Raw genomic sequence first — 57671 nt, 5'->3', positions numbered from 1 at the left:
GGCTACCGATTTCTCTCAATTTCCCTGTGTAAAATCTTGCATCTTGCACAGAAGTATGGATGAAATTACTGGTATAAGAAATTTTATTATTACTGTTGAGTTTTAGAGTCGCATTAAATAATCCAGTAGTATTTGTGCTATAAGTATAGCGTTCCACCTTATCTAGTTCTTTTATGAAAGCACCTGTAGAATCAAAAAAGCCTTCTTTTCCTTGGCTATAGATATAGTCATTATCAAAACCGCCGTATGCAAAAACTGACAGTTTTTTTCCGTTTTTAAAAGTAAAACTTTTTCCAGCTTCTAAATTGAAGTTAGAATTAAAAGGATTTTTAGCATCTTTAAAATTCCAAGAAGTGGTAAAAGGATAAGTAACCTGCGGATCCACATTACTTTTAAAAGTAGAAACTTTATATCCAAAAAATCCAGGGCCTCCGTTTTGTAATTTAAAATCTTTTTTGTCAAATGTTTGTAAATTAATACCACTTCCCAAACCAATTTTAATGTAAGGTTTGCCAGAAAATTCTTTAGATACAATATTAATATTTGCCCCACCAAAATCACCTAAAAAAGTAGGAGAGTAAACTTTGTCTAAAGACAAATATTCTACCATAGAAGTTTTAAAAATCGCTAAATCGATATTTTTGTTTTCAGGATCGTCTGATGGAATTGGTAATCCATTCAAAGTTGTTTCATTATATCTATCGCCTAATCCACGTACAAAAATGGCACCCGTAGATTCTTGTTTTTGTGTGCCAGATGCCTTTGTTAATGCCGTAGAAACATCACTTACGCCTTGTTTTTGCAATTGATCTGAACCCACATTTTCGGTAATACCAATTGATTTTTTTTGAAGATTGATGAGATTATCTGCGTTGCTCTTTTTGGTAGAACCTTGCAGAATTACACCTTCTATTTTTTTTTCGCTTTTTACAGAATCAGATTTTGTCTTTTGTCCGAAAACTAAAACCGAACTGTAGAGAAATAATACTGAAATACCTATTTTTTGAAGCCTCATAATTTTCTTTAAATGTTGCTGCAAGGAAATTAGAAATTTCTGCCAAGTGTATTGAATCAGTTTTAAGGTTTTGTTACCAATATCTTAAGAAATTTAGTGCATATTAACAATTTGTAAATTTTTAACTATTCCTAAAATAGGAACGACTAATTTTTTATCTTTACAGTTAAACTTAAAAATGAAATCGCCCTTATTAAATTAAGTAGATAGAGATCAATGAAGATTGGCGATACCATTTCACCTTTAAAAACAATAAAAATCTGGAAATGAAATCGCCAGCAAACAATAAATACATAAAAACAAACTAAACTAGGCGATACCATTTCACCTTTAAAAACAATAAAAATCTGGAAATGAAATCGCCAGCAAACAATAAATACATAAAAACAAACTAAACTAGGCGATACCATTTCACCTTTAAAAACAATAAAAATCTGGAAATGAAAGGCAAAAAAATATTACTAATAGATGACGAACCAGATATTTTGGAGATTATTTCTTATAATCTTCAACAAGATGGTTACGACGTTTCCACCGCATTAAATGGAATAGAAGGCTTGCAAAAGGCGATAGAAATTATCCCAGATTTAATTTTACTGGATGTGATGATGCCTGAAAAAGACGGAATAGAAACTTGCCAAGAATTGCGCGCCATCAAAAAATTAGATAACACTTTAATCGTTTTTCTTTCTGCTAGAAGTGAAGAATATACGCAATTAGCAGGTTACCAAGCAGGTGCGAACGATTTTATCGTAAAATTAATCAAACCAAAAATCTTGCGTTCTAAAATAAATGCACTTCTAAAACTAACCAATCAAGAGTTTCAAAGCAATTCTGTTATCGAAATTAAAGATTTAATTATTGATAAAGATAATTTCCGTGTTTCTAAAAACGGGCAATTATTTTTGCTTCCCAAAAATGAGTTTGATCTTCTTTTTCTCTTGGCTTCAAATACCGAAAAAGTCTTTACGCGCGAAGAAATTTTAGATAAAGTTTGGGGAAGCGAAGTTGTGGTGGGCGAAAGAACAATTGATGTTCATATAAGGCGTTTGCGTGAAAAATTTGGCTTAAATTTTATTCAAACTTCCAAAGGTGTTGGTTATAAATTGATTGTTTAAATACTAAAATGCGCTTCCACAAACTTACCTTTTTCGCAAGTCTATTTCTTACTTTGGTCATGATTTTTACGGCATTGCTGTTTGATTATGTGCACACATCACAAGAAATTTTAAAACCCACATTTTTATATAAAATTATTGTTAGCATTTTTTTAATTTTTTTTATTAATTACATCGTTTTAAACTTGCTTTTTGCTACTTATGGTAAAAAACAAATCCAAAAAATGTCTAACTTTTTGCCAGACGATTTGCAAGCCCAAAACGAAACATTAAATTTCCAACAGTTAGGCGAAAGAATTATAGATTTAACGGAGAAAAATGCCACCGAAGTTAGCTTGCTAAAAGAAATGGAAATTTACCGCAAAGATTATGTGGGAAACGTTTCACATGAATTAAAAACGCCACTTTTTTCAATTCAGGCCTATATTGCAACTTTGGTGGATGGCGGCGTGGAAGATTTAAACATCCGAGATAAATACCTCGAGAGAATTGATAAATCTGTGGAAAGACTACTCTCTATCGTGAAAGATTTGGACATGATTAACCAATATGAAAGTGGGCAAATTTCTTTGAATATTTCCGAATTTGATATTAATTCGATTATAAGAGAAACTATTGATTTATTAGATTTTGAGGCACAAAAAAAACAATCTAAAGTTTCACTTCAAAATTCGCAAGCCATTATTTTAGTTAAAGCCGATAAGCAGAAAATTTCTCAGGTTTTAATAAATTTACTTTCGAACGCCATTCATTATTCCAATAGAGAAAAAGCCCAAATTACAATTAAGACAAATGTTTTAAAAAGGAAAGTTTTAGTTGAAGTTTCAGACAACGGAATGGGCATAAAACCCGAACTGTTGCCGCGCATTTTCGAAAGATTTTATCGTGTAGAAAGCAGTAGAAATCGGCAAAATGGTGGGTCTGGTCTTGGCCTGGCCATTGTAAAACACATTCTAGAAGCACATCAAGAAAAAATTCATGTTGAAAGCACTTATTTAGAAGGCACAACATTTAGTTTTTTGCTAGATTTGGTATAATAGTTCGCTGCAATTACAAAAATATTTTTTAGAAAAAAAACCATATTTTTTTTTAGTCATTTTTCAATTGTGTTATATTTGCAGTTCAAACCTATTAAAATTAAAAAAGGATTCAGATGGTTTATAAAATCAGAGTAATTTTAGATGCGAAAGACAGCATTTTCCGAGATATTTGTATTAAGGAAAAACAGACTTTGTGGAATCTTCATTTAGGCATCAAAAGTGCCTTCAGTTTACCGGGCGATGAATTGTCTTCATTCTACTTTTCAGATGATGATTGGAACGAGTTGCAAGCTATTCCTTTAGAAGATATGAGCGACGATGGCGATGGCGAAATAATGTCTGACATTTATCTAAAAGAAGGCTTTCCACAAGTGGGCGCAAAAATGCGATTTCAATATGGTTTTATGGATTTGTGGGAATTTTTCTGCGAATTATTAGAAATTATAGATGAAAAACCTTCCGTCAACTATCCAATCACACAATTTCGTTTTGGAAATGTACCGTTAAAAGCGCCAAGCAGAACCGGTGCATCCACGTCAAAAGTTTCAAAAATGACGGATGATATGAATTTTGAAGATTTAGATGTTGTAGATTTCAAAGAAGATACAGATGATTTTGATGATGACGATGATTTTGATGATGGCTACAACGATACTTTCGATGATGATATTTAAATTTTAAACCCGATATTCTCGGGTTTTTTTATGGAAAAATTTATTATCTTTCGCTTTCTTTTTAATTTTTAAAATTTCACCTACGATGAAAAAAATAATTTTATTGGCTGTTCTTGGCTTCGCAGTAATATCTTGTTCAAAAAAAAATAACCAAACCAAAATGGAATCACCAAAAGACTGGAAACACACCACCAACATTTACGAAGTTAATGTTAGACAATACACTAAAGAAGGCACCTTCAACGCTTTTGCAAAAGAATTACCACGACTGAAAAAAATGGGAGTCGGCACTTTGTGGTTTATGCCAATCACACCAATTGCGCAGAAAGAAAAGAAAGGAACTATGGGAAGTCAATACGCGGCTTCAGATTATACTTCTATCAATCCAGAATTTGGGACGATGGAAGATTTTAAAAATTTGGTGAATGAAGCGCACAAAATGGGCTTTCATGTAATCATCGATTGGGTTGCAAATCACACAGGATGGGATCATGTTTGGACGAAAACTCATCCAGAATATTATCTGCACGACGCCGATGGAAGTTTTCACCGCGCAAGTGGGATGGACGATATTATTGAACTCGATTACAGCAAACCAGAAATGCGCCAAGCAATGATTGACGCCATGAAATTTTGGGTAAAAAATACAGATATTGATGGTTTTCGTTGCGATTTGGCAAGTTGGGTAGAAGTTGATTTTTGGAAACAAGCACGACCAGAAGTAGAAAAAATAAAACCACTATTTTTCATCGGAGAATTTGATGAGTTGGATAATCCAGAATATGGAAAAGTCTTTGATGCCAGTTATTCTTGGACATGGATGCACAAAACGGAAGATTATTACAAGAAAAATCTACCGCTTCAAGATTTAAGAGATTTATTAGTAAAATATTCCGCACTTGGCGATAATTCCATGCGCGCTTTGTTCACCAGCAACCACGATGAAAACACTTGGAACGGCACAGAATATGAAAAATATGGCGTGATTGCAAAACCTTTGGCTGTCTTTTCAGCCACTTGGAATGGAATTCCCTTAACTTATTCTGGGCAAGAATTACCAAATATGAAACGTTTGGAATTTTTTGAAAAAGACCCAATCGAATGGAACGGAACTTACCAATTAGCCGATTTTTATAAAACTCTATTTAATTTAAAATCCACCAATTCTGCTTTGCGCGGCGGCGATCCAAACGTGAAAACCTATTTTGTAAAAACGTCTGCCGACGATAAAATTTTAGCCTACATCCGCAAAAATGGAAAAGATGAGGTTTTAGTTGTTTTAAATATGTCCAAAGAACCAGTAGATTTCACGCTTGATGATGCAGAAGTTTCTGGTAATTTTAAAGAATTATTCACCAAAGAAAATCGAGATTTTTCTACCAATAAATCTTTTAAAATGCCGGTTTCGGGTTATGCGGTTTATGTGAAAAATTAGATTTTTAAAATCAAATATTATCAATAGGAACGGGCTTTAGCCCGTTTTTAATTAAAAAGAATTTTAGAGGCTTTAGCCAAAATCTATTTTTATTTTAAATGAACAAACCCGAAATTTTAAAATTAATCCACGAAAAATTAGATTTAAAAATAAAAACTTTAGAAAATCTGATTTCCGAAACACGCGCTTCCAACAACGAAACCAAAAGTTCGATGGGCGATAAATATGAAACCACACGCGAAATGGTGCAACAGGAAATTAATAATCTTCAAGTTCAGTTAAATGAAAATATTAAAGCCAAAAATTCTTTAAAGTTAATTCCACTTTCTGCTAATAAATCAATTGGTTTTGGAACTTTGGTTGAAACTTCAAACGGTTTGTTTTATATTTCAGTTTCTTTAGGAACAATTGAAATTAATAAACAAAAAATATTTTTGATCTCACCAGAAAGTCCTTTAGCAAAAGCAATGAATGGAAAAATAGAATATGAATTTTTTTCTTTAAATAATATCAAGCAAAAAATTATAAAAATTTGGTAGTATTTTAACTGACCTAGGAAACGGAGCCGTAAAGAAAATTAAACTTTTAACCGTTAAAAAATTTTCAGTGTTTGAAGCGCGGCAAAAATCTTTATTTATTGCAAAAATTTGCTATCCGCGCAAGTTTGAAAATTTTAGGTTAAAAATTTAATTTTTAGGTGAGTTTCCAGTCTTGAATTTTTGGTTCTTTTGTTTCAAGACAAAAGAACATGTTAAAATAAATAAAGAAAATTTTCTTTATTTTTGTGAATATTACAAATTTTCAAATTAATTTTAATGCAAAACTACCTCGACCTTCTTAAACATATAAAAACCAATGGAACCGACAAAACCGACCGCACTGGAACGGGAACCAGAAGTATTTTCGGCTATCAATTGCGTTATGATTTATCTAAAGGATTTCCTTTGGTGACAACAAAAAAAGTCCATTTAAAATCAATAATTTATGAATTGCTTTGGTTTTTAAAAGGCGATACAAATATTAAATATTTAACGGATAACGGCGTTTCAATTTGGAATGAATGGGCAGATGAAAATGGAAATCTTGGTCCAGTTTATGGTGCACAATGGCGAAGTTGGGAAGGCGCGAATGGAAAAGTAATCGACCAAATTACAGATGTAATTGATCAAATTAAAAAAAATCCAGATTCCCGCAGATTAATTGTTTCAGCGTGGAATGTTGCAGAAATCTCAAATATGGCTTTGGCGCCGTGTCACGCGCTGTTTCAGTTTTATGTAGCCGACGGAAAATTATCTTTGCAACTCTATCAAAGAAGTGCGGATGTTTTTTTGGGCGTTCCTTTCAATATTGCGAGTTACGCTTTGCTTTTGATGATGGTGGCGCAAGTTTGCGATTTACAAGTGGGAGATTATGTGCACACTTTTGGTGATGTTCATATTTATAATAATCATTTTGAGCAGGTTGAAAGACAACTTTCACGCTCGCCAAAGGAATTGCCGACAATGAAACTAAATCCAGAAATTAAAGATATTTTCGATTTTAGTTTTGAAGATTTCACTTTAGAAAATTACAATCCAGAACCGGGAATTAAAGCACCGGTTGCGGTATAAAATTTTTTGCAAATTGAAAACAATCTACACTTATAATAAAAAACTAAAAGCAAAAGAAGTAATAAAAAATTATTGCAAACTATTGTTATTATTTATAGTTGTTTATGTTCTTTCCGAATCATTTCCAAAATTTAATTTATCATATTCAGTTTTAGTAGGTGTTTTAATTATAAATATTTATCGTGATCTAACATCAAATTTTATAACTAAAATTGAAATTTTAGAGACAGAAAAAATTCTAAAAATGGAAAACAAAACCTTATTTGGAATTATAAATATTGAAAAAGTGAACTTTGAAAATTTGTCAATAATTATCGATGAAGATTCTGGCTTTTGGAGACTGATTTTTGGTAAATTTAATATTTCAATTTTTAGTAAAAGACGTCTGCTTTTTTCTTTAAAATCTGGCAATTCAGATTTAACTGAAACTCAAATAAAAAAAATTCGCGATTTTGCAATTGAATTTAATGTTCTGCAAAAATATGAAAGCGATATTAAAATTAAATTTAGTTAAATATGAAAAAAATATTATTTATTCTCTTTGTTAAAGTTTTCCAAGCAAAGAGAGTAACTTTTACAAAGTTTTCAAATTAATTATTAACTTTACTAAAAATTCAGATATGGAACTCACTGTAAAACTTGAAGATAAAGCCGATATATCATTTCTAAAAAAAATGCTTTTGCAATTAAAAGGTGTAAAAAGCGTGGAAATTTCTGAAGACGAGACCTATTCTTGGGACGAAATTGAAAGTTCTGATGTTTTCAAGAAAGTTTTAGAACAAAGTCAAAAGGATTTTGAAGAAGGACGATTCGAAGAATATTCTGATGAATTGATGGATTCAATTTTCAATAAAAAATGAAAATTATTTTTACGGAAACGGCGTTGAATTCCTTGGAAGAAATTACAGATTTCGTTCGTAGAATATGGACAAATAAAGAACTAGCGATTTTAAGAAATGATATCAAAAAGTTTAACCAAACTTTAAATGATGGAATTGTTCAACACCAAAAATTAAAGGATTTCCCAAATTTACGTTTTACATTTATTGGAAAAAAGCAAGTAAAATTAATTTATGAAATTGTTGCTGAAGATGTTATTATTAAACTTTTCTGGCATTGCAAACAGGATCCCAAAAAATTAAGCGAACTTTTATATGAAAATTAGATAAAATTATTTTTACCTAATTTTTAACAATTTCCTCAAAATCTACACTAATAAGATACTTTAAAAAATCCTATAAATGAAAAAACTTACAATCGCAGTCTTTTTCTTCGCCGCTTTTTTTAGCGGAAATCTTGCCACTGCACAAACCGATACTTCCGGCGTTTCCCTTTACAGACAAACCCACACAAAGCATACTGAACTAAAACACACCAAATTAAAAGTCAGTTTTGATTATGCAAAACAGCAAATGGCAGGCGAAGAATGGTTAACTGCAAGTCCGTATTTTTACCCGACAGATTCTTTAGTTTTAGACGCAAAAGGAATGTTGATTCACGATGTTTCGCTTTCAGAAAACGGAAAAAATAAACCCTTAAAATATGATTATAGCAATGATATTTTAAAAATAAATTTAGACAAAACCTATAACCGAAACCAAGATTACACGGTTTACATCAAATATACAGCGCGCCCAAATGAAGTAAAACAAGCAGGAAGTGCTGCTATTACAGATGCAAAAGGTTTATATTTCATTAATCCAGACGGAAAAGATCCCGATAAACCAACAGAAATCTGGACGCAAGGTGAAACAGAATCTTCTTCTGCGTGGTTCCCTACAATTGATAAACCGAACCAAAAAACAACAGACGAAATTTACATGACGGTTCCGTCAAAATATGTAACGCTTTCAAACGGTGTTTTAAAAGATTCCAAAGACGAAGGCAATAATTTAAGAACTGATCACTGGGTGATGGACAAACGCCAATCTACTTACTTATTTTTTATGGGAGTTGGTCCTTTTGCTGTGGTAAAAGACAAATGGAAAGATGTTCCCGTAGATTATTATGTAGAAAAAGAATACGAACCTTACGCAAAAGGTATTTTTGGAAACACACCAGAAATGATAGATTTTTATTCAAAAATTTTAAACTATCCTTTCCCATGGCAAAAATATTCGCAAATGGTTGGTCGCGACTACGTTTCTGGCGCTATGGAAAATACAACCGCAACTTTGCACGGCGAAGGTGCTTATCAAAAAGCCGGCGATTTAATTGACGAAAATAAATGGGAAGATACCATCGCACACGAACTTTTTCACCAATGGTTTGGCGATTTGGTAACGGCCGAAAGTTGGAGTAACATTACCATGAATGAAAGTTTTGCCAATTATTCTGAATATTTGTGGGAAGAACACAAATACGGAAAAGATGCCGCAGATTATCATTTGATGAACGATATTGATGGTTATAAAAGAAATCCAAAAAACGCGACAAAAGATTTGGTTCGTTTTAAATATAATTCTCGCGAAGATGTTTTTGATGCCGTTTCTTACAACAAAGGTGGCGGAATTCTAAATATGTTGCGTCGTTATTTAGGTGATGATGCTTTTTTCGGTGGATTAAATGATTACCTTAAAACCAACGCTTACGGAAATGGAGAAGCGCAACAACTGCGATTGTCATTAGAAAAAGTGTCAGGAAGAGATCTAAACTGGTTTTTCAACCAATGGTATTACGGCGCTGGAAATCCAAAATTAACTTACACCACTTCTTACGAACCCGTGAAAAAAGAAGTAACGGTTTCAATTGCGCAAACGCAAAGCAATTTATTTCAATTTCCTTTAGATATTGATGTTTTTGTAAATGGTGTTGCAAAAAGAGAAACAGTTTGGGTAGATGCAAAAGCAAAAAATTCTTTCACTTTTTCTGCGGCAAAAAATCCAGATTTAATTAATCTAAATCCAGACGGTGTCATTATTTCCGAGATTACGGAAACCAAAACGCCAGAGCAATATTTAATGCAATATACAGGTTCTAAAGATTTTCTAGCCAGATATTTGGCCGTAGAAGATGCCGCGAAAAATGCCGATAAAAATCCTGCCGCGCTTAAAACTTTGGTTGCTGCTTTGAAAGATCCTTTCTTTAGAATAAAAATTCAGGCTTTGGATGCTTTAGATTTAACAAATGCCGACGAAGCAAAATTAGCATTAAGCGAAGTTGAAAAATTAGCCCAAAATGATTCTAAAACATTGGTGCAAGCGGCCGCAATTTCTGCTTTAGTGAAGACTAAAAATCCAAAATATTTACCTTGGTTTGAGAAAAATATGTCTGCCGTTTCAAATGCCGTAAAAGCCAGTTCACTCGCAGGAATTGCTAATTTAGATCCTTCAAAAGTCGTGGCGTTGGCTGATAAGTTAGATCTTTCTACCGCGTCAGATGATTTGATGATGACACTTTTGCCAACAATTGTCGACAATAAAATCACCGCTCAAATGCCTGCAATTGGCAATCTTGTCGCTTTTTATCCATTTTTAAAATTCCAAAAACCAGAATTGGGCGCAAAAGCCGAAGAAGGTTTCAACTGGATCATGACGTCTGATAACACCAAAGCAACGCACAATATTACCAAAATTTTGATGCAGGCGAAAGGTCAAGTTGAAGCCAATCCGCAAGCCAAAATGATGATTGTGAAAATGTTGCAAGACGGTTTGGCGAAAAAAACAGACGCACTAAAAGCCAATCCTACAAGCGAAAGTTTAAAAGCCCAAGTTGAAGATATTAGCAAAACAATCGAGGCTTATAAATAATTTTATTAGGAGCAAGACGGGTTTCGCTTTTTGCGAAGATTGTACCCGCTTTTCATTCCAATCTTTTTAAAAAAATGCACCTTTTCGGTGCATTTTTTTAAAAAGGATTTTCCCTTCAATCGGGGCTATTTTTCAATTGTATTTTTTCTTTTCAAGAGAAGAAAATTATGGTGTGTTATAAAAATATGGACTTGAGAATTTTTAAGAAAATTTGTGTAAATTTGAGATATGATATGGACTTTTCAAAAAAATTATCTCTAAAAATTGAAGGCAAGATACTTTTTATATTTTTTTATAAGTGGAATTTTACTTTACAGTTTATTAAATGTGTATGCGGGTTGGTACGGGTATAAGCCATGGAAATATAGAGTGGGAACAAGTCAAATTAAAGAATCAAAAGAGAGGGGTGTTTTTGTTCGAGAATTAAATTATAAGATAAAGGACTCACAAAATTTGAGTAATTTTAAATTTATTCCATATTTTGAAAAAGGTTTTAAATATGGATTTCATACAAGTGAAGAAACAAATTTATTGAAATTTAGCAAATATCCTTACAATTTAAGTTTTGACCGAAATAAAAATGATTCTATTTTTTTAGATATCCAAAATATGGAAAATGCTGATAGTGCTAATGCAGTTTGGACTTACTATCGAGAACCAAAATTAAAAGATACATTAACCGTAATTATTGACGGTGCCAAAAATAGAAAAGGCTTCGAAATTAAGGGAACAATTAAGATTTGGTGAAAAACTCTGCTAACGCTTATTTACAATTCTTTCAAAAAAAATAATCCGATAGCGCGGATTTGCAATCCGTGCTTTAATAATAATATAATTTTCAATTTTTAACGAACGGAAGAATATTTATTTCCACTTTTTTGTCATTCCGTAGGAATCTCAGCCGTTGTCTTAATCTATGCTTAGATTCTTTCAGAATGACAAAATGTACTTTTTTAGAATAAATCTAAATTCTAAACCTCAATCAAAACCTCAAAATTTCTTACCTTTATTCAAAAATTAGTAAACAGTGAAATCGCCATCAATAAATTTCATCAATAAACGAGAATTTTAAGCAGGCGATTGCATTTGACCATAAAAATAATAACAACTACAAATGAAAATTGGGATTGAAGCGGCAAGTTTTTATGTGCCGAAATTGTATTTAGAAATCAGAGAATTAGCAGAAAAAAGAGGAATTGAACCCGCGAAATTAGAGAAAGGTTTAGGTTTGCATAAAATGGCTTTAGCCGATGTGCACGAAGATGCAGCCACTTTTGCCGCAGAAAGTTTATATAAGTTAATCGCAGATTACGATATAAATCCAGCGGAAATTTCCAGGATTTATTTAGGAACAGAAAGTGCTTTAGATGCTGCAAAACCAACTGCTACTTTTGCGATGCAAATGGTTGAAGAAAAATTAGAGGAAAAATTTGGCAAAAGAATTTTTAAAAATTGCGATGTTGTAGATTTGACTTTCGCTTGCGTTGGCGCCATCGATGCGCTTCAAAACTGCATTGATTTTTGCAAAGCAAATCCCGGAAAAAAAGCCGTTGTAATTGCTGCAGATTATGCCAAATATGAACTCGCTTCTTCCGGCGAATATACGCAAGGCGGCGGTTCTGTCGCACTTTTGGTTTCCGATAAGCCACAACTTTTAGAGTTTGAAAATACTTGGGGCGTTGCCACAGAATCTGTTTTTGACTTCTTTAAACCAAGAAGAATTATTGAGAAAAGCGCAGTTCAAAATTTACCAGAAAATTCGCCAGAAAAAATAGAAATTTTCACTGACGAACCCGTTTTTGACGGACAATATTCCAACCAATGTTATCAAAATAGAATTAGAGAAGCGTATGAACACTACAAATCTCAAATTAGTAGCGAAAAACCATACGAAAATTGGCGTTTTTTAATTTTCCATTTGCCTTATGCTTTTCATGGGAAACGGGTTTTTACGGAATTATTTGCCATAGAAAATAATTTGCCTTTCGACACTTTAGATGATCAAAAAGCGGTTGCAAAATCTGAAGCGTATTTAAAATTTATTAATGAAAAAATAGAAACGTCGCAGCGCGCTTCTTCTGAAATTGGAAATATGTACACTGCGTCGATTTTTATGGCTTTGTTTTCTGCCTTACAAGTTTCATTTAATGAAAATGAAGATTTGATGGGAAAAGAAATAGGTTTTTTGGCTTACGGAAGCGGTTCAAAAGCGAAAGTTTTCACCGCAAAAATTTCTGAAAACTGGAAAGAAATTGTGGAAAAATGGCGTCTTTTTGAAGTTTTAAAGCAAAGACAAGAAATTGATTTTGAAACTTATGAAAAATTGCATCGGAAACAACTTAAAAATTCAGTTCAAGAAAGTAATTCCGGTTTTGGTTTAGATAGAATTGAAATGGAAAATCCGCTTTCTTATGGCGCGAGATTTTATAGTTTTAAATAAATTTAAATTAACCATACAGTCGCAAAGATTGAAAACAGAAGAATAAAAGTTCACCTATTGAAAATCTTTAGAATTCAATTTTCCTTGAGTTCTATAAAAATAAAGTATTTCATAAATTTAAGTTTTGTCTTTGTGGTTTAAAATTTTAGTTCACAAATCAATTTTAATTGTTTTTTAAGATGGTTTAAATTTTAAATTGAGTAAATTTGAGAAGACGAAAACAAAAATGGCATTTATAGATTATTACAAAATTTTAGGTATTCCGAAAACGGCAACTGCAGACGAAATTAAGAAAGCCTACCGAAAACAGGCTAGAAAACTGCATCCAGATTTAAACCCAAATGATAAAGTTGCAGAACAGAAATTTAAAGAACTTAATGAAGCCAACGAAGTTTTAAGCAATCCCGAAAATCGTAAAAAATACGATAAATACGGCGAAAACTGGAAGCATGGCGAAGAATACGAAAGACAAAACCAGCAACAACAAAGACAATATCAAGGCGGGAATTCCGGTGGTTTTGGTGGTGCAGATTTTGGTGGTGGTGCAGATTATTCAGACTTTTTTGAAAGTATGTTTGGCGGAGCAGGCGGTTTTGGCGGACAAAGCAGAGGAAGTGCCTCAAATAAGTTTAAAGGACAAGATGTTTCTGCGGAACTTAATTTAAGTTTAAGAGATGCGGCAAAAACGCATCAGCAAACTTTTAATATTAATGGTAAAAAAGTACGCATCACGATTCCGGCGGGTGTTGCAGACGGCCAAAAAATTAAATTAAAAGGGCATGGAAATCCTGGCATTAACGGCGGACCAAATGGTGATTTATTTATCACTTTCAATATTTCCTTAGATAAAGATTTCAAGAGAATTGACGATAATCTTTTTGCTGATGTAGAATTGGATCTTTACACTGCAATTCTTGGCGGCGAAGTTTTAATAAAAACTCTAGACGGCGAAGTAAAATTAAAAGTAAAACCCGACACACAAAATGACACAATTGTTCGTTTAAAAGGAAAAGGTTTTCCGGTTTACAAAAAAGAGGGGCAATTTGGAGATTTGTTGGTGACTTATAAAATAAAATTGCCTACAAGTTTAAGTGCAAAAGAAAAAGAATTGTTTGAGGAACTCCAAAAATTAAGATGAAATGCAAAATAAAATATCAAGAGAAGAACTTGTAAAAAATTATAATATTGAGATTCATTTTTTAGATTCTTTAGAAGAATGTGGTTTGATAAAAACTTTTGAAGAAGAAAGAGTGAAGTATATTTCTTATGAAGAATTGCCAAATTTAGAACGTTTTGCCAATTGGCATTACGATTTAGAGGTCAATTTGCCAGGTTTGGAAATCATTAATAATTTATTAAATAAAATAGAAAATTTATTACAAGAAAATCGTAACCTTGCGCAATATAAAAACTATGCAAAGTAAAATATAAAAAGCGAATATTTGCATTTTAAGTTGCATGTTATTAATGTTTTATACCCTTCTTAAATGCTAAAAAAATTACTTTTTTATATTTTTTCTTTGGGCTTAATTTCTACACAGATTTTCGGACAGCAATTTTGTGATAGCCCAAAAATTACAGATTCTTTTGGGTCCGAAAATCCATTTATAAATTGCAATTATCCTCTAAATGGGAAATGTTTAACTTTAAATGCAACTTATCCAACATTTAATGAAACAACGTCTTACAGCGTAAGTTCAGAAACATTTTCTCCGTATGCAGCATTTAATTCTGGAACGCCGCTTAATGCAAATGCAGACGATTTATTTCTAAAAAAAATTGTTCTGCCTTTTAATTTCTGCTTTTTTGGCAACAGTTACAATGAGCTTATAATTGGCACAAACGGCATGCTAACCTTTGATAGTGCCCAACTGGGAAGCGTAAATTACCCCAACTTTCGCAGCACAAATCCTAGTGCATCACTCCCTAAAAATGCCATTTTTGGTGTGTTGCAAGATTTGGTTTTTTCTAAAGATGATGATTCGGAAATTTACTATGCCATTATCGGATCTGCGCCTTGTAGAAAGTTAATTATCAATTATTACAAAGGTAGAATTGTGGGTTGCGATCAAACTTCCACCTCACAAATAGTGTTGAGTGAAGGATCAAATAATATTGAAGTTTTTGTAGATGAAAAACCGCTTCCTTGTGCCACAGCAAAGTTTAACGAATCTTTGTTGGGAATCATGAATGGCGACGGAAGTTTGGGTTATTCGCCCGCTACAAGAAATACTGGAACTTGGGCGGCTTCAAAAGAAGCTTGGAAATTTACGCCAACTGGCGGCGCGATAATTCCGAAAGTGAATTGGTATAATTCTAACAACCAAAACATTGGAGGTGGAAATAGCGTGACTGTTTGCCCCGAAGAAAATGAAAATTATACGGTAAAAGTGAGTTATGCAATTTGTGGGACAACCAATTTAGTTTTAGAAAAATCTTCAGCTGTTACTTTTGCACCCGATTTTCCTTTAGCCAAAGATTATACTAAAATTTTCTGCGGAAATTCTTCTTTTGATGTAAATCTTGATGACTATCGCGCAGATTTAACGCCCCAAAATCCTAATAATTTAATTTTCAGTTTTCACAATTCTCTAGCAGATGCACAAAGTGGCTTAAATCCGCAGCCAAAAAATATTGTCTTAACTACGAATAAATCTTATTTTGTGCGGATCCAAAATCCTTCAGATCCACTTTGTTTTAGAACGTCAGTTTTGAAGTTAACTTTAATTTCTAATAGTTTGATAACCAGTAATCTCGAGATTTGCGATAACAATAATGATGGCATCGAAAAAGATTATCTCTTATCTCTTTTTGATTTAAAATTATTTAGCGCACCTTTAAACGGTAGTATTCATTATTTTCTTTCGCAGTCTGACGCGGATAATGATAAAAATGAAGTTACCCAAACTGATATCAGAAGCGGAACACAGTTATTTGTTAATTATAAAACACAAACTTGTAACCAAATTTTTGGGCCAATTACGCTTAGTTTTAAACCATCGCCAACTATTAATTCTCCGATAGATTTTGTTCTAACAACTTGCGATTTTAAAGACAATGATACAGAACCATTTGATTTTTTATTGAAAATTGCGCCTTTGATTTCGACAGATTCAAATGTTAAATTTTCATTTTACGATACTTATGCCGATGCTATTTCTGGGTCGAGCAATACCGAACATTTCATACACGAAGGAAAATATGCGGTTTATGCGAGGGTTGAAAGTCCTGGTGGCTGTTTTAGTGTGGCAACCATCAATTTAGATATCACGTTTATAAAAATTATAGCATCAGAAAAATCGGTCTATATCTGTTTCGATGGTGAAAAAGATATATCGGTAAATTTAGATGATTATTCGCCAGAAATGTTGGTGAGTCCGCTTACGGGTATCACAACTACTTATTTTGCAACAGCTTACGATGCGGAATATGATCAGAATCCACTTTCAAATTTACAGACCATTACGGATAATGGCAATTTTGTAAGTACCGTTTTTTGGGTAAAATTTGCAGATTCTACTGGCTGCTACGCTCTGAAAGCGCTATCAATAAATTTGGTTCACGTAGTAATTGCACAGTCTAATTTTTTGGTTTGTGATTTATTAAACGACGGTGTAGAAAATGTGAATTTAAGCACTTTAAATAGTCGCATTGTAGGTTCGCAAACTGCGACTGTAACGTATTTTTCTACATTAGTGGATGCGCAAAATAATACCAATCCTATCACTCAATTATTCGTTACAAATAGTGCAAAATTATTTGTGAGAATACTTTCATACGATTGTTATGATGTTTTTGAAATCAATATTAATTTGGTTCCAACGCCAGTTGTAACGCCTGAAATATCATTAGTAAAAAATTCTGTTTGCGACAATAATAATAATGGTGAAGAAAACGTAGATTTAACGCAATTTGAGTCCCAAATTTATACTGGAAATAATGCAGTTTCATTTTCTTATTTTACCACCTATAATTCCGCAAGTAATTCATTTTCTGGATTAATTGTGGACCCTAAAAATTATTCTGTAAAAGGCACTGCAACTGTATTCGCAAAAATTTCATTTCAAAATGGCGGCTGTTTTTCAGTAAGCAAAATCGATATTAAACTTAATTTTTTGGCGCCAATTATTTTAAAAAATGCCTTATTGCAAAAATGTGATTTTAATTTTAATTTAAATGAAACTTTTAATCTAGATGATGCGCTTCCACAACTTTTCACTCAAAGCGAAAATAGCATTCCATTGGCAAATTTAGCAATTACATTTTATGCGACAGAAGCAGATGCAAATGCCGGAAATCCCGCAAAACAGATAGCAACCAATTATACTACTTCATTATCAAATGTTTTAGTTTGGGCAAGATTTACCTCAAAATCCACGTCGTGCTATTCGGTTTCGCCCATTCGTTTGCAGACTTTTTTGCCACCAAAAGCCTTAAAATCTACAATTAATAACGTTTGCGATGAAAATTTAGACGGTCTTTATGATGTTAATTTACTCGCATTTACCGAAAATATGGTCAACCAAAGTTCCCCCGAAAATAAGTTTTCTTTTTATTATTCAGAAAGTGATGCTAAAACAGCAAAAAATGCCATTCCGAATCCCGAAAGTTTTAGTACAAATCCTTTTCCTACAAGACTTTGGGTACGTATAGAAAATATTGCAGCTTGTTTTGATACGGCTTATTTTGATTTGAATTTAGGTAAAAAACTTATACTCGATAATTATGGGCCATTCACAGTAACCAATACCTGTGACATAGGAAATGATGGCGTTGAAAATATAGATGTAACGCAGTTTCAAAGCCAAATTTATTCCGGAAATGCTACTTTTGAATATTTCCCATCACTTTCAGATTTGAATAATAATAGCAATAAAATAAGCAATCCGCAAACTTATTTATTTAATGAAAATTCTAGCCCCAAAACTATTTTTGTAAAAATTTCTGCGCCAGGTTTTTGCTCAGAAAAAGTGGTGATAAATCTTGCTTTGAAGAAAACACCTATGTTTACTTTGCCAGATTTTTATTTCTGCCCAGATGGTTTTGTAAATATTCAGCCCGATTTTTCGGCTTTAAATATTGTGAAATTTGAGTGGATAGATCCTTCTGGCAAAATAATTTCTACAAATAATGAGGTCCTAAACATCAACACAGAAGGCGTTTATACCATAAATGTAACGGCTGCAAATGGCTGTAGTTTTACTACTAATTTTAAGGTTATAAAGTATGAAGTTCCGACCATCACAAATCTTATTTTTAATGGAAATTCTGCCACTGTGCTTGCAACAGGAAGCAAAACTATTTTATATTCAATAGACGGAATTCATTATCAAACGGCCAATGTTTTTAATGATTTACCTTCCGGCGTTGTCACTTTTTATGTGAAATTTTTAGATTCTATTTGCGCACCAATTACAAAACAAGGCTTGGTTTTAAATATAATTAATGCCTTTTCACCAAATGGAGATGGTATAAATGACACCTGGATAATAGATAATCTCTATGTTTTCGACGGGCAAAAAGCCACTTTAAAAATATTTGACCGCTACCAAAAATTAATCTTTCAGCAAGAAAGCGCCACCCGTTTAGAATGGAATGGCAAAGAGAATAAACGCAATGTTCCTACAGATTCTTATTGGTATATCTTAACTTTGCCAGACGGAAGACTTTTTAATGGCTGGATTTTATTGAAAAACAGAAATTAGTAGTTTTGCCTTAATAAAAAACATTAAAAACGTTTTATAAAAAATGAAGCAAAATCTTTTTTTTGGTAAATATTTTTACTTAAATTGTAAAACTAATATTTAAACATACTTGTTTAATAATTTATTTCAAAAATAATATGAATAACAAAGAACAAATGAGGTTTAATTTTGGAAGAGGATTCACTTTCAGCAAACATATTCCCGAAGAAATCTCCCATTTCGACCGTGTTTTCGATATTTTTAAAGAATTACTCACGCACACTTCTGGCGATATTGAAGAGGCTTTTGATTGGCTAAATGAGTTGGATGAAGAATATACCATTTTTAATGATGAATATTCGCTCGAAGATTTTGAAAATGATCTGAAAAAACGCGGCTACATCAAAGAAGAAAATGACAATGAAGACGGAAACGCAGGCACCGGTAAAGGAAAAAATGTTTTAACGGCAAAATTAGAAGCCGCCCTTCGCGAATATGCTTTAGACCAAATTTTTGGTAAATTAAAGAAAAACGGCGTGGGAAATCATCAAACCAAAAAAATTGGAGTAGGAGATGAACGCGATGGTGAAACCCGAAATTTTAATTATGGCGATGATCTTTCTACTATTAATATGACCGAAAGTTTAAAAAACGCCCAAGTTAATAACGGAATTTCAGATTTGCGCTTAACGGAAAACGATTTAATTGTAGAAGAATCCAAGCATAAAGCGCAAATGAGCACTGTTTTGATGATCGATATTTCGCATTCTATGATTTTGTATGGCGAAGACAGAATTACACCCGCAAAAAAAGTCGCCATGGCTTTAGTGGAATTAATTAAAAGAAAATACCCTAAAGATTCAATTGATATCATTGTTTTTGGGAACGAAGCTTGGCCGATTAAAATTAAAGATTTACCTTATTTAAAAGTCGGACCTTTCCACACAAATACCGTTGCAGGTTTAGAATTGGCGATGGATATTCTGCGCAGAAAGAGAAATACCAACAAACAAATCTTCATGATTACCGACGGAAAACCAAGTTGCGTGCGGCTGCCAAATGGAGAATTTTACATGAATAGCAATGGTTTAGATGAAATGATTGTTGGGCAATGTCTGAATAAAGCGGCACAAGCAAGAAAATTAAAAATTCCGATTACCACTTTTATGATTGCGCAAGATCCTTATTTGCGCAGATTTGTAGAACTTTTCACGGCGCAAAATAAAGGGAAAGCCTTTCTCACCGGACTTTCTGGCCTAGGTGAAATGATTTTTGAAGATTACGAGAAGAATAGAATTAAAAGAATATAAAATAGATATTAGACAATAGATTTGAGACGTGAGACATACATTAGAAGTTTAAAACCGTCAAATAATAATTATTAGTTACAAATGAAACAAGACACAACTTTCCAAGAATTAAAAAATTCTGGTTTTACTCATAAAACTATTAACGAAGAAATTCAGCAGAATTTAATTAAAAAAATAAAAGCAAAACAACCAGTTTTCGAAGGTTTGTGGGGTTATGAAGACACCGTGGTTCCACAATTGAAGAAAGCGCTTTTGGCAGGTCATCATATTAATTTGCTTGGTTTGCGCGGGCAAGCAAAAACAAAAATTGCCAGAAGTATGGTCAGTTTGTTGGATGAATATATGCCGATTGTAAAAGGTTCTGAAATTAATGACAGCCCGTTTCAGCCGATTTCAAAATTTGCAAGAGATTTAATTGAAGAACTTGGCGACGAAACACCAATTTCTTGGGTTCACAGAAATGACCGATTTTTTGAAAAATTAGCAACACCAGATGTAAATGTTTCCGATTTAATCGGCGATATTGATCCTATAAAAGCGGCGACCTTAAAATTGCCTTATTCCGACGAGCGCGTTTTGCATTACGGCATGATCCCAAGAGCGAATCGCAGCATTTTTGTTTTAAATGAATTGCCAGATTTACAGGCGAGAATTCAGGTTTCTTTATTTAATATTTTGCAGGAAGGCGATATTCAAATTCGTGGATTTCAGTTGAGAATGCCTTTAGATATTCAGTTTGTGTTCACCGCAAATCCAGAAGATTACACCAACCGAGGAAGCATTGTGACGCCTTTGAAAGATAGAATTGGTTCTCAAATTTTCACCCATTATCCCAAAACAATTGCTTTGGCCAGACAAATTACCGAGCAAGAAGCGTTGATTTCTGAAACAGATGCAAAATCGATTAAAGTACCAAATTTAGCCAAAAATTTATTGGAAGAAGTGGCATTTGCTGCTAGAAATAGCGAGTTTGTAGATGCAAAAAGTGGCGTGAGCGCAAGGCTAAGCATTTCTGCAATGGAAAATTTAATGGCTGCCGCAAAATTACGTTTAATAGAATCTGAATCTGAAAAAACCACTGTTCGATTGATAGATTTTATGTCGATTATTCCTTCTATCACGGGAAAAATTGAATTGGTTTATGAAGGCGAACAAGAAGGCGCAGATGAGGTTGCAAAAATTTTAATTGATGCCGCAGTGATGAAACAATTCGAAACTATTTTCCCAAAAATACCAAAATTGGAAAAAGAAGGTAAAAAAACGGCTTATACAGATTTAATTCAATGGTTTAATACCAATGAACTTGAATTAAATTTTTCTGATACTGATGAAGAATTTTATGCCAATTTAAATAGTGTTTCCCCGCTTTTAGATTTGGTAGCAGAATATGCTGAAAATTTTAACAAGGAAGATCAAAATTTCTGTAAAGAAATGGTTTTGTGGGCGTTAACGATCAGTAAAAAACTCGATAAATCGGAAAATGACACGCGCTACAAATTTGATGCGGCAAGTATCGGCACACGTCTTTGGAATAATTAATCTTTGACATTTACGCGTAGAATATTCTCGAATATTTAGCAGATAACGTAGATTTTTACACAAATTAAAATCTAAATTATTTGCTAAATTTTTTAAATAAAAACTCACCAAATTTATTATTTAAAACTTGTGTGATTAAAGAACACTAACTTTGCAAAATGATATTTGATATAATAATTATCGGTGGCGGACCAATTGGTTTAAATTGCGCACTAGAAGCCAAAAAAAATGACCTTTCTTATTTAATAATTGAAAAAGGAACGATTGTCAATTCTTTGTATAATTATCCTTTGTATATGACGTTTTTTTCTTCTTCAGATAAATTAGAAATCGCGGAAATTCCTTTTATTTCAACGGCACCAAAACCGGGCAGGAGAGAGGCTTTAGAATATTACCAAACTATTGCACGCCAAAGAAATCTCAACATCAATCTTTATGAAGAAGTTTTAAAAATTACTAAAAATGAAATTTTTTTAGTTGAAACTTCCAAGAATAATTACCATGCAAAAAATGTAATAATTGCAACCGGTTTTTATGATATTCCAAATTTGATGAACGTAAAAGGTGAAAATTTACCTAAAGTTTTACATTATTATAAAGAACCTTATCCGTTTGCAAAACAGAAAGTTGCCGTCATTGGTTCGAGCAATTCCGCGGTTGATGCCGCTTTAGAAACTTACCGAAAAGGTGCAGAAGTTACAATGATCATCCGACACAATGAGTTTTCTAAAAGTGTAAAATATTGGGTAAAACCAGATATTGAAAACAGAATTAAAGAAAAATCTATCGCCGCACATTTTAACTCGGAAGTAGTAGAAATCACAGAAAATTCTATCATTTTTAAAGATGAAAATGGAAAAATTCAGGAAATAGAAAACGATTTTGTTCTTGCAATGACGGGTTATTTGCCCAACTTTAAATTTCTACAAAATTCTGGAATTGAATTGCAAGGCGATTGCCTAAATCCGTTTTACAACCAAGAAACAATGGAAACCAATGTTCCCAATTTGTATTTGGCAGGCGTTGTTTGCGGCGGCAAAGACACACATCTTTGGTTTATAGAAAACTCAAGAATTCACGCAGAAATGATCGTGAATAATATTGTTTCTAAAAATTAAATGTAACGTTTTTGAAGTCTTTCGGACAGATTATTTAGATTAATTTTAAATATTTTTTATGAAAAAACTGATCTCATCACCTGCAATTCCAGTTTTTGTAGTCGGTCTTTTTTTATGGGCTTTTGCTTTCATATTAAAGAAAATACTGCGTTTTTCTGACAATGTTTTTATTAGCGTTTTTATTTTTGGACTTGTATTAGAATTAATCGGGCTTATTTTAATTATAAAAATTTATAAATCAAAAAGAAAAAAGCGTTGATTTAAAATAAATCAACGCTTCAATTTTATAAAAATTCTACTTTTTATTCCGGTTTAAAACTATCTTTCAAAGTCACAGTTTGATTAAAAACCAAATGATTTTCTGAAGAATCTCTGTCTTTCGTAAAATAACCCAAACGTTGAAATTGCAACGGTTCTTCTACGGCAACATCTTTCAAATTTGGCTCACCAAAACCATTAATAATTTTTAAAGAATTTGGATTAACAAATTCTAAAAAGTCGGTTTCTTTTTCTCCATCTGGCTGCTCTACGGTGAAAAGTCTTTCATACATTCTCACTTCAATTGGCAACGCATTTTTCGCAGAAACCCAATGAAGCGTTCCTTTTACTTTTCTTAAACTTTCTTCCGTTCCACTTCCAGATTTACTTTTCTCGTCGTAAGTAGCGTAAATCGTTGTGATTTCACCATTTTCATCTTTATCTACGCGTTCTGCTTTAATGATGTAACCAGATTTTAAACGAACTTCACCGCCCAATTTTAAACGGAAAAATTTCTTGTTTGCTTCTTCCCTAAAATCTTCTTTTTCAATGTAAAGTTCTCTGCCGAAAGGAATTTGCCGTGTTCCTGCATTTTCATCTTCCGGATTATTTTCCGTTTCCAGCATTTCAACTTTATCTTCCGGATAATTTTCTATAATTAATTTCACAGGATCCAAAACCGCCATCATTCTTTTGGCGACTTTATTCAAATCTTCGCGCACGCAAAATTCTAAAAGTGCGATGTCTATTAAGTTTTCACGTTTTGCAACGCCTACTTTTTCAATAAAATTTTTAATCGAATTTGGTGTGTAACCTTTTCTTCGCATCCCGGAAATTGTCGGCATTCTTGGATCGTCCCATCCAGTTACCACATTTTCTGCGACCAATCTTTGCAGTTTTCTTTTGGATGTAATTAAATAAGAAACATTCATTCTCGCAAACTCGCGCTGCTTATTTCGCACCGTTCCTTCTTTATAAATTTGGTTTAAATACCAATCGTAAAGTGGACGGTGATTTTCAAATTCTAAACTACAAAGTGAGTGCGAAATTTGTTCTAAATAATCACTTTCGCCGTGTGCCCAATCGTACATTGGGTAAATCTTCCATTTGTCGCCCGTTCTGTGGTGGTTTTTTTTCAAAATTCGGTACATCACAGGATCGCGCATATTCATATTTGGCGATTTCATGTCGATTTTTGCGCGCAAACTCATGGTTCCGACTTCAAATTCGCCGTTTTTCATGCCTTCAAAAAGTTTTAAACTTTCTTCAACTGGCCTGTTTCTGTAAGGTGATTCTACGCCGTCTTCAAAAGGATTTTTTCTTTGTTCGGTAATTTCTTCGGATTTTTGCTCGTCGATATAGGCTTTTCCGTCCTTGATCATTTGCACAGCCCAATTGTATAAATCATCAAAATAATCTGAAGCATACAATTCCTTATCATATTTAAAACCCAACCAATCAATATCTTTTTTGATGGAATCTACAAATTCTTGCTCTTCTTTTTCAGGATTGGTGTCATCAAAACGAAGATTTACGGGCGCGTTATATTTTTCACCCAAACCAAAATTAATGCAAATCGCCTTTGTGTGACCTACGTGAAGATATCCGTTTGGTTCCGGCGGAAAACGAAATCGCAATTTGTCTTTCGATAAACCATTGGCTAAATCTTCTTCTATAATTTGCTCGATAAAATTGAGGGATTTTTTTTCTTCTTCCATAGGATTATTCATTTTGCAAATTTAAACAAAAGTGAGGGAATTTTTATTTTGCATATCCAATTTTCTAATATTAAAAATAGATTTAATTAATTATTAATATTTCCGCCGTATTATTAATTTATCTTTATTTTGCAAAATAATATTTTTGGTATAAATAAAATCTAAATCAACCAAAAAAGTTGAGGTAAAATTGAAAGAATGAGAGTTGATATTTTAATGTGTACTTACAATGGTGAAGATTTTATTGAGCAACAAATACAATCTATTTTAGACCAAACGCACAAAGATTTTAAGTTAATTATTGTTGATGATATTTCTTCGGATCGAACAGTTGAGATTTTAAAGAAATTGATTTTAACTGATGATAGAATTGAATTTCATCAAAATGAGAAAAATTTAGGATATTTCAATAATTTTCTTTCTGGGTTGAAATATGTGAAATCTGAGTATCTATTTTTCGCCGATCAAGATGATATTTGGCTCAAAAATAAAATCGAGATTCAATTGGCAGATTTGGTGAAAGAAGATGAAAATGTTTTGATGAACTTTTCAAATTCTTATCTTTTATACAATGAAAGCGACGTTAATACGATCTGCAAATCAAAAAGAGATCCCAATAAAATTAAACCTTATTATTCTTTCCCGATTGATTTAGCCTTGAAAAATATTGTGGCGGGACATACGATTTTGATTCGTTCTAATCAAATTCCTTACATCATTGAAAGGATGTCGAAAATAAAAGATAGAAATAAGATTTATTTTGATTATGTTCTTACATTGATACTTTTAGATGTAGGGAAAATTAAATTTTTAAATAAGTCGTTGGTTTATTTTAGGCAACATCCAAATAGTACTTCGACCAAAATGCGAATGAACTATTACATTTACGTGGCTTCTAACGCGTATGCAATTTCGCAGATAAGCACCTCTCGAAAAATGGTTAATTATTTTTCAGTTTTAAACCAAACCATTTCAAAAAAACCAAATTTTTCTACCTATGTTAAACTTTTGCGCCAAAATTTAATTAATTTTAACTACATCTTGAATAATTATGATTTTTATAAAATAGATAAAAAACCATCATTTTTTAAAAGAATTTATATGTGCTTCAGTTTATCTTACCGTTTTTCTGTACTGAAATAAAATAATCAAATTTTAAACGAAAGTTGATCTCCATTTAATTCTAAAACGGAAGGAAAATTATTCGTGAAAAGCGCGCCGGTTCCCAAACCTTGCGGCATTTTATTGTTTTTGGTAAAAGTATATTGCGCAATTGCGTTTAAACCAATGTTGCTTTCTAAAGCCGAAGTAATCCACCAACCGATATTGAGATTTTCTGCTAAAGAAATCCATTCGTCGCAACCAGAAAAACCGCCTACCAAAGCGGGTTTCAAGATGATATATTGCGGTTTTATTTGTTCTAAAAGTTGTTTTTTTTCTGCAAAATTTATCACGCCAATTAATTCTTCATCCAAAGCGATCGGCGTAGGTGTTTCGGCGCAAAGTTCCGCCATTTCATTGCGAGGAACGAAGCAATCCGTTGAATTTCTTGATTCTTGGCTCTTGGTTCTTGGTTCTTTTGAAATCGCTTTTATCGGTTGTTCAATAGAATGAATTTCTAAATCGACCAATTCCTGCAAAACTATTTTTGCTTCGTCAAAAGAAAATCCACCGTTTGCATCGACGCGTAATTCTAAAATTTCGCTGGAAAAATTTTGTCTTAAATGTTTTAAAATTTCTTTTTCAGAAACCCAATCTACGCCGATTTTTAGTTTGATGCAATCAAAACCTTGCGCTACTTTTTCTTCAATTTGGCTTTGCATAAACGCGGCGTTTCCCATCCAGATTAATCCGTTGATTTTTATGGAAGATTTTCCTTCGGTAAATTCACTTGGGAAATAAATGTTTTCTGGTAGATTTAAGTTTAAAATTGCTTGTTCGTAGCCAAACCAAATGGAAGGGAAATTTTGTAATTCTTGCTTTAAAACTTCAGGGTTTTCATTAATATGTTCACAAAGCCAAGTTAGTTTTTCTTCATAAGCCGGAACATCATCAAAACTCAAACCTCGGAAAAGTGCGCATTCGCCAATTCCTTTTTTATCGCCATCAAATATTTCTAGAAAAAAAGTTTCTTTTATATTTAAAATACCGCGCGACGTTCCGCTGGGATTTTTGAAGTTGAGGATGTATTTTTTGAATTTGGAGGTCATTTTAATTAATTTAATTGATTTTCCAACTATTTTATATTTGTCGATGAGCAAGGTTTCTACTACAAAACCTAGTTTTTAAAATAGATGTTTGAAAAAGCACAAATCTGCCTTAAGAATATTGTTATGTACTCACTTTTGGATGCGTCCTCAAATGGGTCTTTTTTTCTGTCTGTGTGAATTTTGTCTTCCAATTTCTGCAAAGCAGTTTGTAAATAATTAAATAAGTTCGGAAAGTATTAACTTTTTCTGTTTAAGTGTATTCCTAATCGCTTTATCTCTTACATTTGGGTCATCGTTATTTATGAGGTCAAAATATTTTACGGGAACTACTTGCCACGATAAGCCGTATTTGTCTTTGCACCAACCGCAGGAACTTTCTTGTCCGCCATTTTTAGTTAAGGCGTTCCAATAATAATCTGTTTCGGCCTGGTCTTTTGTGTTAATGACTAAAGATACGGATTCATTAAATTTCTGAAATGGCCCTGCTGCTAAAATGCTTAATTCTAGGCCTGCAATTTCAATGGTAGCAGTTTCAAAGTTTCCACCACCTGCTTCTGGTGGGTTTGTGTATTTGTGATGTTGTTTTAGTTTACCATCTTTAAATATGGAAAGATAGTAATCGGCAACTTCTTTGGCATCAGTTGTTTCGACCCAAATTGAAGGAGTTATTTTTTGAGGGATCATTTTTTTAGTCGTATTTTTGGTGTTACTTTTTGCTACACTTTGCCTGATTTTATTGCTTTTTGCTTTTGACTTTAATTTTAGTATAAAAACGCTAAAGTATTTACAAATGCTAATTTAAAAAATTAAATTTACCAAAAAATTGACATTTGCACCAAACTGCAAATAGGTATTCGATTATTTTTCTGCTATAATAATTGTATGGATTTCTTTTGTTTTGTAATTTTTAATATAATTTTTACGTATTACATTTTGCTTTTCAAAATTGTTAAGTTTTAATTGGTTTGTTAAGAGCCTGTTTAAATTTATAATTTATTTTTACCATTAAGGAATTAAGCCATTTTCGCTTAAAAAACTTAATAAAAATCAATTTATTGATTGCTTAATCAGAATAAACTTAACTCACTGAAATTCTTAATGTTAAATTTAAGAATAAACAGATTTTATTTTAATTTAGAAAATTAAGAAAAGGCTATAAAAAATTTATTGAATGAAATTTAAACAGGCTCTAAGTTTTCTAAATTGTGATAGTAGAAGTAAGTTCTGTCTCCGCTACTTCCTTTTAAATATCCCGATTTTTCTTTTTTCGGCTTTTAGGCGTATTAAATTTTCGTCAAAGTCAAAATCTTCAACTCTTGGACTTTCTAAACCTTTTTGAATTGCATTTCTCAAAGTAATAACTTTACTTTCTTCATCTTCTAAAAGTCGAAGTCCTGCACGAATAACTTCACTTAAATTTTTATATTTGAATATGATTTTTTTGCTTCTTAATTTTCAAATTTGTCTTACAGATTATTTTCTTTTAAGTTGTCAAAAATAAGTTTGTCAAACTCTGATTTTTAAAATTGAGACTGTATTGCTTGAATTTTGCTGTCATTATTACAAAACATTTAATTGCAAAAGTAGCAAAAGTTACTTTGTAGTAAAGGTTTTAATTTAGAATATTAATTTATTTAGAGAGATTTTCATAAAAAAAAGCTGCACATTTTTTTTGTGCAACTTTCTTCATCAATTGTGTCTTTAGAACCAATAAACTATACTTTTATTTAATAAAAAATTAAAATAGGACTACACTTTTTATTTATGCAGTTTGGATCTTAGATTACTGATGCAAAATTAATATCTAAAAATCATCTGCAGTAGCCCATTCAGACAAATCGATAGCCCAATCGGACATCTTTTGTTTATTTTTTCTCGAAAAAAAATGAATTAGTTGGATGCGTTTTCTGGTCGAAAATCTGAAGGAAGTTTGCCATGTTTTTTCTTGAATGCTGCGCTAAATTTACTTGGGCTTTCGTAGCCCACTTGATAGCAAATGTGCTTTATTTGCATTTCGGTGCTTAGCAAAAGTTGCATGGCCAATTGCATTTTTTTCTCAATAATATACTGTAATATCGAGGTTCCATACACCGATTTGAAATCTGTTTTCAATTTAGTTGGCGATATATTTAGTTTTAGAGCAAGTGCATCAATCCCGATAAATTGTTCTGATAAATTGGTAGAGATTATACTTTCGCATTTCGCAATTAATTTATAATCAATGCTGCCTTTTTCCCGATAATTTCCGCTTCGTAGATCTGCAACTGCATTTTTAAAAAAAGAGGAGATCAAACTTAAAGCCTGCGTTTTTAATAGTGTTTCATTAAAAACATCTTCTTTAAAAGTCTTAAAAATATGCAAAATCTCATGCGCAAAATGTTCTGCATTGGGCACAATATCTTGGTAAGAAATAAAACCTTTATCGGAATCTAAAAACATTTTAAAAGGAGTTTTTGCATCCAATTTATCAAGCGGAATGTGTTTTTCTAACCAACTTGGGCTGACGTAAAAAATATAAAATTCGCATTTTGAGCCTTTATAAAAACTCGCTCCCACGTCTGTACCGGGCTTTTTTAAACTCCAAAATTTATTAAAAAATGGCATTTTATTGATAAAAGTGTTTTGAAGTTTTACTTCACTTTCAAAAACGGTAAAAGTAATAGAGTAGTGCTCACTTGGAAGATCTCTGTCGTAAGCCGATTTGATTATGGTGTTGTATTTGAATTTTACACTGGTGATGGTAAGCCACAATCCTTCATCTATTTTGCGATAGCGCATTTCTCCTTTAATGAAGGGATTGTTTCGGTAAACGGCTTGCTCTTCGGGAACATGTTTGCTTCCGGGAGATTTTATGGTAGATTCGATAAATAATTCGGGCGTATTGGCTAAGAAAGGAAATTCAAAAAACCCGTCTTTGAAGAAATTAAAGTTAGGTTTTACAAATTGAAACCATTTGGCTAAAATCATATAGGTTGACGTAATAAAATGAGTATGGTAGTAAAATACACGCTTTTTTCATTTCATCATTTGGTTTTTTAGAACGTTAGCACGGCGTTTTAATCCGTGCTTATAAATGTAGTGTAATTTTATTAGATAAGCTGTTATTTCTCTACTATTATTTATTTGTTGGTCTTGGGTTGCACATGCGCAGTATTGGAAAATAACGCATTCTAAGAAACGCAAAAATCCTTACAATAAAAATAAACCTTTCTAAAATCGTTTTATAAGAACTTTCTTTTATCTTATTTTTTTTAAAAAATATTGAAAATGTTGGGGTTGTGGGGCGGTTATCCTTGTTACCTGTAGTTTTTATTTACTTGGAGGTGGAGGTCCAACTTTTGTTGCAGGTTTATATCTAGATAATTGTTCAGGTGTTCCTATAATCTTGACATCATCATCAATATAAAGTATATTCATTTTAAGATTTTGATTTTTCGTTATATCAATTGTCTTAATATTATTATCGTCAATAGTAATTTGTATCAAGTCGAGATTATTCGATAAGTCAAGATTTTCTAATTTATTATTATCAATAGTCAAATATTTTAATTTTTTAAATTGACTTAAGTCAATCCTTTTTATTTGATTATCCATAATATTTAAAGACACAATATTAGGACAGTTTTTAATTTTAACTGTTTTTAATTGATTTAAACCACAAGCAAATTCATTTAGTAATGGTAGATTAGAAATTTCAAGTTTTTTCAACTTATTTCTTGCGATATATAGTTTTTCTAATTTTAAAAAATCCTTAATTATGAATTCTTCAATATTGTTGATTGTAAGTGATAAATAGGTCAAATTTTTGAAATACTTTACGTCATTTGCATTTGTTAAATTTGTTTCCATTAAACTTAGTTTTTCCAAACTTTCAGTTTCATTTTGTTCAATCCGATTGTTTTTGTTTGCGTCAATTTCAGGATATTTTGTTAAAACTAATTTTTCAAATTCTGGATTCTCAAATTTTATACTTTGAGCGGAACAAATAGTCGTAATAAGTAAAAAAAAAGTTGATATAATTTTCATAAATGTCAATTATGGATAGTGTTGTTAAAATTGCATATAACGTACGGCTCGGCTTTGTTGTCGTTCTGAAAAGGAAGTTGAAAACTTCTTTTTCAGAATGCGTCAAAGCCGACAGTTGTGAAAACGTCGTGCGAATGCAACGATGGTTTCACAACTGTCGGCGAAGCCGAGCCGTACGTTGGGAAAAATCGTCCCGAAGGGCGATTTTTCCCAACGGTTGGCGGCTACCCGAAGGGCGGGACTTTTACCACAAAACTTGATTTGAAAAATTAATGTTTGATTAACCACAAAACTGTCTTTGGAACACGAAACCCCGCCTTTTGGGTAGGTGATGTTAGCGGTTCGGTTTTCTTTATCTTTCGTCATTTCTTGATTGCGTGTCGGATTTACTTATAAGTTTAACGGCAAATAAATCATTTTCTTTTTCTTCACACTCTACAATGTCCAAATGCTTAAATTCTCCAAGCAAATCATTTTCGTATAGTTCACAAATTTGGTACTGATTATTTGGCAGACACTCGGCTTGGACTGTTATCCAAGTATCGTTTTTACTTTTTACCTGAATGGTTGTCATTGTTGCAAAGCCTTCTGTCCAGTTGTCTTGGTCCAGTTCGTATTCCGAAATTTCAAATGCGTCTGGTCTGTATTTAAAACCATTTTTGTCTTTAAGTCTATTTATTGCTAATTCAGTTTGTTCTCTTGTCGAGTAAGCCCCAATTAATTTCGTCTCTTCATATTCTTCAAGTTCGTAGGAATGATGTAAAATAAATACTGTTTTCATTGTCTTGATACTGTTTTTAAACTGACCGCTAACGTACGGCTCGGCTTTGTCGTCGTTCTGAAAAGGAAGTTGAAAACTTCTTTTTCAGAATGCGTCAAAGGCGACAGTTGTGAAAACGTCGTGCGAATGCAACGATGGTTTCACAACTGTCGGCGAAGCCGAGCCGTACGTTGGGAAAAATCGTCCCGAAGGGCGATTTTTCCCAACTTGTATATATGTATGACAAAACTATACATATCCACCTAAAATCGTTGGGATATGTATGACTATCGTCATATTTTTATTTAATGTCAAATATAGAAAAAAGGATCTAATGACAATTGCGGTAAACCGCAAACAGGTGAATTATTTTTTATTTTGCGAAACTTTCTTCCCGTGGAAAGAAAATATACCCGAAATTCTAGCCCCGATTGCAGTGGAAATCCTTTTTTGCTGCGATCCGCCAAAGGCGGAGACGCGCAAAAAAGATTGAAACGGAAAGCGGGACCAATCTTCAAAAAAAAACAAAAATATTGTTGCTTCTAAACCTAAACCTAAACCTAAACCTCAACCTCAACCTTTTCCCGCATTTCGCATAAATTCTTCCGCTTTTTCTACCATTGTAGAACTGCCGCAGAAAAACGGCACTCTTTGGTGCAATTCGGTAGGTTCTATTTCTAAAACGCGCTGAAAACCATCGCTGCATTTTCCACCGGCTTGTTCTGCTAAAAAAGCCATCGGATTGCATTCGTAGAGCAATCGGAGTTTTCCATTCGGGGATTGTGATGTGGACGGATAAATGTAAATCCCGCCTTTGATCATATTTCGGTGGAAATCTGAAACCAAAGAACCAATATATCTGGAAGTGTAAGGTCGGTCTTCTTTTTCTTCTTGGCAGTATTTTAGATAATCTTTCACGCCTTGAGGGAATTTGATGTAATTTCCTTCATTAATGGAATAAATTTTTCCAGTTTTGCTGAAGGTCATATTTGGGTGCGATAGATAATAAGTCCCAATTGAAGGGTCTAAAGTAAAGCCGTTCACGCCATTTCCTGTCGTGTAAACTATCATTGTAGAAGAGCCGTAAACAACGTAACCCGCGGCAACTTGGTTCACACCTTTTTGTAGAAAATCTCGTAATTCTACAGGTTGGCCAGGCTCAGAAACGCGGCGATAAATTGAAAAAATGGTTCCTACAGAAACATTCACATCAATATTTGAGGAACCGTCTAAAGGATCGATTAAAACCACATATTTGCTTAAATGTGCATTTGTACCGCTTTTTAATTCTATAAATTCGTCGTTTTCTTCGGAGGCAATGCCGCAAACTACTTCTCTTTGAGAAAGGGCTTCTATGAAAATTTCATTGGCCAAAACATCTAATTTTTGCTGATCTTCACCTTGGATATTTTGGTTTCCGGCTTGCCCGATAATTTCCGCAATTCCGGCTTTGTTTACCTCGCGATTTACCACTTTTGAAGCGAGACGAATCGCACTTAATAATCGGGAAAGTTCGCCACTGGAATATTTGAAATCGTCTTGTTTCTCAATTAGAAATTCGCCCAGAGTTTGAAAGGTTTGATCCGACATTTTTAGATTTTTTTGGTTGCTTACAAATTTCGTAAAACTTTTTCAGAATAAGACTAATAAAGGAAATTTTATCGTCTAAAAAAAAGACAATAGCGTTAAACTTTAGATTGGAAATATTCAGTTTTCATATCTCGTTCTAAATTAATATTTTTGGTGGTTGAATAAATGCATAGAGTTTTAATTTATTTAACTTAACAAATTGATTTATATACTTTTAAATGAAAATTTTTAAATTTGGTGGCGCGTCTGTGAAAGATGCGGAGGGCATAAAAAATGTGGCGGTTGTATTAGAAACTGAGCATTTTAGCAAATGTTTGATTGTGGTTTCTGCAATGGGGAAAACAACAAATGCTTTGGAAAAGGTGGTTCAAAATTATTTTGAAAAGAAAGATTATGAAACGGAAGTAGAAAAAATTAAAGAAAACCATCTTGAAATTACATCAGAACTATTTTCTGAAAACCATCCTGTGTTATCGGAAATCGCGGTGTTTTTTGATGATATCAATTCTTTTTTACGCAGAAATAAATCTCCAAATTATAATTTTGTTTACGACCAAGTGGTTGGTTGTGGCGAAATGATTTCTTCTAAAATTTTAAGTGAATATTTGAATGATATTCAGTTTAAAAATAATTGGATTGACGCGAGAGATTACATCAAAACCGATTCTCAATACCGAGAAGGTCTTGTAAATTGGGAAGAAACCGAGAAAAATATTAAAACACTAAATAATTCTGAATGTTTTGTAACGCAAGGTTTTATCGGTTCAGACCCGAATAATTTTACGGTAACTTTGGGAAGAGAAGGTTCAGATTATTCTGCCGCGATTTTTGCTTATTGCCTAGATGCAGATCATCTTACGATTTGGAAAGACGTGCCTGGAGTGATGACTGGCGATCCGCGCAAATTTGAAAATGTGCAATTGCTTTCTGGGATTTCTTATGAGGAAGCGATAGAAATGGCATATTATGGTGCTTCCATTATTCACCCAAAAACGTTGCAACCTTTAAAACAAAAGAATATTCCATTTTTTGTAAAATCTTTTTTAAACCCAAAAGAAGCGGGCACAAAAGTAAGCGTAAGCGACCAAAATGAATATGTGGAAAGTTATATTTTGAAAGAAAACCAAATTTTAATTTATGTTTCTACAAGAGATTTTTCATTCATCGCAGAAGAACATTTAAGTCTCATTTTTTCTGAATTAGCAAAAAATAAAATTAAAATTTCATTGATGCAAAATTCAGCAATTTCTCTTGCTTTATGTGTAGAAGATAAATATAATAACATAAATTTGCTTAATTCTGAACTTTTAAAGTTTTTTGATATAGAAATTATAAAAGACGTTTCCCTGTTCACCATCCGAAATGCCGATACGTCTAAACTAGAAAATTTTTACGCCAATAGAAAAATATTGCTCGAGCAAATATCTCAAAAAACCCTGCAAATGGTTACAAACTAAGAAGCAAGAACACTAAAAACTAATTACAGATGAGTTTAATTTCTAAACAAGATTTGATTTCTGCGGCTGGACTTAAAAAGATTGGATTTTTAAAAAATCCAGCAGCGGCGGCACTTATGAAATTAACGAAGATTGACGAGGTCAATAAAATGTATGACAGTCTGAAGCATCTGGAAGGAAAAGCATTTTTTGATGCGTACGTTGAATATAGAAATTTAAAATACATCGTTTTTGCTGAAGATTTAGCAAAAATACCCAAAACAGGCCCTTTTATTTTAGTGAGTAATCATCCGCTTGGTGCTATAGATGGCGTTTTGATGATTAAAATAATTATGGAACTTCGGCCAGATTTCAAAGTAATGGGCAATTTTCTTTTAACGAAAATTGAACCTATGCAGCCGTATGTGATTTCTGTGAATCCGTTTGAAGGTCGAAAAGAAGCCTACAGCAGTGCAAGCGGAATGCGTGGCGCTTTGCAACATTTGCAGAGTGGTGGTTGCCTCGGGATTTTCCCCGCCGGTGAAGTTTCTAATACTAATAATGAATATGGCGAAATATTAGATAGAGAATGGGAAAAACCTGCATTGAAACTCATAAAGCGAGCAAAAGTACCTGTAGTGCCGATGTATTTTCATGCTAAAAATAGCCAGTTATTTTATAGAGTATCCAAAATTCATCCAGATTTGCAAACACTTTTGCTGCCAGCAGAAATGATGCATAAACGAGATAAGCCAATTAGAATTAGAATAGGAAAGGCCGTCAGTGTAAAACTAATTGAAGAGAACGAAACGATAGAAGAACTTGGCTCGTTTTTAAGAAAAAAAGTGTACCGCTTGAAATCTTATTATGACAAAAGAAAAAGCCTACCAGATCTATTAAAAATTCCAAATCTTGCCTTAAAATTTCCTATTTTAAAATCTGAAAATATCATTCAAAATATTATTGATGAAACCCCACAAGAAGATCTTATTGCGGAAGTAAAGGTCTTAAAAGAGCAAGATAAAATGATGTTTTCTAACGGAAATTATGAGATTTATTTTGCAAAATATGAAGATATTCCGTCCATAATGCGGGAAATTGGCAGGCAGCGGGAACTCACTTTTCGCGCCATTGGCGAGGGTAGTAATCTGCCTTTTGATTTAGATAAATACGATCAATATTACCACCATTTATTTCTATGGGATAATGTAGAGCAAAAATTAGTGGGTGCTTATAGAATGGGCTTGGGTTGCGAAATAATGAAAAAATATGGTATAGATGGCTTTTACACCAGTTCATTATTTGAATTTGATTTAGAATTACAACCCTTTTTCCGAAAAGTAATAGAAATGGGAAGGGCCTATATTTCCCAAGAATATCAACAAAAACCATTACCGTTATTTCTTTTGTGGCGCGGTATCGTACACGTTTGCTTAAGAAACCCAGAGCATAAATTTCTAATGGGCGGCGTGAGTATAAGTGATAAATTTTCAGAATTTTCTAAATCTTTAATGATAGAATTCATGCGCTCACATTATTATGATGCTGCAGTTGCCCAATATGTTCACCCGAAAAATGAATTTAAAGTCATCCTAAAAGACCGCGATAAACATTTGTTTTTTGAAGATTTGGATTCTGACCTTAATAAATTAGATAAAATAATTGATGATTTGGAACCCGAAATGCGACTTCCGGTTTTAATTAAGAAATACATTAAGCAAAATGCAAAAGTAATTGCCTTCAACGTAGATCCAACCTTTAATGATGCCATTGATGGACTAATGTATATCCGAATTAGTGATTTGCCGGAAAGCACCATTAAGCCTGTTTTAGAAGAAATGAGTGAACATTATAGAAGGGAACAAGATAATATTGAAACTGAAAACCAGTGAGTTTCAAATTATTTGTAAAAAATATTTAAAATGATTTGCAACTTATACTAAAAGTCTCTATTTTTGCACCACTTTAAACAACAAAGTGATGGTTTCTTAGCTCAGTTGGTAGAGCAATGGACTGAAAATCCATGTGTCCCTGGTTCGATCCCTGGAGAAACCACAAAGCGTTAACAATTATGTTAACGCTTTTTTTATTTAATACAAATAGCTTGAAAATCCATATTTGATTGGTACTCGTATTTAGAAATAGTGAATTTATTTTTAAAATTTCTAAATGTTGTGTATTCTTTTTAACATTTTTTAAACGAAAACAAAGTGCACAACGGAAAAATTATTTTTAACTTCGCATTCTAAATTTTAGTAATGAAAAAAATAAAATATGTGCTTTTATTGATGCTTTCTCTGCAATTACTTGCGCAGGAAAGCATTAATTTTTCAAATAAACCTTTCGCAGAACTTCTAGCACAAGCAAAAAAAGAGAAAAAATTAGTTTTTCTTGATGCATATGCTTCTTGGTGTGGCCCTTGTAAATTACTAGAAAGAAATGTTTTTCCAGATCCTGCGGTGAAAGAATTTTATAATAAAACTTTCATCAATACACACATCGATATGGAAAAAGGCGAAGGCCCAGAAATTGCCAGAAAATATATGATTCGCTCATATCCAAGTCTTCTATTTTTAAATGGCGATGGAGAAGTAATTCAGAAAGGATTAGGCTACATGAGCCCTAGTGATTTTTTAGCATTGGGTAAAGAAGTTGGAGACCCAATTAATGCAAAAGAATCCCCGAAAGCTCTTTTTGAAAAAGGCGAATCTAATCCTCAATTTTTAGAAACGATTATAAAAAATAATGCCAATTCGGATTTTGAATTTGCGAAAAAAGCAGCGGAACGTTATTTTGAAGTAAAGAAAACTAAAGAGTTAAGCAAACAAGAAGTTTCTTATATCTTATATTTTTTAAAATCTACAAAAGATCCTATTTACAAAGTTTTTGTTGCCGATAAAGATGAAATAGTGAAAATTATTCCACTTGATACTTATACCCAATTTGATAATCAAATTAAATTGTCGGAAGTTTTGGAAGCGTCTATTGATGAGAAAGATGGAACAATAAATGAAGATTATTATTTCAAAAATGCAACACCAATCGTGGGTAAAGAGGAGGCAGAAAATGCATTAAACAGAGTGAAAATTTCCCTCTATCCGCAAACTGGCAATTTTGCAGGTTATGAAAAAGCAGCATTAGAATACTATAAAAATCCAGATAATTTTGAAACGAAAGAGTTAGACAAGGCAGCATGGATTTTTAGTCAGAATGTAACTAATGAAGCATCACTAAACGAAGCCAAAGTTTGGGCAGAAAAATCTGTAATGAAAAGCGAAAATCCAGAAAACACCTATATTTTAGCAAAATTATATCAAAAAACTGGCGATATAGAAAAAGCAAAATCTTTTGCTGAAATGTCTAAAAACATTGCTGCTCAGGCTGGGAAAGACACAAGTTTAGCAGACGCATTATTAGAAGAATTAAAAAAATAAATATATGAAGAAATTATTTTTTTTGTTTTTTGTAGCCTTCTTTTTGCAAATATTTTCGCAAGAAAAGAAGGCATTGTACGTTAAAGCAAATGCGCTTTTTTTACCTATTGGGATTATGAATGCGGGTTTAGAATACCAGTTAAATAATCGTTACACTTTGCAAGGTGATGTGCTAATTTCTCCATGGAAATCATTTGCTAATCACGAGTTACAATATTATTCTGCATCGGCAGAAGGCAGGTATTATTTCGATCAAGCTTTTAAACATTGGTACGTAGGGGCAAATATTGCTGTAGCCGCATTTAAATTGCAAAAATGGAATTATTGGCAAAAAGGCATTTACATTAACGATAATAATGTAGAATATGAAAATTCAAACCTTTACCAAAAAGGCTTCTCGTTTTATATCGGAGCCACAGTTGGTTACCAATTCCAGTTAGCAGAAAGATGGAACATGGATATTTATGGCACTTTCGGGAATTCTCAAGATTTTTATAAAGGATACGATCGCACAACAGGATTGCGTTACGATGTGGAGCAAGGTTATAACAAAAGTGGCGAATTTATTCCTTACCGCGGTGGCGTAATGATTTCTTATAAATTGAGATAAAAGCCCTTGAAATTGTTTTTATTAAATATTAATGAAACAAATGTCCTGATAAAGCGAGTAAAACACCACAAACTACCAAAATAATTTTCATCCAATCTATGTTGTGATTTTTGTTACTTTCAAAAATAATGACGGAAGAAATATGTAAAAATATTCCACCCACAATCGCTAGGAAATATATTTTTAGATTCGGATTAAAATAATGTCCCAAAAACATCCCAACTGGTGATGCCATCGCAAATATTAATATGATCAGCCAAGATTTAGCACTAAAAGAAGCCTTGTTTTTAATTAAAAAAGCACCTAAAACAAAAGAAATTGGCAGGTTGTGAAATAAAATTCCCATTAAATAAGGCGAAAAAATTTCTCTTTCTGAAGCCAAAGGAATTCCTTCCAAAAAAGCGTGGAAAAATAGGCCAATCATCAAGGCAACTGGTAAAATAGCTTGGTCGCCGTGGCTATGAAAATGCCCGTGCTCAAAGCCTTTCGTGAGACTTTCTAAAATCATTTGTAATAAAACACCGCCAATAATCCAAAGTCCGATTGCATGATTTTCCGCCGCATAAACTTCCGGAAATACTTCATTTAAACAAATCGTAATTAAGAAACCGGCACTTAAAATAAGTAGGTTTTTTGCTAATTTTTCTTGCTTGCCGAAATATTTCCCAAGGAAAACGCCCGCTAAAACACTCATTAAGAGGAGAATAAATATAAATATCTGTACCATTTTATTTTATTTTTTTAAAAACAATTATGCATCTTTCAGACGTTTTTTCTTTAAACAAATCTAGATTATAATCGCCCCAAATATTTATTCTTTCTAAGCCAGCATTTGCCGCGAACGCATCCATTTCTTTTAAATCGTGAAGTTTTACTTTTTCTTCGAATTTGAAATCTTCATCTTTATCGCGAAAAGAAATCGTTTTGATGATATGTTGATTTTCAATTTTTTTATTGATATGAAATAAGATATTTTGTTTTAAAATTGCCTGGTTTTCTATCAAATTATTTTTCACAAAAGCCGCATTCATAAAGTCTAAAACAAATAATCCATTTTCTTCCAAAATAGCGGAAACAGAAGAGAAAACCTGCTGGTCTTCTTTGTCTGTTTCAAAATAGCCAAAACTGGTGAAAAGATTAAAAACAGCATCTACTTTTCCAAATTTAATGGGGTTTCGCATATCGTGAACTTCAAACTTTAAAGTTTCATTTTCAAACTTTTTGTCGTACAAAATACTTTCTTTAGACAAATCTAAACCCAAAACATCAAATCCCATCTTATTTAGAAAAACCGAATGTCTGCCTCGTCCACAAGCCAAATCGATGATTTTTGAGTGCGGTTTTAAATCTAAAACACCAATTAATTTTTCTAAAAATTGCTCACCTTCCTTGTAATCTCTGTCTTGATAAAGTATGTGATAGTAAGGCGTATTAAACCAAGTATTAAACCATTCCATTCCGCAAAAATAAGTTTTTTGGTTGATAGTTGATGGTATTTAGTTGTCAGTTGATGGTAACTTTTAAAAATTTTCTTATTAAAATACTAAAATAACCTGTTGTGCATTTAGACAAGCTGCATAATTAACCGTAAATCAAGTTAAACGCAAAGGCGCAAGAACTTAGTTATTATGAAAATAGTTCTAAGGCGCAAGAAAATCAAAGATTTTCAACTTTTAACGAAGTTAAAACTTTGCGCCTTATAAACGTAAATATTTGAAAATAAATTACTTGCGCCTTTGCGTTTAATGTTTTTCTATATGCACAACAGGTTAAAATAATCAATCATTAAAAATAACTAAATTTGCAAAAATGTGATAAGACATGTTAGTAGATAAAAATGTATTTGCTAAAAACCATCAACTGACAACTATCAACTAACAACTAATTATGGATTCAGACAATTTAAAAATACAAATCAAAACCTTTTTCGGTTTAGAAGAAATTTTGGCGGCGGAAATTAAAAAATTGGGCGGACAAAATGTGGAAGTGAAAAACCGCGCAGTCAATTGCGAAGGCGATTTGGGTTTTCTTTATAAAATAAATTACAGTTGTAGAACGGCTTTAAAAATTTTAGTACCGATTTTGACCTTCAAAACTTGGGACGAAAACCGTTTTTATGATAAATTATTTGATTTCCCTTGGGAAGATTATTTGCGCGTTGATCAGAGTTTTGCCATAGATTCTACCATTTATTCCGACCGATTTTCGCACTCGCAATTTATGGTTCAAAAAATGAAAGATGCGATTGTCGATTATTTTAAATTTAAGTACAACACGCGCCCAAATGTAGATTCTAAAAACCCTGAAATAAAAATTCACCTTCATATCGATCGTGAATTGGTGACTATTTCTTTGGATTCTTCTGGTGATGCTTTGTTTAAAAGAGGTTACAGAAAAACCCAAGGTGAAGCGCCAATCAACGAAGTTTTAGCCTCAGGAATGTTGCAATTGGCAAGTTGGGACGGCAAAGGAAATTTTCTGGATCCAATGTGTGGTTCTGGGACTTTATTGATTGAAGCGGCGATGATTGCGATGGATTTGCCGGCGCAGATTTTCCGGAAAGAATTTGGCTTTCAAAACTGGCCGAATTATGATGCCGAATTATTTTCGACCATTAAAGAAAACCGAATTAAAAGAATTAAAGAATTTACCGGAAAAATTGTCGGTTATGATATTGATAATGTGATGCTTGACGCCGCAGGCGACAATATTGCTGCCGCAGAATTGGAAGAAGTGATTGAAGTAAGAAAGCAAAACTTTTTCGACAGTAAAAAAGAATTATTTCCTTTGTTGATGGTTTTCAATCCGCCTTATGACGAGAGAATTGAAATTACAGACGAAGATTTTTACAGCAAAATTGGCGATACTTTTAAGAAAAATTACCCAAATACTTTAGCATGGATGATTTCTTCAGATTTAGAAGCCGTAAAAAAAGTGGGTTTAAGACCTTCCAGAAAAATAAAATTATTCAACGGGAAATTAGAATGCAGATTTTTGCAATATGAAATGTATGAAGGGACGAAAAAGATTCATAAGTTAAATAATGAAACAATATAACAGTTTAACATACCGATCTAAATTAATTGTTACATTCTTAAATTAAATACATTGTTAAATTGAATTCAATCTCAATAATCATCGCCATCTACAATCGCAAAGACGAACTTTTCGAGTTGCTCAATTCGTTATTGGCGCAAACCGATAAAGATTTTGAAATTATTGTTGTTGATGATGGTTCAAAAATCGCTTTGCTTCCAACTATTGAACTTTTTTCTGAAACTTTGAATATTCAGTTTTTCCGAAAACCCAATTCTGGGCCAGGTTTATCTAGAAATTACGGCGCCAAAAGAGCCAAAAATGATTGGTTGGTTTTTGTAGATTCTGATGTGATTGTTGAGGAAGATTACATTGAAAATATTAAGAAAAATCTTTCAGAAAATCCTTGTGATGCTTTTGGTGGCGCAGATAAAGCGCACAAAGGTTTTAATTTAATTCAAAAGGCAATTTCCTATTCGATGACTTCCGTTTTCACCACCGGCGGAATTCGAGGGAATGCAAAATCCGTCACAAAATTTCAACCGAGAAGTTTTAATATGGGCGTGAAAAAAAGTGCTTTTTTAGAAGTCGGCGGTTTTTCAGATTTACGTATTGGTGAAGATCCAGATTTGTCGATGACTTTGTGGGAACACAATTTCTCGACAAGATTTTTCGAAAATATTGGCGTTTATCACAAAAGAAGAACAGATTTTGGCAAATTTTCTAAGCAAGTTTATCAATTTGGTGTGGCGAGACCGATTTTAAATCAACGTCATCCGGAGTTTACAAAACTCACTTTTGCGTTTCCTTCGCTCTTTTTGCTGGGTTATTTTCTGGGGATTTTCAATTATTTTATGTGGCTAAATGGTTTGCTTTTAGGGCTTTATGGTCTTTACACATTTGTAATTTTCTTTCACGCTTTATGGAAAACCAGAAATGTAAGTATTGCATCTTTGGCGGTGATTTCCAGTTACATACAACTTTTTTCTTACGGCTTTGGTTTCCTAAAATCTTGGTTTTTGCTCAATGTTTTTCGGCAAAAGCCAGAAGAGGCTTTTCCAAGTCATTTTTATAAAAATTAGTTGAATAATTTTTTTTTAAGTGCAAAGAAGTTGGTTTTGATTTTGTTGCGTTGTTTTGTGAGGTGTTTTATTTATTAAAAATTTTATATTTGCCAAAGAACATTAAATAAAATGCAATTGAATTTGTGTTTTTTGTAAAAATATTTAGATTAAATTAATATAAAATGCCAAAAGTTTCCATCATCGTTCCGGTTTATAATGTAGAAGAACATTTGGAAAAATGCTTAAATTCTTTGGTAAAGCAAAGTTTAGATGATGTAGAAATAATTGTGGTAAATGATGGAAGCCAAGATGATTCGCAAAATATTATTAATCAATTTCAAGAAAAGTTTCCGGATAAAATAAAAGCGTTTAGAAAAGAAAACGGCGGCTTAAGTGATGCCAGAAATTTCGGACTTGATGAAGCGATGGGAGATTACATCGGTTTTGTAGATAGTGATGATTATATTTCGGAAGAAATGTTTGATGAAATGTATGCTTTAGCAGAAAAATATGCTGCTGAAATGGTGATTTGTAATTTGCAAAAAGTAGATGAAAAAGGTGAAATTGTTCAAAAATTAACGCAAATTCCGAATCTTCCTGAGGTGGTAGATTTAAGGAAAAATTTTTCTGTTTTTGCTGATTTATCTTATTTCGCGTGCAACAAATTATTCCGAAAGGATTTGTTCTTGGAGAAGCGATTTCAAAAAAACATGCATTTTGAAGATATAGAACTTATTCCGCAAATATTGCTAGAATGTAAAACGATCGCCCACACGCAAAAGTACCATTATCAGTATTTTGAAAGGCAAAATTCTATTAGCAAAACGCATACAGAGAAAGGTTTGGATATTTTTAAGGCCGTAAAAAATGTAGCGGTAGCATTTAAAAATTCTGATTTTGCAGATTTGGAATTAGAACTGAAACGGTTTTTTATATTTGAAGGTGTTTATAGTTTTTTGGCTTATTATGCTTTTGTAAAAAATGAGCAAACTGCTGAAATTTTATTTAAAGATTATCTAGAATTTAAAACAGAAAATCGCATTAAACTTGGTGAAATTTTGCGTTATAAAAGGTTTGGTAAAAATTATCTCTTATCTTTGCCACGAAAAAAAATGATATATTATTTATTCTGTTTTTGTGGAATGCAGAATTGGATAAGGAAAATTATATAAAACACAATCTCTTTTGATGCAATTTTTACATCCTGTTTACACGATTACCATCATAATTCTAATTGTTTACAGCTTTTTGGAGGTTTATGCTAATGAATTTAAAATCTACAAAAGTGTTTGGATTGTAGTTTTAATCTTAATATTGCTAGCCGGTTTTAGAAAAGGAGTAGGTGCAGATTATCCTGTGTATGAGCAGATGTATAGTTTTTTTCCGCTGAATACTAATTTCGGGGAACTATTTTCTAAGGCCCTTTTTCAAAATAATAATTTGGAGATTGAGTGGTTTTATTTGTTTTTCAACAATATATTTTTTCTTATTGGTTTGCCATTTTTTATCTTTACGTTGTTTGTTTCCATCGTAGCAATCGTTCCGAAATATTATGCGATGGAGAAAAATGTGGTTTTTCCTGCAACAGCCTTGATGTTGTATGTAATACCTGCGTATTTTCTTTCAGATAGTGGGCAAATGCGGCAAGGTTTAGCAATGGGTTTGTGTATTTTTTCTTTTAAATATATAAAAGAGAGAAATTTGTTAATGTTTATAATCATTATGTATTTTGCATTAGGTTTTCATAAAACTGCAGCAGTTTTTTTTCCTGCATATTGGTTGGTAAGAGTGAAACTCAACAAGACGAGAATAATTGCGATTGTTTTGTTTTGTATGATTTTGTCGCCTTTTGAGATTTATAATAATTTAGGATTTCTAAATGCAATAGCGCCGCAAGAGGTTTACCAAGGTTATTCGGATTATGTGAATGTGCAAGTAGAACAAACGGGAGCTATAAAATTTTTAGATTTAATAAGTTTACTTTATTTATTTTTCATTTTAACGTTTGATGAAGAATCTTGCAGAAGAATTCCATATTATGAATATATGCGCAACTTAGGATTAATAGGGATTTGTATATTTTTTATAATGAGAGGAAGCCCTATATTTTCTACCAGATTGCCTGCTGTTTATTTAGCGTTTGCAGCATTTATAATTCCAAATAATTTGGCTATAATACAAAACACTGCTTATAAAAAATTTTTGCATATAATATTGGTGATTTTCGTGATTTTTTATTACTTTGTTTTTACGCAATATCAGGGTGCAAGTGGCCGTTTTACGCCGAATAGTTATAAAAGTTATCTTTGGAATTAGGATTATGGAAAAATTAGAAATTTTTTTGACAACAATGCATTTTCCAGTTTTTTGGATTAAATTATTATTGGGATTTTTGTGTTCATTTGCAATTACGTTTTTCTCTATTCCTGCTATTATAAAAATATCTATGAGAAAGAATCTGATGGATGAACCAGGCTCTAGAAGTTCTCATCTGCGGAAAATATCTAATCTTGGTGGTATTGCTATTGTTTTTTCACTTTGTGTTTGTGCACCAATTTTCGCAAATAAACTTTTTAATGAGTACAAATTTCTATTCGCATCACTTATAATTTTGCTTTATATAGGTGTGATGGATGATATTATGATTATGCGGGCGTACAAAAAATTGATTGCCCAGGTACTCGTTTCACTGCTTATGGTGATAGGTTCAGATGTGAGAATAGGGAGTTTGTTTGGTGTTTTTGGTATTAATGAATTAAACTATTGGTTTAGTGTTGTTTTTACGGTAGTCACTTTTGTGATTTTAATTAATGCTTTTAATTTAATTGATGGAATTGATGGATTAGCAGGTATGTACTCTGTTGTATGCAGTATATTTTTTGGTGTCAGTTACTTTCGTTTGGGACCTTATAACTATCCTTTGGTGATATTATCTGCGATTATTGTTGGCTCTGCTATTGCTTTTTTATATTATAATTTATCTAATTATAGAAATAAAAAAATATTTATGGGCGATACAGGATCCATGGTTTTAGGTTTTTTGCTCGCATTTACAGGAATTTGTTTTATAAATATCTTTATAGATAGAAAAATAGTAAATATTCCCCATTACCATTTGGAAAGTGCGCCTGTAATTGCAGTTGCGATATTAATTTTACCTATAGTTGATACTTTGCACGTTATTTTAATAAGAATATTTACGGGTAAGTCACCTTTTGATGCAGATACCAATCATATCCACCATAAACTCTTACGTTTGGGTTATACACACAGAAGATCTACATTTTATATCATTGCTTATTATTTATTAATTGTCGCATTTGCCTATTTTTTTAGACATTTAAATAATAATCTTTTACTATTTTTGATTATGTTTTTTGGTTTTGTGGGTGCTATAATTCCGGAAATTAAATATAAATTGAAAAAAACCAATTAAATCTGTATTTTTGCAACCTTTATACACAACTATGAAATTTCTTAAGTTTATATTAATTTTATTTTCTGGATTTTTACTTACATCATGCGTTACATCTAAAGATGTGCGATATTTTCAACCTAGTGAAAGTTTGGTGATTAACGAAGAAGGACTTGTGCCATACAATATACCAGAATATAGAATCACGCAAAACGACATTCTTACGTTGAATATTGTGACCACGCCAAAAGGAGATGCTGCACAATTTTATTCTTCTTTAAACACGAGTAGTTCTGCTAATAATCCTAATATTACTGGTGTTTCAACTGCAGGAGTGGGATCAAGTTCAGGAAATGCAAGTATTTATTTTAATGGTTTAAAAGTAGAGAGAGATGGCGATATTAATATTTTTGGTATCGGCTATATAAAAGCAGAAGGAAGAACAATAAAAGAAGTTTCAGAAGAAATACAACAAAAAGTAAATGAAAATTTCTTAGATGGAAAATCTCAAGTTAGATTAAGCCTTGGTGGCATCACTTATACCATAATTGGCGATACAGAAACCGTGGGCATCACAGGTGAAAAAATTGCGCACAAGAACACTTTAACACTAACAGAAGCACTTGCAGATAACGGCGGACTAAACAGAACGGTAGATAAAACCAACATAGAAATCCACCGAAAATTACCCGAAGGCATAAAGATAGCACGCATTGATCTTACCAGACAAGATGCGATGAACTCGCCCTATTATTGGGTGCAAAATGGGGATGAAATTTATTTGAGCACCAGACCGAAAAATCTTAATGGATTCGGTAAAGACCCCATACAGACTATTACTACAGGCGTTGGTGTAATTACCACAGCACTTTCTATATATTTAATTCTCTCCAGACTATAAGCCTATGATTCCAGAAAGTATAAAGGCAGACAGCCCCACGAAAGAGAAAATAGGAACATTCGCCTTTTTTGATATTGAGCATTTTCTTCGAAAACTACTCAAATATTGGTATTGGTTTGTTTTGATGGGAATTATTGGCTATGGCATTTCTTACATTTATAGTAAATATTACGCACAAAGAATCTACGCATCCAATCTTTCCTTGAGTATTTCTAACAATACAGCAAGTTATTTCACACCAAACCAATCCATCAATTTTATTTGGGGGCAAACAGGAAATCAGGACGGTGTATTTTTAAAAAAAATGCTCCTTTCCAGAACACATAATGAATATTTGGTGAAACAGTTGGGTTTATTTTATAACTATTCCACAAAAGGTCTCATTAAAGCAACATATTTGGATAAAAATGATTCGCCTGTTTTCATGGAAATAGATAAAAACCATTTACAGCAGGTTAATTATGCTATTACTTTGATACCAAAAGGTGGCGATAGATATGAAGTGGAACTTCCAAATGAAGGCCAATCTACCTATCTCTACAATTACACCGCAGAAGGCTTTCAAAGCGTACCCGCTTTTGCCCGTCCAGGAAATAAAATCATAACCGTAGGCGAGTGGTACACAAGTCCAAATTTGCGCTTTAAACTGGTGAAAAACCCAGAAAAGACACCTATAAAATTAGAAAATATAATCATTTCGCTATCCACTGTAAATGATGCGGTAAATGCGATAGTTAACAGTATCAGTGTAGATTTTGATCGTGAAATTGCCTCTATTATGATTATTACCAAAAGAGGTTATAATCTTAATGGAACTGTTAATTTTTTAAATAAATCAGTCGCAGAACTTATTCAAAAGCGATTAGAAGATAAAAATGTAGTAGATAGAAATACTGCCGATTATATTGATTTGAATCTAAAGAAGATTAGAAAAAAACTAGATTCTAGCGCCGAAAAATTAAATAATTTAAAAATTAATGAAGGCTTATATGATGTCACAAACCGAGATGAAAAATTACTCACCGAAATAAAAGATCTCGACGCAAAAAAGGCAGAACTTATTACTAAAATCAATTCTCTTAATAATATAAGAAATTCTGTTGCGACCGCAAATTTAGACAAATTGATAAGCCTTAATGCAGCAGGAATTGATGATGGTATGTTTGCCGCAACTGTTTCAGAAATGAAAGCACTTTATGAGAAAAGGCGAGAACTAGCAACGATTTATCAGCCAAATTCTGCACCAATGTTAGAAATAAATCGGCAAATAAGTGATGCGCGTGGAAAATCTCAAGGCAGCCTTCAGAAATATTATGGAATATTCGCAGATCAACTTAGCGATATTAATTCAAAAATCGCTTCAGCCGATCATAATTTAACCACATTTCCAGAGAAAGAACGAAAATATTTAGATGTAGAGCGCGGTTATAATATGATTGAGGCCACGTACAATTCGCTTCTTTCCAAACAAAATGAAACTCAAATTCGCTTTGCAGGTAATAATCAATCTGATATAAAAGTAATCGATCCTGCAAAAAATTTAGGCCAATATCCAATCGCGCCAAACATTCAACGTGCAAAGTATTTAATTATAGGCGGGTTGCTACTCATACCTTTGCTTATATTGCTTTTAAGTGAATTGCTTGATAATAAAATTAGAAATATTAAAGAACTTATTCAAGTAACGAAAATTCCACTTTTGGGTGTAATCGGGAAAAATAGCCACGATAATAATCTCACCGTTTTAGAACAACCGAAATCTTCTGTTTCCGAAGCGTATCGCGGTATTCGTGCTAATTTGAGATTTTTGACTAATGAGGAAGATAAAAGTAAAGTAATTTTGGTAACATCCTCCGTCGGAGGCGAAGGGAAAACCTATATTTCTATAAATCTCGCTTCTGTACTTGGCTTAAGTGGTAAAAAAACTATTCTTCTGGGTATGGATTTGCGTAAACCTAAAATATTTGGAGATTTTAAAATAGATAATAAATATGGTATTTCAAATTATCTTACAGGCGAAGTTACAATGGATCAAATTATAAATTCCACAAGAATTAAAGGTTTAGATGTTGCCACTTCTGGTCCAATACCGCCAAATCCTTCAGAACTACTGATGAGCGAGCGAAATATCAATTTAATTTCAGAATTAAGAAAAATATATGATTTTATAATAATAGATTCCCCGCCAGTAGGTTTAGTCGCGGATTCTTTTGAATTGATGAATCATGCGGATGCCACTGTATATGTTGTACGCCATGAATACACAGAAAAATATATGTTGAAGATGATAATGGAGAAATATAGAGACCAAGAAATTAAACATTTGGGCTTAGTTTATAATGATTTCGCTGTACAGCAAGGCTATGGTTATGGGTATGGCTACGGGTATGGCTACGGGTATGGCTACGGGTATTTTGAAGAAGATAAAAATTATGCAGAACCAACCCTAATAAAAATACGGAATAAAATCATGAGAATTTTTAATAAAAATTAGTTTTTAATTTTTAAAAGACACTTAACACTTTCTTTTTAATTTTCTAAAAATATTTAATCCCAATCTGCGTTTTATTACCAATATTTTATGCTTATTTGGGCTTTTTTAACGAAACATTAAGAAGCCCCTTAAAACAAATTTGTTTTATATTTGCAAAAATTAATTTTAAAGGAGCAGAGAAACTCCATTTTATTTAATGAATTTAAAATTTATATACATTTTTTCAGCAATATTCATGCTTACGTTTTGCCAAGCGCAACGCCATGAAATTGGTGTGCAGTTAGGCGCTAGTAATCTCGTGGGCGATATTGGGAACACTTCTTACATTTTGCAAAGGCCGATTGGTGGAAGTTTATCCACTTACGGTATTCCAATGTATGCCGGTATCTTATACAGAATGAATTTTAATCCATACCAAACTGTAAGATTTAACCTGGGTTACAGCCATATTCAGTTTGATGACCGTGTGGCAAAAGAAAACTATAGGCGATACCGAAAACTACACGGTACAAATTCTATTTATGAACTTGATGTGCTGTATGAATATAATTTTTTACCTGTTAATGATGAGCAGAAAAGCCTGCTAAGTCCTTATATTTTCGGAGGACTGGGCGGAATGATTACTTACGTGGCACAAGCAAAAATTGAAAATGATTTTAATAGAGATGCTTCAGGAAATGCAATCGCTCCCACATCTAGCACAGATTTCTTAACTAAAACAACTTACACACAAGGCCAGAAAGCAACAATGTCTATTCCTTTCGGTGTTGGTTTAAAATATAAATTTAATTATAACTGGGCGCTTTTTGGCGAATTTATGTTTCGGCCAACTTTCTCTGATTCAATAGATTATAGCGTAATAGATAACAAAGATGTGAAGGTATCTTACAATAAAGATATTTTAGATGATACAGGCAAAAAATCTCTATTGCAAACGGATCCATATCTTACAGTAGCGCAGCAAAGAGAGGCAGATTTTATAAAAAGCAGACAAGTAGGAAATATTAACTCTAAAGATTGGGTAAATAGTGTCACTATTGGCATTACTTATTCTTTTGGAAGACCACCATGTTATTGTGAACAGTAAAAGTATGACCTTGGCAAAAGACCAAATAAACCTAGAAAATATTCCGCAGCATGTTGCCATTATTATGGACGGCAACGGACGCTGGGCAAAAAGTCGTGGCGAAGAACGCACATTTGGACATAAAAATGCCATAGATGCAGTTAGAAATGCTATAAATGCTTGTAACGAAATCAATATTCCATACCTTACTTTATATACTTTTTCTTCTGAAAACTGGAATAGGCCAGACAAAGAAGTCAATACCCTCATGAATTTGCTTTCTGAAACATTACTTTTAGAAGCAGAAGAAATTCATAATAAAGGCCTTCGGATGCACGTCATTGGTGACGTTGATCTTTTGCCAGATTTAGTGAGAGATCAACTTTATAGTTTAGCAGAAATCACCAAAGACAATAAAAAAGGTAATTTAATATTAGCCTTAAGTTATGGCTCACAAAAGGAAATGTTGAAAGCCGTAAAAGAAATCAGCCAAAAAGTAAAAGATGGTAAATTAGAAGTTGAAGATATTACAGAAAAGTGCTTTGAAAATCATCTTTATACCAAGAATTTCCCACCAGTAGATTTGTTAATTCGAACCAGCGGAGAAGTGAGAATTAGTAATTTTTTACTGTGGCAAATTGCCTACGCAGAATTACAGTTCTTAGACGTTCTCTGGCCAGATTTCACAAAAGAGCATTTTTTTCAATGCATATTAGACTATCAGATAAAAGAAAGGAGATACGGCAAAACTAGCGAGCAACTGCGCATTAATTAAATAAAAGATTTAGGATATATAATGAAGTTTAAATTCTTACCCATCATCATGTTTGTCGTTTCGGCGAATTTCTACGGCCAAGTTACGCCGCCAGAAACCTCTGGAAACACTACCGAACAAACTGAAAAACCTGCCGGAACCTACGTGCTAAAAAACATCATTGTAGATGGTGTGAAAAAATACTCTGCAGACCAAATTCTTCGGTTTACAGGCTTAAGCAAAGGCGAAAGCGTAGAAATACCCGGCATGAAAATTAGTAATGCTATTAAAAAACTTTGGGAAACAGACAATTTTTCAGAAGTAGAAGTCTATGTAGAAAGCGTAGAAGGCGAAAGTGTGGTGTTAAGATTTAACCTTCAAGATTTAAAAGAATTAGGAACAGTAAAATTCACTGGTAAAGGCGTTGGTAAATCTAAAAGTGAAAAACTCGCCAAAGACAACGGTCTCAAGCCAGGCACAAAAATTACTCAAAATCTAATATCAACGCTTAAAACAAATATCCCAAAAGATTATATTAAAAAAGGTTATGCCGATGCAGATATAACCATCGAAGATAAAGTAAATGCAAAAGACCCCAATTTAGTAGATTGGACGATTGAAGTTGACCGAGGCAAAAGAATAAAAATAGATCATATTGAATTTGAAGGAAATAAGGTGGTTTCTGATAGGAAATTGCGCAAAAAGGCTTTCAAAGACACCAAACAAAGAAGAATAAGCATCAGCGGAATTCTAAAACCATCAAAATTTATTGCCAGTAAATACGAAGATGATAAGGAAAATCTTATAAGTTATTACAATTCTCTTGGCTTTAGAGATGCAAAAATTATTTCGGATTCTGTTTACAGAAACAAACGGAATAATTATATGATAGATGTGAAACTAAATGAAGGTAAAAAATACTACATCGGAGACATCACATTTTTAGGAAATACTACTTTTTCTACAGATTTTCTTCAAAAAGTGTTGGGCTATAAAAAAGGTGATATTTATGACGCCGTTGGTTTTAACAAAAAAGTAGGCTTAGATGGCGGTAAAGAAGATGATTCTGATATCAAATCGGTATATATGAATAATGGTTTTCTTTTCTCCAACGTTACACCAATAGAAAAAGCAGTGAAAGGAGATTCTATAAATTTAGAAATTAGAATTAATGAAGGCGAAAAGGCCACTTGGAATCGCGTTACTTGGTCTGGGAATACCACCACACATGATCATGTGATTTTGCGTTCACTTCGTACAAAACCAGGCAATTTATTTAATAAATCAGACATAAAGAGAACGTATTTTGATTTGGCTTCAATGAGTTTCTTTGATCCTCAGCAGATTGGCCAAAACATACAGCCGCATCCAGAAGATAATACGGTTGATTTACATTGGACCTTGGTGGAAAAAGGATCCTCCCAAGTTCAGCTGCAAGCAGGTTATGGCGGTGGGTCATTCATCGGAACGCTTGGTCTAACTTTTAATAATTTCTCATTGAAGAATTTTTTAAAGTTTAAAAATTTTAAACCTATTCCACAAGGAGACGGTCAAACTTTATCTTTAACCGCGCAGGCAGGGCAATATTTTAAAAATTTTGGATTCTCTTTCACAGAACCTTGGCTATTTGGTACTAAACCAACTGCACTCTCTGTCAGTATCAATCAATCTTTGGTGAATTATGGTGCAGTTGCAAATGCAACAACGGGTATTGTTTCAGACCAAAAATTAAATATATTTTCTGCAAGTCTTGGCTTGAATAGATTACTCTCTTGGCCAGACGATTATTTTTCGCTCTACACAGGTATTCAGTATCAAAATTATACTTTTAGTAATTATCCATTTCAGTTTGGTACTAGTACAGAAGAATTTGGCTCGGCCAATAACTTTAGTTTCAACCTTGCTTTAAGTAGAAATTCTGCGGGTGTAGATCCAATATTCCCTACGCAAGGTTCCAATGTAGAAGCATCTGTGAAGTTTACGCCGCCCTATTCACTATTTAATAAAAAAGACTATTCTACAGAAACACCAAGTCAGAAATACAGATTGTTAGAATTTTATAAAGTAAAATTAAAAGCAGATATTTACAACACATTAATTGGTAAATTAGTTTTAAGAAGTTCCGCAGAAATGGGCTTTTTAGATGGTTACAATAGACAATTAGGCGCGCCGCCTTTTGAAAGATTTTATGTAGGTGGAGTTAATCAAATAGGTGGAAATTTTGACGGTCGAGAATTAATACCATTACGAGGTTATGAAAACGCCTCTTCAACTGGTGGCCAAACGAATGATATCACACCATACGGAGGCGCTACAATTTATAATAGATTCAATTTAGAACTAAGATATCCGATTTCAATGAATCAAACTGCAAAAATTTATGCCTTAACTTTCTTAGAAGCAGGAAACGCGTGGAATAGTTTTGGTACCTATAATCCGTTTCAATTAAAAAGATCTGCAGGTGTAGGCATCAGAGTTTATATGGGTGCTTTTGGCTTAATAGGATTTGATTTTGCGTATGGTTTTGATAAATCTATTGGCAACACCGATCCAGCAGGTTGGAAAACCCATTTCTTATTGAATCAAAGTTTGTAATTTTTTTAATTAAATTAATCATGAAGCATTTAAAAATTTTCGGCATCTTTTTTATAATGATTAGCGGTTTTGCCAATGCTCAAAAAATTGGCGTTGTAGACACCAACTATATTTTAGAAAAAATGCCCCAATATAAAGAGGCAGAAAGCCGTCTGAATGCGCAGATTTCTACTTGGCAAAGTGAAATACAAACCATGCAAAGTGATTTTGATAAAAAGAAAGCAGCGTTTGAAAATGAAAAAGTACTTCTAGTAGGAGATCAGTTGAAAGAAAGACAAAAGGAAATAGACGATTTAGATAAAAAAATCAAAACCTTAATCAATAGCCGCTTTGGCTCCAATGGCGAAATCAATAACTATAGATCAAGCCTTACCAAGCCTTTTCAAGATCAGATCTGGAATGCCATCAAAACTATGGCAGAAAAAAACAGTTTAGGTATAGTTCTTGATAAAAGCAATAACATTAGTGTAATTTTTTTAGAAAAAAGATACGATTATACAGATAAAGTTTTAGATTTGCTACTTAAAAATCAGCCAAAAACAAATGGAAGTAATAACACTCCCCAAAAAAACGGAAAAATAGGAAGCATTAAAAAAATGAATTCTTCACGAGCCAAAAGCATGGATTCACAAAACAGATAAAAAATCAATCAATAAACAATTTTAAAATTAGTATAGTAAGTTATGAAAAAATTAAGTGTATTATTTGCAGCCGTAGTGATGCTTTTTAGCGTAGGGATGAAAGCTCAAAAAGTAGCATCTATGGATGTAGCAGGTGTTTTGAGTTTAATGCCAGAAAAGAAAAAAGCAGATGAGCAATTAGATGCTTATTCCAAAGCGAAACAAGCAGAAATGCAAAAGGAAGCACAACCTTATCAAGCAATTGCACAAAAATATCAAGAAGAAGCGCCAACGCAAACCGCTGAAGTAAACAAAAAAAGGGAAGCAGAATTGCAGAAAATGCAATCGGAGTTGCAAACGAAAGCAGCAGCTGTGCAAAAAGATGTTGCAGATAAAACAGACGCCACTTATGCCCCAATTGAAGCTAAATTTAATGCAGCGGTAGATAAAGTAGCAAAAGCAAACGGTTGGGATTTTATTTTTGATGCAAACAGCCCAAGTTTAATCTACAAAGCTGGTCCTGATGCAACTGCACTTGTCAAAAAAGAATTAGGTCTTTAATATTTAGATTTTAATTTATAAAACCACTTCTTTTTGAGGTGGTTTTTTTATTCAATGAATCGTACTTTTGTATCAATGGAAAAAGAAATTTCAACCAGTGTCAAAATCCGTTTTAGCGATTGCGACCCAATCGGACATCTAAATAATGTGAAATATTTAGAATATATGTTCAACGCCCGAGAAGACCATGTGGAAGATTTTTATGGTTTCACCTATGAAGCCTGGATGAAAAAAACGGGCTGCACGTGGATTACTATTCAAAATGAAATCGCTTATTTAAAAGAAGTGCGTTACAACCAAAAAGTAGTGATAAGCAGCAAAACAGTTTTCATATCAGACCGAACTTCTACTATAGAAATTTTGATGAAAAGTGAAGACGAGCAAACCATACATGCCGTTCTATGGGTACAAGTAATCTATTTTAATATGAAAACACGCCAATCCGAAATACAACCAGAGGACGTTAAGGCATTATTTTTAAAATTTAAAGTAGATATAGAAGACGCAGATTTTGGAAGTCGTGTAAAATATTTTCGTAAAATGAATAAACAGAAATGAAAAAGATATTAGTTACTGGCGGAAGTGGCCAGCTTGGTCAATGCTTAAAAAAAATTAGTAAAGATTTTTCGCAGTTTGAATTTGCTTTTACAGATTCCAACACGCTAGATATTACAAATGCAACACAAGTTCAAGATTATTTTAGTGATTTTAAACCAGATTTTTGTGTGAATGCCGCCGCATACACCGCAGTTGATTTGGCAGAAAAAGAAAGCGAACTTGCTTTTAGAATTAATGCTGAAGGCGTTTCAAATCTCGCAAAAGCTTGTTCAGAAATTGGTGCCGTGTTAGTTCAAATTTCTACAGATTACGTGTTTGATGGAGAAACCAATCTTCCGTATGACGAAGAAGATTTTACAAACCCACAAGGCGTTTATGGGAAGTCTAAAAGAGAAGGCGAAATTCTCGCATTAGAAGAAAATCCCAAAACCGTGGTCATTAGAACTTCTTGGCTTTATTCAGAATTTAGTAAAAATTTTGTGAAAACTATGCTTACTCTATTTGCACAGAAAGAAATATTGGGTATCGTAAACGACCAATTTGGCCAGCCCACAAATGCAAACGATTTGGCGCAAGCAATAATGAAAATTATTTTATCAGAAAATATAGAACCTGGCATTTTGCATTTTTCAAATTATCCAGAAACAACCTGGTTTCATTTTGCACAAAAAATTGCAGAATACTCTAAAAGTAAAATTAAATTAAACCCAATTACAACGTCCGAATTTCCTACACCCGCGAAGCGACCTGCTCGAAGCACAATGTGTTTAGATAAAATTGAAAAAGATTATGATATAGAATTAAAACATTGGGAAAATAGTTTGGAAGAATGTATCAATAATTATTTATCATAATGAAATATATCAAAAATATTTTTGCACTTTTTTTAATAAATTTTGCATTTTGCCAAAATGTAACTTTAAATAAAGTAGAGAAGGTGGGTACAAATAGCGATAAATTTTTTTATAAAATTAATCCAGATTCTGTAAAATCACAATATTTAGGAGAACTTGATGTTCAAGGGTTTTCTGCTGATGATACCACAGTTTTTGATTTAATTTATAAAGAGGCCAAATCTGTCGGGGCCAATGCTTTTGCATATAAACCCTTCGCAACTATTGATGGTGTCTCAAAAAAACTAGATCCTGCGCACTATTTGTTAAGTTTATACGAAGTTAAAAAGGATGATTTTCCAAAACAATCGAACTTTATCTATATCGTTTCATCCTCCAATAAGCCTCAAAAAATTAGGTTTAACGGAAATGATGTTGAATTGCAACCTCGTTCTTATGTTTTAAAAATGATAAAACCTGGCGAAACTTACCTTATCTCTACAAAAAAGTTTCTAGGCTCGTCAGTAAATGTGCGAAGCGATAAGTATGAAGGCAAGCAATTCTTTTTAATATCTTCTTTTAAAGTTAAAGCTAATCCATACGGAACAGCCGGAATTAATTTTAAATCTGGAGATATTTTAAAACTAGAAAAATCTTATGGCGATTTTTTAACAACTATTTACACTAAATTAGATTGAAAGAAATTTTATTTATGCAAAGATTATATTAAAAGCACTTTATTTTGAAGTGCTTTTTTTATTAAATAGCATCTTGTAAATGTTCTTTCTTTGAGATTTTTAGTTTATGTTTAGTTCTGCTAAAAAATTTTAGAATTGAAATTCAGAGTATTAAGAAGAATTCGTAAAATAAAGGTGTAATAAATTTGGTGATAAGGTAAAATGATTCTACTTTTGCACTCTCAAATCGAAAGAATAGAGGGAGCGTAGGAGTTATAGCGGTTTATTTTTTAATAAATTTATTTAGAAAAAGATTGTGAGTT

At 32.7% G+C, this 57671-nt stretch carries 51 protein-coding genes and 1 tRNA gene (1 of these 52 running past the window's edge); 41 read left to right on the top strand and 11 right to left on the bottom strand.

Annotation, left to right across the window (positions count from 1 at the left end; genetic code table 11):
• On the bottom strand, positions 1 to 1015 hold the beginning of the coding sequence (locus C4S29_RS08790) for a TonB-dependent receptor domain-containing protein (protein ID WP_103913782.1). The gene continues 1487 nt to the left of window position 1, outside the view; only the first 1015 of its 2502 coding nucleotides appear in the window; its start codon is at positions 1013 to 1015; the stop codon falls past the left edge of the window.
• 440 nt (positions 1016 to 1455) lie between these two features.
• On the opposite strand from C4S29_RS08790, the gene C4S29_RS08785 reads away from it, so the two are divergent.
• The 19 genes from C4S29_RS08785 (at position 1456) to C4S29_RS08695 (ending at position 22991) form a co-directional block, all read left to right on the top strand.
• Positions 1456 to 2133: a response regulator transcription factor gene (locus C4S29_RS08785; RefSeq protein ID WP_103913781.1), complete on the top strand. Its 678-nt coding sequence runs from the start codon at positions 1456 to 1458 to the stop codon at positions 2131 to 2133.
• Between the two features lie 8 nt (positions 2134 to 2141).
• Positions 2142 to 3170 carry a sensor histidine kinase gene (locus tag C4S29_RS08780; RefSeq protein ID WP_103913780.1) on the top strand — a complete coding sequence of 343 codons (1029 nt, stop codon included), beginning with the start codon at positions 2142 to 2144 and terminating at the stop codon, positions 3168 to 3170.
• A gap of 116 nt (positions 3171 to 3286) precedes the next feature.
• A complete protein-coding gene (locus tag C4S29_RS08775) occupies positions 3287 to 3847 on the top strand; it encodes an IS1096 element passenger TnpR family protein (RefSeq protein WP_103913779.1) in 561 nt (186 codons plus the stop codon).
• Between the two features lie 85 nt (positions 3848 to 3932).
• Entirely contained in the window at positions 3933 to 5282 is a 1350-nt protein-coding gene (locus C4S29_RS08770) for an alpha-amylase family glycosyl hydrolase (protein ID WP_103913778.1), read from the top strand.
• Positions 5283 to 5380: 98 nt separating this feature from the next.
• Positions 5381 to 5821: a hypothetical protein gene (locus tag C4S29_RS08765; protein ID WP_103913777.1), complete on the top strand. Its 441-nt coding sequence runs from the start codon at positions 5381 to 5383 to the stop codon at positions 5819 to 5821.
• Between the two features lie 276 nt (positions 5822 to 6097).
• On the top strand, positions 6098 to 6892 hold the full coding sequence (locus tag C4S29_RS08760; protein ID WP_103913776.1) for a thymidylate synthase: 795 nt from the start codon (positions 6098 to 6100) through the stop codon (positions 6890 to 6892).
• Between the two features lie 244 nt (positions 6893 to 7136).
• On the top strand, positions 7137 to 7406 hold the full coding sequence (locus C4S29_RS14680) for a hypothetical protein (RefSeq protein ID WP_146063297.1): 270 nt from the start codon (positions 7137 to 7139) through the stop codon (positions 7404 to 7406).
• Between the two features lie 106 nt (positions 7407 to 7512).
• A complete protein-coding gene (locus C4S29_RS08750) occupies positions 7513 to 7752 on the top strand; it encodes a hypothetical protein (RefSeq protein WP_103913774.1) in 240 nt (79 codons plus the stop codon).
• Positions 7749 to 8057, top strand: coding sequence for a type II toxin-antitoxin system RelE/ParE family toxin (locus C4S29_RS08745; protein WP_103913773.1), 309 nt, complete (start codon positions 7749 to 7751; stop codon positions 8055 to 8057). Before C4S29_RS08750 ends, C4S29_RS08745 begins: the two co-directional genes overlap by 4 nt.
• Positions 8058 to 8133: 76 nt before the next feature.
• Positions 8134 to 10641, top strand: coding sequence for a M1 family metallopeptidase (locus tag C4S29_RS08740; protein ID WP_103913772.1), 2508 nt, complete (start codon positions 8134 to 8136; stop codon positions 10639 to 10641).
• A gap of 453 nt (positions 10642 to 11094) precedes the next feature.
• Positions 11095 to 11388, top strand: a complete 294-nt coding sequence (locus C4S29_RS14675) for a hypothetical protein (RefSeq protein ID WP_146063296.1) — start codon at positions 11095 to 11097, stop codon at positions 11386 to 11388.
• A gap of 367 nt (positions 11389 to 11755) precedes the next feature.
• Entirely contained in the window at positions 11756 to 13081 is a 1326-nt protein-coding gene (locus tag C4S29_RS08730) for a hydroxymethylglutaryl-CoA synthase family protein (RefSeq protein ID WP_103913770.1), read from the top strand.
• Positions 13082 to 13307: 226 nt separating this feature from the next.
• Positions 13308 to 14219: a DnaJ C-terminal domain-containing protein gene (locus C4S29_RS08725; RefSeq protein WP_103913769.1), complete on the top strand. Its 912-nt coding sequence runs from the start codon at positions 13308 to 13310 to the stop codon at positions 14217 to 14219.
• Between the two features lies 1 nt (position 14220).
• Entirely contained in the window at positions 14221 to 14505 is a 285-nt protein-coding gene (locus C4S29_RS08720; RefSeq protein ID WP_103913768.1) for a chaperone modulator CbpM, read from the top strand.
• A 63-nt stretch (positions 14506 to 14568) separates the two neighbouring features.
• Entirely contained in the window at positions 14569 to 18786 is a 4218-nt protein-coding gene (locus C4S29_RS08715) for a T9SS type B sorting domain-containing protein (protein WP_103913767.1), read from the top strand.
• Between the two features lie 137 nt (positions 18787 to 18923).
• Entirely contained in the window at positions 18924 to 20075 is a 1152-nt protein-coding gene (locus C4S29_RS08710; protein WP_103913766.1) for a vWA domain-containing protein, read from the top strand.
• An 81-nt stretch (positions 20076 to 20156) separates the two neighbouring features.
• Complete coding sequence (locus C4S29_RS08705) at positions 20157 to 21614, top strand: sigma 54-interacting transcriptional regulator (RefSeq protein WP_103913765.1); 1458 nt, start codon at positions 20157 to 20159, stop codon at positions 21612 to 21614.
• A gap of 158 nt (positions 21615 to 21772) precedes the next feature.
• Complete coding sequence (locus C4S29_RS08700; protein WP_103913764.1) at positions 21773 to 22732, top strand: YpdA family putative bacillithiol disulfide reductase; 960 nt, start codon at positions 21773 to 21775, stop codon at positions 22730 to 22732.
• Positions 22733 to 22790: 58 nt separating this feature from the next.
• The gene (locus C4S29_RS08695; protein ID WP_103913763.1) at positions 22791 to 22991 is read left to right on the top strand and encodes a hypothetical protein; all 201 of its coding nucleotides are present in this window, start codon (positions 22791 to 22793) and stop codon (positions 22989 to 22991) included.
• Between the two features lie 43 nt (positions 22992 to 23034).
• Here the strand turns inward: C4S29_RS08695 and C4S29_RS08690 are convergent, their stop codons facing one another.
• Positions 23035 to 24708, bottom strand: a complete 1674-nt coding sequence (locus C4S29_RS08690) for a glutamine--tRNA ligase/YqeY domain fusion protein (protein WP_103913938.1) — start codon at positions 24706 to 24708, stop codon at positions 23035 to 23037.
• A 198-nt stretch (positions 24709 to 24906) separates the two neighbouring features.
• On the opposite strand from C4S29_RS08690, the gene C4S29_RS08685 reads away from it, so the two are divergent.
• On the top strand, positions 24907 to 25851 hold the full coding sequence (locus tag C4S29_RS08685; protein WP_103913762.1) for a glycosyltransferase: 945 nt from the start codon (positions 24907 to 24909) through the stop codon (positions 25849 to 25851).
• A gap of 5 nt (positions 25852 to 25856) precedes the next feature.
• Here C4S29_RS08685 and C4S29_RS08680 read toward each other — a convergent pair whose 3' ends face one another.
• From C4S29_RS08680 to C4S29_RS08660, 5 genes are all read right to left on the bottom strand, one after another.
• On the bottom strand, positions 25857 to 26918 hold the full coding sequence (locus C4S29_RS08680) for an o-succinylbenzoate synthase (protein WP_103913937.1): 1062 nt from the start codon (positions 26916 to 26918) through the stop codon (positions 25857 to 25859).
• Between the two features lie 216 nt (positions 26919 to 27134).
• Entirely contained in the window at positions 27135 to 27602 is a 468-nt protein-coding gene (locus C4S29_RS08675) for a VOC family protein (RefSeq protein WP_103913761.1), read from the bottom strand.
• 549 nt (positions 27603 to 28151) lie between these two features.
• Positions 28152 to 28352: a type II toxin-antitoxin system ParD family antitoxin gene (locus C4S29_RS08670; RefSeq protein WP_262496761.1), complete on the bottom strand. Its 201-nt coding sequence runs from the start codon at positions 28350 to 28352 to the stop codon at positions 28152 to 28154.
• A gap of 456 nt (positions 28353 to 28808) precedes the next feature.
• Entirely contained in the window at positions 28809 to 29885 is a 1077-nt protein-coding gene (locus tag C4S29_RS08665) for a helix-turn-helix domain-containing protein (protein ID WP_103913759.1), read from the bottom strand.
• Positions 29886 to 30227: 342 nt separating this feature from the next.
• Positions 30228 to 30944, bottom strand: coding sequence for a leucine-rich repeat domain-containing protein (locus C4S29_RS08660; protein WP_103913758.1), 717 nt, complete (start codon positions 30942 to 30944; stop codon positions 30228 to 30230).
• A 117-nt stretch (positions 30945 to 31061) separates the two neighbouring features.
• Here C4S29_RS08660 and C4S29_RS14745 point away from each other — a divergent pair, with 117 nt between their 5' ends.
• Positions 31062 to 31217, top strand: coding sequence for a hypothetical protein (locus C4S29_RS14745; protein WP_159969840.1), 156 nt, complete (start codon positions 31062 to 31064; stop codon positions 31215 to 31217).
• 79 nt (positions 31218 to 31296) lie between these two features.
• Here the strand turns inward: C4S29_RS14745 and C4S29_RS14830 are convergent, their stop codons facing one another.
• Entirely contained in the window at positions 31297 to 31725 is a 429-nt protein-coding gene (locus C4S29_RS14830) for a DUF7336 domain-containing protein (protein ID WP_185116960.1), read from the bottom strand.
• Positions 31726 to 32277: 552 nt separating this feature from the next.
• Complete coding sequence (fbp, locus tag C4S29_RS08645) at positions 32278 to 33294, bottom strand: class 1 fructose-bisphosphatase (RefSeq protein ID WP_103913756.1); 1017 nt, start codon at positions 33292 to 33294, stop codon at positions 32278 to 32280.
• Between the two features lie 218 nt (positions 33295 to 33512).
• On the opposite strand from fbp, the gene C4S29_RS08640 reads away from it, so the two are divergent.
• From C4S29_RS08640 to C4S29_RS08620, 5 genes are all read left to right on the top strand, one after another.
• A complete protein-coding gene (locus C4S29_RS08640) occupies positions 33513 to 34751 on the top strand; it encodes an aspartate kinase (RefSeq protein WP_103913755.1) in 1239 nt (412 codons plus the stop codon).
• A gap of 29 nt (positions 34752 to 34780) precedes the next feature.
• Positions 34781 to 36622, top strand: coding sequence for a lysophospholipid acyltransferase family protein (locus C4S29_RS08635; RefSeq protein ID WP_103913754.1), 1842 nt, complete (start codon positions 34781 to 34783; stop codon positions 36620 to 36622).
• Between the two features lie 90 nt (positions 36623 to 36712).
• Positions 36713 to 36785, top strand: a tRNA-Phe gene (locus tag C4S29_RS08630).
• Between the two features lie 203 nt (positions 36786 to 36988).
• Complete coding sequence (locus C4S29_RS08625) at positions 36989 to 38164, top strand: thioredoxin family protein (protein ID WP_103913753.1); 1176 nt, start codon at positions 36989 to 36991, stop codon at positions 38162 to 38164.
• A 4-nt stretch (positions 38165 to 38168) separates the two neighbouring features.
• Positions 38169 to 38774: a DUF3575 domain-containing protein gene (locus tag C4S29_RS08620; RefSeq protein WP_103913752.1), complete on the top strand. Its 606-nt coding sequence runs from the start codon at positions 38169 to 38171 to the stop codon at positions 38772 to 38774.
• A 28-nt stretch (positions 38775 to 38802) separates the two neighbouring features.
• Here C4S29_RS08620 and C4S29_RS08615 read toward each other — a convergent pair whose 3' ends face one another.
• Both C4S29_RS08615 and C4S29_RS08610 read right to left on the bottom strand, forming a co-directional pair.
• Positions 38803 to 39501: a ZIP family metal transporter gene (locus C4S29_RS08615; protein ID WP_103913751.1), complete on the bottom strand. Its 699-nt coding sequence runs from the start codon at positions 39499 to 39501 to the stop codon at positions 38803 to 38805.
• A 1-nt stretch (position 39502) separates the two neighbouring features.
• Positions 39503 to 40231: a class I SAM-dependent DNA methyltransferase gene (locus C4S29_RS08610; protein ID WP_103913750.1), complete on the bottom strand. Its 729-nt coding sequence runs from the start codon at positions 40229 to 40231 to the stop codon at positions 39503 to 39505.
• Positions 40232 to 40661: 430 nt separating this feature from the next.
• On the opposite strand from C4S29_RS08610, the gene C4S29_RS08605 reads away from it, so the two are divergent.
• The 15 genes from C4S29_RS08605 to C4S29_RS08535 all read left to right on the top strand — a co-directional run bounded on the left by C4S29_RS08605 (position 40662) and on the right by C4S29_RS08535 (position 57369).
• Positions 40662 to 41831, top strand: coding sequence for a THUMP domain-containing class I SAM-dependent RNA methyltransferase (locus C4S29_RS08605; protein ID WP_103913749.1), 1170 nt, complete (start codon positions 40662 to 40664; stop codon positions 41829 to 41831).
• 59 nt (positions 41832 to 41890) lie between these two features.
• Entirely contained in the window at positions 41891 to 42892 is a 1002-nt protein-coding gene (locus C4S29_RS08600) for a glycosyltransferase (protein WP_103913748.1), read from the top strand.
• Positions 42893 to 43056: 164 nt separating this feature from the next.
• Positions 43057 to 44046 carry a glycosyltransferase family 2 protein gene (locus tag C4S29_RS08595; protein ID WP_103913747.1) on the top strand — a complete coding sequence of 330 codons (990 nt, stop codon included), beginning with the start codon at positions 43057 to 43059 and terminating at the stop codon, positions 44044 to 44046.
• 16 nt (positions 44047 to 44062) lie between these two features.
• Positions 44063 to 45190 (top strand): EpsG family protein, encoded by a 1128-nt coding sequence (locus tag C4S29_RS08590; protein ID WP_103913746.1) that lies wholly within the window; start codon positions 44063 to 44065, stop codon positions 45188 to 45190.
• Positions 45191 to 45194: 4 nt separating this feature from the next.
• Positions 45195 to 46310: a glycosyltransferase family 4 protein gene (locus tag C4S29_RS08585; RefSeq protein ID WP_103913745.1), complete on the top strand. Its 1116-nt coding sequence runs from the start codon at positions 45195 to 45197 to the stop codon at positions 46308 to 46310.
• A 31-nt stretch (positions 46311 to 46341) separates the two neighbouring features.
• Entirely contained in the window at positions 46342 to 47190 is an 849-nt protein-coding gene (locus C4S29_RS08580; RefSeq protein ID WP_103913744.1) for a polysaccharide biosynthesis/export family protein, read from the top strand.
• Positions 47191 to 47194: 4 nt separating this feature from the next.
• Positions 47195 to 49684: an exopolysaccharide transport family protein gene (locus tag C4S29_RS08575; RefSeq protein WP_103913743.1), complete on the top strand. Its 2490-nt coding sequence runs from the start codon at positions 47195 to 47197 to the stop codon at positions 49682 to 49684.
• A 196-nt stretch (positions 49685 to 49880) separates the two neighbouring features.
• Positions 49881 to 50771 carry a type IX secretion system protein PorG gene (gene porG / locus C4S29_RS08570; RefSeq protein ID WP_103913742.1) on the top strand — a complete coding sequence of 297 codons (891 nt, stop codon included), beginning with the start codon at positions 49881 to 49883 and terminating at the stop codon, positions 50769 to 50771.
• A 4-nt stretch (positions 50772 to 50775) separates the two neighbouring features.
• A complete protein-coding gene (locus tag C4S29_RS08565; RefSeq protein WP_103913741.1) occupies positions 50776 to 51525 on the top strand; it encodes an isoprenyl transferase in 750 nt (249 codons plus the stop codon).
• Between the two features lie 21 nt (positions 51526 to 51546).
• Positions 51547 to 54099 (top strand): outer membrane protein assembly factor BamA, encoded by a 2553-nt coding sequence (gene bamA / locus C4S29_RS08560; protein ID WP_103913740.1) that lies wholly within the window; start codon positions 51547 to 51549, stop codon positions 54097 to 54099.
• Positions 54100 to 54119: 20 nt separating this feature from the next.
• A complete protein-coding gene (locus tag C4S29_RS08555) occupies positions 54120 to 54740 on the top strand; it encodes an OmpH family outer membrane protein (RefSeq protein WP_103913936.1) in 621 nt (206 codons plus the stop codon).
• A gap of 42 nt (positions 54741 to 54782) precedes the next feature.
• Positions 54783 to 55280 carry an OmpH family outer membrane protein gene (locus C4S29_RS08550; protein ID WP_103913739.1) on the top strand — a complete coding sequence of 166 codons (498 nt, stop codon included), beginning with the start codon at positions 54783 to 54785 and terminating at the stop codon, positions 55278 to 55280.
• A 75-nt stretch (positions 55281 to 55355) separates the two neighbouring features.
• Positions 55356 to 55838 (top strand): acyl-CoA thioesterase, encoded by a 483-nt coding sequence (locus C4S29_RS08545; RefSeq protein ID WP_103913738.1) that lies wholly within the window; start codon positions 55356 to 55358, stop codon positions 55836 to 55838.
• On the top strand, positions 55835 to 56692 hold the full coding sequence (rfbD, locus tag C4S29_RS08540; protein WP_103913737.1) for a dTDP-4-dehydrorhamnose reductase: 858 nt from the start codon (positions 55835 to 55837) through the stop codon (positions 56690 to 56692). The genes C4S29_RS08545 and rfbD overlap by 4 nt, the downstream gene beginning before the upstream one ends.
• Entirely contained in the window at positions 56692 to 57369 is a 678-nt protein-coding gene (locus C4S29_RS08535; protein ID WP_103913736.1) for a hypothetical protein, read from the top strand. The genes rfbD and C4S29_RS08535 overlap by 1 nt, the downstream gene beginning before the upstream one ends.
• The last annotated feature ends 302 nt before the right edge of the window (positions 57370 to 57671 follow it).

The sequence above is a fragment of the Halpernia humi genome, assembly GCF_900108025.1.
In the GTDB taxonomy this organism is placed as follows: domain Bacteria; phylum Bacteroidota; class Bacteroidia; order Flavobacteriales; family Weeksellaceae; genus Halpernia; species Halpernia humi.
Note: the sequence above shows the minus strand (reverse complement) of the source record. Positions and strands in the feature narration are given on the sequence as shown.

Coding starts and splice junctions, on each gene's coding strand:
- C4S29_RS08690 (WP_103913938.1), bottom strand. CDS start 24,708: ATGGAAGAAGAAAAAAAATCCCTCAATTTTATCGAGCAAATTATAGAA.
- C4S29_RS14830 (WP_185116960.1), bottom strand. CDS start 31,725: ATGAAAACAGTATTTATTTTACATCATTCCTACGAACTTGAAGAATAT.
- C4S29_RS08665 (WP_103913759.1), bottom strand. CDS start 29,885: ATGATTTTAGCCAAATGGTTTCAATTTGTAAAACCTAACTTTAATTTC.
- C4S29_RS08535 (WP_103913736.1), top strand. CDS start 56,692: ATGAAATATATCAAAAATATTTTTGCACTTTTTTTAATAAATTTTGCA.
- porG (WP_103913742.1), top strand. CDS start 49,881: ATGAATTTAAAATTTATATACATTTTTTCAGCAATATTCATGCTTACG.
- C4S29_RS08700 (WP_103913764.1), top strand. CDS start 21,773: ATGATATTTGATATAATAATTATCGGTGGCGGACCAATTGGTTTAAAT.
- C4S29_RS08590 (WP_103913746.1), top strand. CDS start 44,063: ATGCAATTTTTACATCCTGTTTACACGATTACCATCATAATTCTAATT.
- C4S29_RS08675 (WP_103913761.1), bottom strand. CDS start 27,602: ATGATCCCTCAAAAAATAACTCCTTCAATTTGGGTCGAAACAACTGAT.
- C4S29_RS08550 (WP_103913739.1), top strand. CDS start 54,783: ATGAAAAAATTAAGTGTATTATTTGCAGCCGTAGTGATGCTTTTTAGC.
- C4S29_RS08745 (WP_103913773.1), top strand. CDS start 7,749: ATGAAAATTATTTTTACGGAAACGGCGTTGAATTCCTTGGAAGAAATT.
- C4S29_RS08575 (WP_103913743.1), top strand. CDS start 47,195: ATGATTCCAGAAAGTATAAAGGCAGACAGCCCCACGAAAGAGAAAATA.
- C4S29_RS08695 (WP_103913763.1), top strand. CDS start 22,791: ATGAAAAAACTGATCTCATCACCTGCAATTCCAGTTTTTGTAGTCGGT.
- C4S29_RS08640 (WP_103913755.1), top strand. CDS start 33,513: ATGAAAATTTTTAAATTTGGTGGCGCGTCTGTGAAAGATGCGGAGGGC.
- C4S29_RS08615 (WP_103913751.1), bottom strand. CDS start 39,501: ATGGTACAGATATTTATATTTATTCTCCTCTTAATGAGTGTTTTAGCG.
- C4S29_RS08565 (WP_103913741.1), top strand. CDS start 50,776: ATGACCTTGGCAAAAGACCAAATAAACCTAGAAAATATTCCGCAGCAT.
- C4S29_RS08750 (WP_103913774.1), top strand. CDS start 7,513: ATGGAACTCACTGTAAAACTTGAAGATAAAGCCGATATATCATTTCTA.
- C4S29_RS08760 (WP_103913776.1), top strand. CDS start 6,098: ATGCAAAACTACCTCGACCTTCTTAAACATATAAAAACCAATGGAACC.
- C4S29_RS08555 (WP_103913936.1), top strand. CDS start 54,120: ATGAAGCATTTAAAAATTTTCGGCATCTTTTTTATAATGATTAGCGGT.
- C4S29_RS08660 (WP_103913758.1), bottom strand. CDS start 30,944: ATGAAAATTATATCAACTTTTTTTTTACTTATTACGACTATTTGTTCC.
- C4S29_RS08730 (WP_103913770.1), top strand. CDS start 11,756: ATGAAAATTGGGATTGAAGCGGCAAGTTTTTATGTGCCGAAATTGTAT.
- C4S29_RS08710 (WP_103913766.1), top strand. CDS start 18,924: ATGAATAACAAAGAACAAATGAGGTTTAATTTTGGAAGAGGATTCACT.
- rfbD (WP_103913737.1), top strand. CDS start 55,835: ATGAAAAAGATATTAGTTACTGGCGGAAGTGGCCAGCTTGGTCAATGC.
- C4S29_RS08580 (WP_103913744.1), top strand. CDS start 46,342: ATGAAATTTCTTAAGTTTATATTAATTTTATTTTCTGGATTTTTACTT.
- C4S29_RS14680 (WP_146063297.1), top strand. CDS start 7,137: ATGGAAAACAAAACCTTATTTGGAATTATAAATATTGAAAAAGTGAAC.
- C4S29_RS08705 (WP_103913765.1), top strand. CDS start 20,157: ATGAAACAAGACACAACTTTCCAAGAATTAAAAAATTCTGGTTTTACT.
- C4S29_RS08545 (WP_103913738.1), top strand. CDS start 55,356: ATGGAAAAAGAAATTTCAACCAGTGTCAAAATCCGTTTTAGCGATTGC.
- C4S29_RS08610 (WP_103913750.1), bottom strand. CDS start 40,231: ATGGAATGGTTTAATACTTGGTTTAATACGCCTTACTATCACATACTT.
- C4S29_RS08585 (WP_103913745.1), top strand. CDS start 45,195: ATGGAAAAATTAGAAATTTTTTTGACAACAATGCATTTTCCAGTTTTT.
- C4S29_RS08740 (WP_103913772.1), top strand. CDS start 8,134: ATGAAAAAACTTACAATCGCAGTCTTTTTCTTCGCCGCTTTTTTTAGC.
- C4S29_RS08765 (WP_103913777.1), top strand. CDS start 5,381: ATGAACAAACCCGAAATTTTAAAATTAATCCACGAAAAATTAGATTTA.
- C4S29_RS08625 (WP_103913753.1), top strand. CDS start 36,989: ATGAAAAAAATAAAATATGTGCTTTTATTGATGCTTTCTCTGCAATTA.
- C4S29_RS08780 (WP_103913780.1), top strand. CDS start 2,142: ATGCGCTTCCACAAACTTACCTTTTTCGCAAGTCTATTTCTTACTTTG.
- C4S29_RS08715 (WP_103913767.1), top strand. CDS start 14,569: ATGCTAAAAAAATTACTTTTTTATATTTTTTCTTTGGGCTTAATTTCT.
- C4S29_RS08635 (WP_103913754.1), top strand. CDS start 34,781: ATGAGTTTAATTTCTAAACAAGATTTGATTTCTGCGGCTGGACTTAAA.
- C4S29_RS08680 (WP_103913937.1), bottom strand. CDS start 26,918: ATGACCTCCAAATTCAAAAAATACATCCTCAACTTCAAAAATCCCAGC.
- bamA (WP_103913740.1), top strand. CDS start 51,547: ATGAAGTTTAAATTCTTACCCATCATCATGTTTGTCGTTTCGGCGAAT.
- C4S29_RS08685 (WP_103913762.1), top strand. CDS start 24,907: ATGAGAGTTGATATTTTAATGTGTACTTACAATGGTGAAGATTTTATT.
- C4S29_RS08775 (WP_103913779.1), top strand. CDS start 3,287: ATGGTTTATAAAATCAGAGTAATTTTAGATGCGAAAGACAGCATTTTC.
- C4S29_RS08620 (WP_103913752.1), top strand. CDS start 38,169: ATGAAGAAATTATTTTTTTTGTTTTTTGTAGCCTTCTTTTTGCAAATA.
- fbp (WP_103913756.1), bottom strand. CDS start 33,294: ATGTCGGATCAAACCTTTCAAACTCTGGGCGAATTTCTAATTGAGAAA.
- C4S29_RS08605 (WP_103913749.1), top strand. CDS start 40,662: ATGGATTCAGACAATTTAAAAATACAAATCAAAACCTTTTTCGGTTTA.
- C4S29_RS08770 (WP_103913778.1), top strand. CDS start 3,933: ATGAAAAAAATAATTTTATTGGCTGTTCTTGGCTTCGCAGTAATATCT.
- C4S29_RS08595 (WP_103913747.1), top strand. CDS start 43,057: ATGCCAAAAGTTTCCATCATCGTTCCGGTTTATAATGTAGAAGAACAT.
- C4S29_RS08720 (WP_103913768.1), top strand. CDS start 14,221: ATGCAAAATAAAATATCAAGAGAAGAACTTGTAAAAAATTATAATATT.
- C4S29_RS08785 (WP_103913781.1), top strand. CDS start 1,456: ATGAAAGGCAAAAAAATATTACTAATAGATGACGAACCAGATATTTTG.
- C4S29_RS08725 (WP_103913769.1), top strand. CDS start 13,308: ATGGCATTTATAGATTATTACAAAATTTTAGGTATTCCGAAAACGGCA.